At 53.0% G+C, this 57,299-nt stretch carries 55 protein-coding genes, 3 tRNA genes and 1 pseudogene (1 of these 59 running past the window's edge); 19 read left to right on the top strand and 40 right to left on the bottom strand.

Going from position 1 to position 57,299, the window contains the following annotated elements:
* The 3 genes in view from polA to SMC1_RS04085 are tightly spaced (each overlapping or abutting the next) and all read left to right on the top strand, a layout consistent with a single transcriptional unit that may run on beyond the window.
* Positions 1-2,362, top strand: the 3' portion of a protein-coding gene (gene polA / locus SMC1_RS04095; RefSeq protein WP_119085527.1) for a DNA polymerase I. It extends 224 nt beyond the left edge of the window; the window shows 2,362 of its 2,586 coding nt (coding positions 225-2,586); the start codon falls outside the window, past its left edge; the stop codon is at positions 2,360-2,362.
* On the top strand, positions 2,359-2,958 hold the full coding sequence (coaE, locus tag SMC1_RS04090) for a dephospho-CoA kinase (RefSeq protein ID WP_119085526.1): 600 nt from the start codon (positions 2,359-2,361) through the stop codon (positions 2,956-2,958). Before polA ends, coaE begins: the two co-directional genes overlap by 4 nt.
* Positions 2,931-3,704 carry a RecB family exonuclease gene (locus SMC1_RS04085; RefSeq protein ID WP_165849199.1) on the top strand — a complete coding sequence of 258 codons (774 nt, stop codon included), beginning with the start codon at positions 2,931-2,933 and terminating at the stop codon, positions 3,702-3,704. Before coaE ends, SMC1_RS04085 begins: the two co-directional genes overlap by 28 nt.
* A gap of 81 nt (positions 3,705-3,785) precedes the next feature.
* Here the strand turns inward: SMC1_RS04085 and SMC1_RS04080 are convergent, their stop codons facing one another.
* From SMC1_RS04080 to SMC1_RS04035, 10 genes are all read right to left on the bottom strand, one after another.
* Positions 3,786-4,994, bottom strand: coding sequence for a PLP-dependent aminotransferase family protein (locus SMC1_RS04080; RefSeq protein ID WP_119085524.1), 1,209 nt, complete (start codon positions 4,992-4,994; stop codon positions 3,786-3,788).
* A 153-nt stretch (positions 4,995-5,147) separates the two neighbouring features.
* Positions 5,148-5,699, bottom strand: a complete 552-nt coding sequence (locus SMC1_RS04075; RefSeq protein ID WP_119085523.1) for an HD domain-containing protein — start codon at positions 5,697-5,699, stop codon at positions 5,148-5,150.
* Between the two features lie 3 nt (positions 5,700-5,702).
* Positions 5,703-6,197, bottom strand: a complete 495-nt coding sequence (locus SMC1_RS04070) for a hypothetical protein (RefSeq protein WP_119085522.1) — start codon at positions 6,195-6,197, stop codon at positions 5,703-5,705.
* On the bottom strand, positions 6,194-8,737 hold the full coding sequence (locus tag SMC1_RS04065) for a DNA topoisomerase 3 (protein WP_126855164.1): 2,544 nt from the start codon (positions 8,735-8,737) through the stop codon (positions 6,194-6,196). The genes SMC1_RS04070 and SMC1_RS04065 overlap by 4 nt, the downstream gene beginning before the upstream one ends.
* A 262-nt stretch (positions 8,738-8,999) precedes the next feature.
* Positions 9,000-9,076 (bottom strand) — tRNA-Arg (locus tag SMC1_RS04060).
* Positions 9,077-9,163: 87 nt separating this feature from the next.
* A complete protein-coding gene (gene glmS, locus SMC1_RS04055) occupies positions 9,164-10,990 on the bottom strand; it encodes a glutamine--fructose-6-phosphate transaminase (isomerizing) (RefSeq protein ID WP_119085520.1) in 1,827 nt (608 codons plus the stop codon).
* 1 nt (position 10,991) lies between these two features.
* Positions 10,992-12,365: a phosphoglucosamine mutase gene (gene glmM, locus SMC1_RS04050; RefSeq protein WP_119085519.1), complete on the bottom strand. Its 1,374-nt coding sequence runs from the start codon at positions 12,363-12,365 to the stop codon at positions 10,992-10,994.
* Positions 12,366-12,528: 163 nt separating this feature from the next.
* Positions 12,529-13,428 carry a DUF4349 domain-containing protein gene (locus tag SMC1_RS04045; protein WP_119085518.1) on the bottom strand — a complete coding sequence of 300 codons (900 nt, stop codon included), beginning with the start codon at positions 13,426-13,428 and terminating at the stop codon, positions 12,529-12,531.
* Positions 13,429-13,470: 42 nt separating this feature from the next.
* On the bottom strand, positions 13,471-14,127 hold the full coding sequence (locus SMC1_RS04040; protein ID WP_126855163.1) for a hypothetical protein: 657 nt from the start codon (positions 14,125-14,127) through the stop codon (positions 13,471-13,473).
* Positions 14,128-14,165: 38 nt separating this feature from the next.
* Positions 14,166-14,717, bottom strand: a complete 552-nt coding sequence (locus SMC1_RS04035; RefSeq protein WP_207799296.1) for an RNA polymerase sigma factor — start codon at positions 14,715-14,717, stop codon at positions 14,166-14,168.
* Between the two features lie 116 nt (positions 14,718-14,833).
* On the opposite strand from SMC1_RS04035, the gene SMC1_RS04030 reads away from it, so the two are divergent.
* Positions 14,834-14,920 (top strand) — tRNA-Leu (locus SMC1_RS04030).
* Positions 14,921-15,096: 176 nt separating this feature from the next.
* Here the strand turns inward: SMC1_RS04030 and SMC1_RS04025 are convergent.
* Positions 15,097-16,947 (bottom strand): aldehyde ferredoxin oxidoreductase family protein, encoded by a 1,851-nt coding sequence (locus SMC1_RS04025; protein WP_165849197.1) that lies wholly within the window; start codon positions 16,945-16,947, stop codon positions 15,097-15,099.
* Positions 16,944-17,336, bottom strand: a complete 393-nt coding sequence (locus tag SMC1_RS04020; protein WP_119085514.1) for a 4Fe-4S dicluster domain-containing protein — start codon at positions 17,334-17,336, stop codon at positions 16,944-16,946. The genes SMC1_RS04025 and SMC1_RS04020 overlap by 4 nt, the downstream gene beginning before the upstream one ends.
* Positions 17,337-17,474: 138 nt before the next feature.
* Here SMC1_RS04020 and SMC1_RS04015 point away from each other — a divergent pair, with 138 nt between their 5' ends.
* The 3 genes from SMC1_RS04015 to SMC1_RS04005 are packed head-to-tail and all read left to right on the top strand — an operon-like array spanning position 17,475 to position 20,555.
* Positions 17,475-18,836 (top strand): 8-oxoguanine deaminase, encoded by a 1,362-nt coding sequence (locus tag SMC1_RS04015; protein WP_119085513.1) that lies wholly within the window; start codon positions 17,475-17,477, stop codon positions 18,834-18,836.
* A 51-nt stretch (positions 18,837-18,887) separates the two neighbouring features.
* Positions 18,888-20,321 carry a type I glutamate--ammonia ligase gene (gene glnA, locus SMC1_RS04010; protein ID WP_119085512.1) on the top strand — a complete coding sequence of 478 codons (1,434 nt, stop codon included), beginning with the start codon at positions 18,888-18,890 and terminating at the stop codon, positions 20,319-20,321.
* Between the two features lie 9 nt (positions 20,322-20,330).
* A complete protein-coding gene (locus SMC1_RS04005; protein ID WP_119085511.1) occupies positions 20,331-20,555 on the top strand; it encodes a MoaD/ThiS family protein in 225 nt (74 codons plus the stop codon).
* A gap of 372 nt (positions 20,556-20,927) precedes the next feature.
* Here SMC1_RS04005 and udp read toward each other — a convergent pair whose 3' ends face one another.
* Entirely contained in the window at positions 20,928-21,707 is a 780-nt protein-coding gene (gene udp, locus SMC1_RS04000; RefSeq protein WP_119085510.1) for a uridine phosphorylase, read from the bottom strand.
* A gap of 34 nt (positions 21,708-21,741) precedes the next feature.
* Positions 21,742-22,305, bottom strand: a complete 564-nt coding sequence (locus SMC1_RS03995; RefSeq protein ID WP_119085509.1) for a manganese efflux pump MntP family protein — start codon at positions 22,303-22,305, stop codon at positions 21,742-21,744.
* A 204-nt stretch (positions 22,306-22,509) separates the two neighbouring features.
* On the opposite strand from SMC1_RS03995, the gene SMC1_RS03990 reads away from it, so the two are divergent.
* Positions 22,510-23,181, top strand: a complete 672-nt coding sequence (locus SMC1_RS03990; protein ID WP_119085508.1) for a glycerol-3-phosphate acyltransferase — start codon at positions 22,510-22,512, stop codon at positions 23,179-23,181.
* A 61-nt stretch (positions 23,182-23,242) separates the two neighbouring features.
* On the opposite strand, the gene SMC1_RS03985 is transcribed toward SMC1_RS03990, so the two are convergent.
* Positions 23,243-23,725 carry a hypothetical protein gene (locus SMC1_RS03985; protein WP_119085507.1) on the bottom strand — a complete coding sequence of 161 codons (483 nt, stop codon included), beginning with the start codon at positions 23,723-23,725 and terminating at the stop codon, positions 23,243-23,245.
* Between the two features lie 81 nt (positions 23,726-23,806).
* A complete protein-coding gene (locus tag SMC1_RS10550; RefSeq protein ID WP_165849196.1) occupies positions 23,807-23,983 on the bottom strand; it encodes a hypothetical protein in 177 nt (58 codons plus the stop codon).
* Between the two features lie 333 nt (positions 23,984-24,316).
* Between SMC1_RS10550 and SMC1_RS03980 the strand changes: the two genes are divergently transcribed.
* Positions 24,317-24,895, top strand: a complete 579-nt coding sequence (locus SMC1_RS03980; protein WP_119085506.1) for a cysteine hydrolase family protein — start codon at positions 24,317-24,319, stop codon at positions 24,893-24,895.
* Between the two features lie 35 nt (positions 24,896-24,930).
* On the opposite strand, the gene codA is transcribed toward SMC1_RS03980, so the two are convergent.
* The gene (gene codA, locus SMC1_RS03975) at positions 24,931-26,205 is read right to left on the bottom strand and encodes a cytosine deaminase (protein ID WP_119085505.1); all 1,275 of its coding nucleotides are present in this window, start codon (positions 26,203-26,205) and stop codon (positions 24,931-24,933) included.
* Positions 26,205-26,945: a glycerophosphodiester phosphodiesterase family protein gene (locus SMC1_RS03970; RefSeq protein WP_119085504.1), complete on the bottom strand. Its 741-nt coding sequence runs from the start codon at positions 26,943-26,945 to the stop codon at positions 26,205-26,207. The genes codA and SMC1_RS03970 overlap by 1 nt, the downstream gene beginning before the upstream one ends.
* 282 nt (positions 26,946-27,227) lie before the next feature.
* On the opposite strand from SMC1_RS03970, the gene SMC1_RS03965 reads away from it, so the two are divergent.
* On the top strand, positions 27,228-28,544 hold the full coding sequence (locus SMC1_RS03965; RefSeq protein ID WP_119085503.1) for an aspartate aminotransferase family protein: 1,317 nt from the start codon (positions 27,228-27,230) through the stop codon (positions 28,542-28,544).
* 78 nt (positions 28,545-28,622) lie between these two features.
* On the opposite strand, the gene dtd is transcribed toward SMC1_RS03965, so the two are convergent.
* Positions 28,623-29,084: a D-aminoacyl-tRNA deacylase gene (dtd, locus tag SMC1_RS03960; RefSeq protein ID WP_119085502.1), complete on the bottom strand. Its 462-nt coding sequence runs from the start codon at positions 29,082-29,084 to the stop codon at positions 28,623-28,625.
* A 129-nt stretch (positions 29,085-29,213) separates the two neighbouring features.
* Between dtd and SMC1_RS03955 the strand changes: the two genes are divergently transcribed.
* Positions 29,214-29,289 (top strand) — tRNA-Ala (locus SMC1_RS03955).
* 889 nt (positions 29,290-30,178) lie between these two features.
* Here SMC1_RS03955 and SMC1_RS11230 read toward each other — a convergent pair.
* The 3 genes and pseudogenes from SMC1_RS11230 to SMC1_RS03930 all read right to left on the bottom strand — a co-directional run.
* Positions 30,179-31,036 (bottom strand): annotated as a pseudogene (locus SMC1_RS11230) (recombinase family protein); the annotation flags it as partial.
* 631 nt (positions 31,037-31,667) lie between these two features.
* Positions 31,668-32,456 carry a PmeII family type II restriction endonuclease gene (locus SMC1_RS03935; protein ID WP_207799295.1) on the bottom strand — a complete coding sequence of 263 codons (789 nt, stop codon included), beginning with the start codon at positions 32,454-32,456 and terminating at the stop codon, positions 31,668-31,670.
* Positions 32,457-32,477: 21 nt separating this feature from the next.
* Entirely contained in the window at positions 32,478-33,314 is an 837-nt protein-coding gene (locus SMC1_RS03930; RefSeq protein WP_119085500.1) for a DNA-methyltransferase, read from the bottom strand.
* Positions 33,315-34,012: 698 nt separating this feature from the next.
* Here SMC1_RS03930 and SMC1_RS03925 point away from each other — a divergent pair.
* From SMC1_RS03925 to SMC1_RS03910, 4 genes are all read left to right on the top strand, one after another.
* A complete protein-coding gene (locus SMC1_RS03925) occupies positions 34,013-34,318 on the top strand; it encodes a hypothetical protein (RefSeq protein WP_119085499.1) in 306 nt (101 codons plus the stop codon).
* Between the two features lie 624 nt (positions 34,319-34,942).
* Positions 34,943-35,698: a hypothetical protein gene (locus SMC1_RS03920; protein WP_119085498.1), complete on the top strand. Its 756-nt coding sequence runs from the start codon at positions 34,943-34,945 to the stop codon at positions 35,696-35,698.
* A gap of 241 nt (positions 35,699-35,939) precedes the next feature.
* Positions 35,940-36,269, top strand: a complete 330-nt coding sequence (locus SMC1_RS03915) for a DUF2958 domain-containing protein (protein WP_119085497.1) — start codon at positions 35,940-35,942, stop codon at positions 36,267-36,269.
* Between the two features lie 9 nt (positions 36,270-36,278).
* Entirely contained in the window at positions 36,279-36,536 is a 258-nt protein-coding gene (locus SMC1_RS03910; protein WP_119085496.1) for a hypothetical protein, read from the top strand.
* Positions 36,537-36,809: 273 nt separating this feature from the next.
* Here SMC1_RS03910 and SMC1_RS03905 read toward each other — a convergent pair whose 3' ends face one another.
* Positions 36,810-37,547: a hypothetical protein gene (locus tag SMC1_RS03905; protein WP_119085495.1), complete on the bottom strand. Its 738-nt coding sequence runs from the start codon at positions 37,545-37,547 to the stop codon at positions 36,810-36,812.
* Entirely contained in the window at positions 37,544-37,702 is a 159-nt protein-coding gene (locus SMC1_RS10535; RefSeq protein ID WP_165849192.1) for a hypothetical protein, read from the bottom strand. Before SMC1_RS10535 ends, SMC1_RS03905 begins: the two co-directional genes overlap by 4 nt.
* A 465-nt stretch (positions 37,703-38,167) precedes the next feature.
* Here SMC1_RS10535 and SMC1_RS03900 point away from each other — a divergent pair, with 465 nt between their 5' ends.
* A complete protein-coding gene (locus tag SMC1_RS03900; protein WP_119085494.1) occupies positions 38,168-38,938 on the top strand; it encodes a replication initiation protein in 771 nt (256 codons plus the stop codon).
* A gap of 328 nt (positions 38,939-39,266) precedes the next feature.
* On the opposite strand, the gene SMC1_RS03895 is transcribed toward SMC1_RS03900, so the two are convergent.
* From SMC1_RS03895 to SMC1_RS03835, 12 genes are all read right to left on the bottom strand, one after another.
* Positions 39,267-40,265: a hypothetical protein gene (locus tag SMC1_RS03895; protein ID WP_119085493.1), complete on the bottom strand. Its 999-nt coding sequence runs from the start codon at positions 40,263-40,265 to the stop codon at positions 39,267-39,269.
* A gap of 32 nt (positions 40,266-40,297) precedes the next feature.
* The gene (locus SMC1_RS03890; protein WP_119085492.1) at positions 40,298-41,077 is read right to left on the bottom strand and encodes a hypothetical protein; all 780 of its coding nucleotides are present in this window, start codon (positions 41,075-41,077) and stop codon (positions 40,298-40,300) included.
* A gap of 361 nt (positions 41,078-41,438) precedes the next feature.
* Complete coding sequence (locus SMC1_RS03885) at positions 41,439-42,527, bottom strand: hypothetical protein (RefSeq protein ID WP_119085491.1); 1,089 nt, start codon at positions 42,525-42,527, stop codon at positions 41,439-41,441.
* Between the two features lie 2 nt (positions 42,528-42,529).
* Positions 42,530-42,835: a hypothetical protein gene (locus SMC1_RS03880; RefSeq protein ID WP_119085490.1), complete on the bottom strand. Its 306-nt coding sequence runs from the start codon at positions 42,833-42,835 to the stop codon at positions 42,530-42,532.
* A 553-nt stretch (positions 42,836-43,388) separates the two neighbouring features.
* Positions 43,389-44,060: a hypothetical protein gene (locus tag SMC1_RS03875; protein ID WP_119085489.1), complete on the bottom strand. Its 672-nt coding sequence runs from the start codon at positions 44,058-44,060 to the stop codon at positions 43,389-43,391.
* A gap of 70 nt (positions 44,061-44,130) precedes the next feature.
* The gene (locus tag SMC1_RS03870) at positions 44,131-44,520 is read right to left on the bottom strand and encodes a hypothetical protein (RefSeq protein WP_119085488.1); all 390 of its coding nucleotides are present in this window, start codon (positions 44,518-44,520) and stop codon (positions 44,131-44,133) included.
* A 412-nt stretch (positions 44,521-44,932) separates the two neighbouring features.
* Entirely contained in the window at positions 44,933-45,760 is an 828-nt protein-coding gene (locus tag SMC1_RS03865) for a PEGA domain-containing protein (protein WP_165849191.1), read from the bottom strand.
* 523 nt (positions 45,761-46,283) lie between these two features.
* Positions 46,284-46,553 (bottom strand): hypothetical protein, encoded by a 270-nt coding sequence (locus SMC1_RS03855; RefSeq protein WP_119085485.1) that lies wholly within the window; start codon positions 46,551-46,553, stop codon positions 46,284-46,286.
* 145 nt (positions 46,554-46,698) lie between these two features.
* Entirely contained in the window at positions 46,699-47,754 is a 1,056-nt protein-coding gene (locus SMC1_RS03850) for a DNA/RNA non-specific endonuclease (RefSeq protein ID WP_119085484.1), read from the bottom strand.
* 150 nt (positions 47,755-47,904) lie between these two features.
* Positions 47,905-48,168 carry a hypothetical protein gene (locus tag SMC1_RS03845; protein ID WP_119085483.1) on the bottom strand — a complete coding sequence of 88 codons (264 nt, stop codon included), beginning with the start codon at positions 48,166-48,168 and terminating at the stop codon, positions 47,905-47,907.
* 360 nt (positions 48,169-48,528) lie between these two features.
* A complete protein-coding gene (locus SMC1_RS03840) occupies positions 48,529-48,750 on the bottom strand; it encodes a hypothetical protein (RefSeq protein WP_119085482.1) in 222 nt (73 codons plus the stop codon).
* Positions 48,751-48,854: 104 nt separating this feature from the next.
* Positions 48,855-49,232 (bottom strand): WG repeat-containing protein, encoded by a 378-nt coding sequence (locus SMC1_RS03835; RefSeq protein ID WP_119085481.1) that lies wholly within the window; start codon positions 49,230-49,232, stop codon positions 48,855-48,857.
* Positions 49,233-49,411: 179 nt separating this feature from the next.
* On the opposite strand from SMC1_RS03835, the gene SMC1_RS03830 reads away from it, so the two are divergent.
* The 3 genes from SMC1_RS03830 to SMC1_RS03820 all read left to right on the top strand — a co-directional run bounded on the left by SMC1_RS03830 (position 49,412) and on the right by SMC1_RS03820 (position 52,760).
* The gene (locus SMC1_RS03830; RefSeq protein WP_119085480.1) at positions 49,412-49,654 is read left to right on the top strand and encodes a hypothetical protein; all 243 of its coding nucleotides are present in this window, start codon (positions 49,412-49,414) and stop codon (positions 49,652-49,654) included.
* Between the two features lie 279 nt (positions 49,655-49,933).
* A complete protein-coding gene (locus tag SMC1_RS03825; protein ID WP_119085543.1) occupies positions 49,934-52,099 on the top strand; it encodes a DEAD/DEAH box helicase in 2,166 nt (721 codons plus the stop codon).
* On the top strand, positions 52,086-52,760 hold the full coding sequence (locus SMC1_RS03820; RefSeq protein ID WP_119085479.1) for a DUF2290 domain-containing protein: 675 nt from the start codon (positions 52,086-52,088) through the stop codon (positions 52,758-52,760). The genes SMC1_RS03825 and SMC1_RS03820 overlap by 14 nt, the downstream gene beginning before the upstream one ends.
* Positions 52,761-53,044: 284 nt before the next feature.
* Here SMC1_RS03820 and SMC1_RS03815 read toward each other — a convergent pair whose 3' ends face one another.
* From SMC1_RS03815 to SMC1_RS03800, 4 genes are all read right to left on the bottom strand, one after another.
* Complete coding sequence (locus SMC1_RS03815; RefSeq protein WP_119085478.1) at positions 53,045-53,830, bottom strand: ABC transporter permease; 786 nt, start codon at positions 53,828-53,830, stop codon at positions 53,045-53,047.
* Positions 53,827-54,744, bottom strand: a complete 918-nt coding sequence (locus SMC1_RS03810) for an ABC transporter ATP-binding protein (protein ID WP_119085542.1) — start codon at positions 54,742-54,744, stop codon at positions 53,827-53,829. The genes SMC1_RS03815 and SMC1_RS03810 overlap by 4 nt, the downstream gene beginning before the upstream one ends.
* Before the next feature lie 1,070 nt (positions 54,745-55,814).
* On the bottom strand, positions 55,815-56,246 hold the full coding sequence (locus SMC1_RS03805) for a DUF1801 domain-containing protein (RefSeq protein WP_119085477.1): 432 nt from the start codon (positions 56,244-56,246) through the stop codon (positions 55,815-55,817).
* A 195-nt stretch (positions 56,247-56,441) separates the two neighbouring features.
* On the bottom strand, positions 56,442-57,299 hold an 858-nt coding region (locus tag SMC1_RS03800), incomplete at its 5' end, for an aldo/keto reductase (RefSeq protein WP_119085476.1).

Raw genomic sequence — 57,299 nt, 5'->3', positions numbered from 1 at the left:
CAACCGGGAGGCCATGCCCGACGAACTCGTCAGCCAGCTCGTCAACCTCAAGCAACTCATCCGTTCGCTGGGGATCGTTACGCGCGAAAAGGACGGGTTCGAAGCTGACGATTTCATCGGCATCTACAGCAAGGTCGCCGGCCAGGCAGGGGTCCCCTGCATCATCTATTCCGGGGACAACGACCTGCTCCAGTTGACAGATGACAACACGTCAGTACGCATTACGGTCAAGGGGGTGAAGGAGATCAGGGAATACACACCCGTGGCAATCCTCGAGGAGTTTGGCCTCAAAGCCCCACAACTGATCGACGTCAAAGCGCTCAAGGGGGACCCGTCCGACAACATCCCCGGGGTACACGGCATCGGTGAGAAGACCGCCCTGAAACTGGTTCAGGAATTCGGTTCAGTTCAAGCATTACTCGAGAACGGTGGTCCCGAACGCTACAGGACCCTGCTCGCCGAGAACCGGGATCTCATCCTGCGCAACCGCTCGCTGGTCACTATCCAGATGAGCCTGGACGAACCGACCAGACTCGCTGACCTGGATCGTGGCGCCCCGGATACTGAGCAGACTGCCCAGCTGTTCCAGACACTGTCGTTTGTGGCGCTGAGCCGGCGTGCATCGAAGGTCCTCGGCATACCATCGCTCGCTTTGGCGCCAATACCTGTCCATCGCGACGACCTTTTCGGCTCCAGCGCTCGTCCCGCAGCGGTCGCATCGGTTCCTCCACAGGCGACGAACGCAGTCTTCGATGACCGAACGGCCCTGGCTGTCGTGCCTGATGTCGAAGGACAGGGGTTCACGGTGGCCCGCCGAACAAAGGACAGCGCTTCGTCGACACACGTTGACGCCATGTTCGGCTCGCTTCCCGAGGCCCTGCACACAGACACGACGTCCATGACCTATGTCTACGACTACAAGGCACTCTGTCACACCCTTGCACCGTTTGGCCTGGTCGCTCCTGCGACTATCCGTGACATCATGCTTGCGCAGTACCTGCTGGATCCTGACCAGAAAGCCTGGGGCCTTGACCGCATCGGTGACGCATGGGGACTGGCTGGAGACACCTCCACTGCCGAGGGATTGGCCGACCTTGTCTATCGTGTCTCCTACCCCATCGACGCAGCTCTCGAGGAATCACAGCTCACACGTACGCTGAACGAAATGGAGATCCCCTTCGCAGCGGTGCTCGCAGACATGGAGATGGCAGGCATACGCACGGATACTGCTTACCTGCGAACCTTCGGGGCAAAGCTCGGCCTTCGTATTGCTCAACTGGAGCACCGGGCGTACGAGCTCGTCGGCACACACGACTACAGCCTTCAGTCTCCAAAACAGCTGGGCACGCTCCTCTTCGACGTGCTGGGACTTGCACCGACCAAGAAAACCAAGACAGGTCTGAGCACCGACGTCGAATCCCTGGAAGCAATCCAGAAGGAACACCCAGCGATTCCGCTTATCCTGGAGCTCCGTCAGTTGACCAAGATCAAGGGAACCTATACGGATTCGCTCGTGCGATATGTCGCGCCGGACGGGAAGATTCACCCCACCTTCCTCCAGACCGGCACGTCGACGGGACGTATCAGTTGCATCGACCCCAACCTGCAGAACATCCCAGCCAGAACCGAGGTCGGGCGCGAAATCAGACAGGCGTTCATACCCAGTCACGACGGCTGGGTCCTTGTCTCGGCAGATTACTCCCAGATCGACCTGAGGATGCTTGCGCATCTTTCTGCGGACGCGAACCTGTGCAATGCATTTGCCCAGGGTGAGGACATTCACCTGCACACGGCTTCGCAAGTCTTCGACGTTCCAGAATCAGCCGTGACTCCTGAGATGCGAAAGCGTGCCAAGACTATCAACTTCGGCATCATCTATGGCATCTCTCCATATGGTCTCTCACGACAGCTCGGCATCGGTGGCGAAGAGGCTCGGCAATACATCGAACGCTACATGGAGCGATTCCCCGGCATCCGGAACTACCGTGACCGTGTCGTCGAGGCAGCCCAGCGCGACGGCTATGTAAAAACGATTCTTGGACACCTGCGGAGAGTTCCGCACATCAACAGTCGCAATAACGTGGAGCGGCAGGAAGCTATCCGGCAGGGGTTTAACGCCGTCGTACAAGGGAGCTCCGCCGACGTCATCAAGATGGCCATGATACACCTGGGCCGGGACCTTCAGCCTCTCAAGGCACGCATGGTCCTTCAGGTGCACGACGAAATCGTCGTCGACACGCCACCCGACGAACTCGAGCGTGTCCGCGTGATGATGCAGGGGTCCATGGAATCAGCTATACACCTTTCGATCCCCCTTGTGACTCACCTTTCTTGCGGCTCGAACCTGCGGGACCTCGAATGAGTATCGACGTTGGACTCACCGGCAACATTGCCTCTGGCAAGAGCATGATCTCCGGCATGTTACGGGAGTACGGAGCAGCGGTGCTAGACGCGGATTCAGTGGGCAAGAGCGTCCTTGCCGAGAACGTTGAAGGAGCGCTTGAGCAAGTGCGGTCTGCCTTTGGCGATTGTATCTTCGATGGAAACCAGCTCAACCGCCACCTCCTCGGCAATCTTGTCTTCGGACACCCCGATCTCCTAAAGGAACTCAACGATATCATGATGCCCATTATGACGAGACTGGTCGCCAATGAGATCGCAATCCTTCACCGAACATCAGCCGTCGTGGTCCTTGACGCGGCGATTCTGATCGAGGCCAGCTGGCAGAACCTGGTCGATGAGATCTGGGTTGTGAAAGCATCGAAGAACGAACAGCTGGAACGCCTCATAACGCGCGATCATCTTGCGCGCGGCGAAGCCTTCAGCCGAATTGAAGCACAGATGCCTTTGGCTCAGAAACTGGCATACGCCGACGTCGTCATCGACAACACGATGGACGTCGAGCAGACTCGAAAACAGGTGGAGATGCTTTGGAAAACGCGCTTACAGAACCGCTGAGTTACTCGAGGGTATCGACGTACAACGAGTGCCCCAGGAAATTCGAGCTCAAGTATATTCAGAAAATCCAGGAGCCTTCCCACTGGTATTTCAGCTATGGCAAGAGTATCCACGCGGTTCTCGAGAGACTTCTGTTATGTCACCTGGGAGAAGACGGGCAGCTGTACGGGGATGATGCAGCCCTCTTCCCCACTTCTCTTTCCCAGCTTCTGGACGAGAACTGGCTGACAGAGGGGTATGCTTACCCCAGTGATGAAGACAGGAAACGGCGTCAGGCCCTGCGCGTACTTACAGCATTCTTCCCGGTTTTCCAGTCCACATGGCCACAGATGGTCTATGTGGAACACCTCATCAACACGCAGATTGACGGGATCCCGTTTACAGGTATCGTGGACCGAATCGACCGAGTCAATGACAGTGTGCTGCGAATCGTCGACTACAAGTCCGCGAGGCCGAGAGAAGCGTCGGCACTGACATCTCATCGGTTTCAGGTAGCGCTGTATGCTGCGGCACTGAGTCAGGCGGAAGAGTTCCAGGGCAAGCGGTTCATCCTTCAGACGTACTATCTGCGCGAAAACCTCAAGGCGGAGATGGACGAAGGGGCAGAGAACTGCATTGCCAAGTCCCGAGAGGTTCTGGCAACAACCGCCCACAGGATTCTTCAGGGTGATTTTCGTGGAAAACGCGGCAGCAAGTGCTTGTCCTGCGACTACAGAGACATCTGCCCCGTGTTCCGCCGCATCTAGTCCTGCCTTTCGCAGAAGCCAAACAACCTCTGCCACGCGACACGCGGGCAGAGGTTGTTGCACGTCTGTTTCGACCAGCTGCTAGATCTTCGACTTCAGCAAGTCGCCCAGGCGATGGACCCCTTCAGTGATGTGCTCGGGATCCACGGCCGAGAAGTTCAACCGCATATGGCAGTTGTCGTCCCGATGAGGGTAGAAGGCAATGCCCACAACATACGCGACCTTGGCATTGATCGCCTCGCGGAACATCGCCGCGGTGTCGATGCTCTCCGGTGCCTTCACCCATACAAACAGACCGCCCTGAGGGTCAGTCCAACTGCTGCCGACCGGGAAATACTGTTCAAGAGCGGAGATCATTGCATTCTTCTTCTTGGGATACTCGCGCCGAACGACGTTAACGTAGTCATCCAGCCACCCGCGGCTGACAAACTCATACGCTATGTATTGAGTCATGGCCGGAGAACAAAGGTCCGCCGCCTGTTTTCCAACGATGATCTTGCTCATGATGTCTTCGCGGGCGACGATCCACCCCAGACGAAGCCCGGGGAAACTGATCTTCGAGAACGTGCGCAGCGCTACGACACGATCCTTGCCACCCAACGCCAGCAGCGAGGGAATTGGCTCACCCTCAAAGCGAATTTCCCCGTATGGATCATCTTCGATAATGAGCAGATCATACGTGTGAGCCAGCTCAATCAGCTTCTTGCGGCGCTCCAGCGTCATGGTGACGCCGGCAGGGTTGTGAAAGTTAGGCACCGTATAGACAAACTTTGGGCGGATGTGCGCCTTCTGCAGCTCCTTGAGCCTGTCCTCAAGAATGTCCATCTGCATGCCGTCCTTGTCCAGCGGAACTGTGCAGAACTTGGCTTGCATGCTTGCAAAGGCCTGGATTGCTCCGAGATAGGATGGCTCTTCCACAATGACAGTGTCGCCGGGATTCACGAACACCTGTGCCACCAGGCTGAGACCCTGCTGTGAGGCGGTGGAGACGATGACGTTGTCCAGATCGATGCCTTTGACACCCTCGTTCTCCATGCGATCCATGAGCAGAACGCGCAACTTCTTGATGCCCTCGGTAGACCCATACTGGAGGGCCTTCTTGCCGTATTCCCTGAGTGCAAACGTGCTTGCCTCGATAACTCGGTCGATAGGAAAGAACCGACCGTCCGGCATGCCTCCGGCCAACGAGATGATTTCCGGACTGTCGACGAATTTGAGGAGCTCCCGAATCTCGGATGGTCTGAAACTCAGCGCCCGTTCTGAGAACAACTCTTCTGCGTTCAACGACATCGATATGCCTCCGCTTTGTGATGATATTTCGGCAAGTGTCCATTACACAGAACATACGAGACTACTTACCAATGAAGTATACCCCTATTAGGCACAACGAAAAGCCCGCCGTAAAGGCGGGCGTCGGTCATCAATTAGGCTGGTGAGGCTAATCTAGAGACCGATTTCGGCGGCGATCTCCTTCATGGAACTCAGGCCGATCGCAACGAACCTGTACAGATCGAGTCCCATCTCCTGACAGGCAAGCATCTGATCCCGGTTTGCTCCAGCAGCAAAACGCTTCTCCTTGAAGCGAACCATGACAAAATCCGTATCAAGGGGCGCAAGCTTCTTCTCCGGTCGAATGAGAGCGCACGCGACAATCAGGCCGGACAATGGGTCCGCGGCGTACAATGCCTTGTCCATCATGCTCTTGCGCGGCAGACCATGCAGCGAGTTATGGACGCGCACCGCATAGCAGATGTCCTCAGACACTCCCATCAGATGCAGCTGCTCTGATCCGACAATACTGTGCATGTTTGGCTTGTCCTTAGTCTCGGCATAGTCGATGTCATGGACGAGACCGGTCAGGCCCCACTTCTCGACGTCCTCATGGAAGTGCACTGCAAGGCCGCGCATAATGGCCTCGACAGCGAGCATATGGTTGATCAGGTTCCGCGACGGTGTCCTCTCGACGATGACTTGATACAGTTCCTCACGGTCCATGGACTATGCTTCGGGTCCAGGAACGGAGGGTTCGGCCGGAGCCACGCTGTCGCCGGTCGTCCCGGACTGCTCGACATCCACGGCGCATTCGGAGGTCAGTTCCTCAGGACTCGTCTCCTCGGAACCCTGAGCAAGTATAACCCTCTCTGCACGCGTCTTCCTGACTGCAAACCAGGCGGTCAGCACTAGCGTCACGATAAACGCGTAGTTCAGAGCAGTGAACAAGATGGTGAGAGCCAGGTTCACCCAGCTGGGCATCTGGAAATCGGCATGAGCCGCCGCATAGTTGCTGACATAGAAGGAGACGAAGCTACTCAACACCCACTGCATAGTGTAGTATGCAGCCACCAGCGCTGTCGTCAGCAGGAGGAACAGACTCACCTTCCCTTCCTGAGTGCGCCTGTAGCACATTGCCAGCACAAGCCCCGCTATTGACAGTACCACGTACCCAAGATTGAAGAAGAAGTCGACACTGAAAATCGCACTGAATGGAATCATGATGCACCACCTTTGCTTTTGGATGTCTTCGGGGCTCCCTTCTTTGTGGAGGTCCCTGTCTTCTCTGTCTTCGTTGCGGAGGCCGCTGCCTTCGTTGGCTTCGTTGCATGACCGGTTGCCCGCCTCCCCGCCCGTGGTCCCTTGTTCAGAAACTCGAACTCTACTCTGCCCTTGTCTCCAAGTTTCAGGTAGGCCGAGAAAGGCCTGTTGTACTTCGACACGAAGTGCTCGATGAGCTCTGTCTTGCCCTTCTCGAGCAGGTTACGGGCCATGTCACGGTCAATAGTCTTGCCAGCATAGACTCTCTTCATCTGGAAACGGCAGTCAGTTGCAGCACACCGGTAGTGCTCCGCAGTCTCTACCACTGAACCCTGACACACGGGGCAACGACCCAATGGCTCCTCATTGATGACGGGTTCGGTAGCCGCAGAACTGCCACCCGACCCCTCAGCAAACTCCCATTCCAGCTTATTGTCGGGCTTGAGCAGGAGGCGCGCACTGAACTTGAACCCGCGCCTGCTCACGAATCCGTTGAGCATCTCCGTCCTCTTCTCGGTCATAAGCTGCAAGGCCTCTTCACGACTGATGGGGCGTCTGAGAATCATCTTCGGAATGCTGAACTTGCAGTCCGTCTTCTTGCGGCCATGGTGTTCGCAGACGTACGATGCAGGGCGCTCAAGCACATTGCCGCCGCAGATGGGACACACACCCAGTGGTTCCGCCGACTCGATGCCGATCTGAGTGGGAGCTTCGTACCCCTTGATCTTCTCAATCATCTGACGCGTGAACCCCTCGATACGCTCCAGGAATTCCACGTTGTCCAATGACCCCTTCTCTATCTTGCGCAGACTCATTTCCCAATCACCGGTAAGGTCCGGAGCCACAAGATCCGACAACTGGATCGCCTCAAGGAGGTCGATCAGGTCAACACCACGCCTTGTGGCGACCAGGCTCCGAGCTTTCCGCTCGACAACGCCGGTCCGGATAAGCTTCTCAATGATCTCCGCACGTGTGGCAGGAGTCCCCAAGCCACGTTCTTTCATTGCCTCAGCTAGTTCCTCGTCATCGACGAGCTTCCCCGCCGTCTCCATGGCAGCGATAATGGACGCGTCCGTGAACCGCGGCGGAGCCTTGGTCAGCTTGCGTTCGCTCCCAACCCTGAACGCCTGGACGCTCAGCTTCTCCTTGAGGTCTGGCAAGTCCTTGCTGTCGGCCTCGCGTGGGGCGACCTCTAGCCATCCTGAGGTCTTTACGACTCTTCCATCACTGCCAAATGTCTCGCTCTCAACGACTGTCTCGACACGGGTAAGCATCAAAACGGCTTCAGGGTAGAACTGTTCGAGGAACCGGCGTACAACTAGGTCATAGACCACGCTCTCGTCATGAGAGAGACTGCTTCGGTCCAGCCGCGTGCCAGTCGGAATGATGGCGTAGTGATCGCTGACTTTCTCGTCGTTGAAGACGAAGGGCCGCATCTTCCACCCCTCGCGCTGCACGTGTTGCACGTAAGAGGCATATTCCCCCACCCCCAGATCGCCAAGCACAGTGACGACTTCCTTCCGAAGCGCCTTGGGCAGATACTTGCTGTCTGTTCTCGGATACGTGATGGCGCGCTTCTCTTCATAGAGAGACTGTGCTGCCCTCAGCGTGCGGCTCGCGCTCAAACCGTTGAGGCCGTTTGCTTCGCGCTGCAGGAGTCCTAGATCATACAGATAGGGTACCTGCATACGGTTTTCTTTCTGAGCAACCGACGCAACCACCCCCTTGTGCCCTGAGCACTTCGCAGCAATGGCTTCGGCGGCCGCCTGGTCGGCGAGTCTGCTCTCGGATCCCCGATGCCATAGTCCTGCATAGGTCGGTTCACCATGCGGCACGACCTTGAACTCGGCGTCGACCTCGAAATAGGGCACGGGCGTGAATGCCTGGACTTCCTTCTCGCGCTTCGCGATGAGTGCAAGAACTGGTGTCTGCACACGTCCCACCGTAACAAGCGACCCATTGCGCCTCGTCAGTCCCCGGGTGGCGTTGATGCCAACCAGCCAGTCTGCCTCAGAACGCGCCAGCGCCGCTCTGCCCAGGTCATCATATCCAGATTCGGGACGGATGTGCTTGAATCCATCACGGATGCTCTCATCCGTGTAGGACGACAGCCACAAGCGTGACGAAGGTTTCTTCCCTCCGGCCTGCGCATAGATGTTGCGGAAGATCAACTCACCCTCGCGACCTGCATCGCACGCGTTGATGACTTCGTCCACTTCCTTGGACACGATTAGCTTCTTGAGTGCGTTGAAACGCTCCTCGGCGCCCTCGAGAACGGAGAACCTGAACGCCTCAGGGATGATCGGCAGGTAGGAAAGCAGCCACTGCTTGTACTTCTTGTCATAGTCTTCGGGCTCTGCCAATCCAACAAGGTGGCCCACCGCCCACGAAACTATGTAGTGTTCGCCTTCGTAGTAATCACGGCTCTTCTTGCAGTGATCAATGACCGCAGCAAGTTGCTCCGCCACACTCGGCTTCTCTGCTATGACAAGCTTCTTCACGGCTACTCCTTGGATGCCTCGACAGTAACGGCCCTCATTATACACACAAAAGACCTCGGGCAAGTGCCTGAGGCTTCTCAGTCCACAAGGTTGAGTCGACAGCCACCTGGGAACTGACGTTGCTTGCCCGTGGCCTCTTCTCGCCTTCGATGATCCCGAATAAGCAATTCCAGAAGCAGGAGACTCGCTGTCAAGGACAGAACTTCGTGAGAGCAGGTGAACGGCATGAAGCTGCCGCGAGGGGTTGAAGAGACATCAAGGCTGGTGCGCCCGACAGGACTTGAACCTGTAATCTACGGCTCCGGAGGCCATCGCCTTATCCAGTTGGGCCACGGGCGCGCACGTCGGCAAGTATAGCAGAAAGGCCGGCCCTGTACAAGGTCGGCCTTTGGCTCAGCGCCTCACAAAACAGGTCTCAGAGCTCAGCTATTCCACCGTTACGCTTTTGGCAAGATTCCGCGGCTGGTCCACGTCCAGACCCTTGCCATCAGCAGTGTAGTACGCCAGCAGCTGAAGCGGCAACGAGTAGATGACCGGAGAGAACAACTCTTCGACCGGCGGCATCGGGATGAAGTCCGTAGCGATGCCCTGTGCTCTCTTGTCCTTCTTGTCGGCCAGTACCACGAGGGGTGAATCGCGCGCGATGGACTCCTGCAGATTCGAGTAGATCTTCTCGTACAGCACCCCCTGGGGAAGGATGCCCACCACAGGCACATCCTGGTCCAGCAAGGCGATGGGGCCATGTTTGAGTTCTCCCGCGGCATATCCCTCAGCGTGGATGTAACTGATCTCCTTCATCTTAAGCGCGCCCTCCAATGCAATGGGGTAGTTGACACCGCGCCCAACATAGATCATGTCGTGGACTTTGTAGAACTTGCGCGCGATCGTCTCCATGATGCCGGCATATTCGAGCACCTGCTCACACTTCTGGCTGAGACTGGACAGCTGAGACGCATAGTGCGCTGACGTCTCAGCATCCAGTGTACCGTTGCGCTGTCCAAAACTGAGAGCTATGAGATAGAAGGCGATGAGCTGGGCCATGAACGACTTCGTGGCTGCAACACCAATCTCGAGGCCCGCCTGGGTAACGAACGTCACATCTGACTCGCGCGAAACGGTACTCTCCGGTCGATTTGTGATGGCGACAACCTTGGCACCAAGACTCCGTTGAAGCCGAAGCGCAGCAAGTGTGTCGATCGTTTCTCCTGACTGCGTGACTGCAATCCCCATCATCCCTGGACGAACAATGGGTCGCTGGTAGCGATATTCACTGCTGAAGCTTACCTCGGTCGGGATGCGTGCCAGTTCCTCCAGAAGATACTTGCCCACGCGCGCGGCATGGTATGACGTCCCTGCCGCCACAATCGAGATGCGGTCGGGAACCGGCTGGCCTTGGAATTCCTCCAGCTCCACGTGTCCACTGTCGATATCGATGCGTCCATACAGCGTATCCCTGATGACGACCGGCTGTTCATGAATTTCCTTCAACATGAAATGCTTGTAGCCCTGCTTCTCGGCAGCGGAGGCATTCCACTGAACGGTCATTGGAGTCCGATCGAAAGCGTGCCCATCTTCAAGAGAATAAAACGCATATCCTTTGTCGTTGATCTCAACGATATCCCCGTCGTGCAGCGGGATGATCCGGTGCGTGTACTCCAGGAGTGCTGGGGTGTCTGAACCGAAGATCATCTCCCCATCGCCAACGCCGAGCACCAGGGGGGATAACCTGCGAACTGCCACGATACGACCAGGAAACGCTTTGGCCAGAACGAGGAACGCGAAGGCTCCGTCAAGCTGCAAAGCAGTCTTCCGCGCTGCATCGAGCAGGTCTGCGCCCGCGTCGATCTGCTCCTCTACAAGATGAGAGATTACCTCGGTGTCGGTCTCGGATACGAAAACGTGTCCTCTCCGGATCAGATCATCTCGGAGTACCTGGTAGTTCTCGATGATGCCGTTGTGGATAATGGCGATCGTGCCCTTGCAGTCTAGTTGAGGATGAGCATTCCTGTCCTCAACCTTGCCGTGGGTGGCCCATCGCGTGTGTCCCATTCCAGTGGTGGCAGTATACTCGTTGCCCTTGACAGCCTCTTCGAGAGCCTTGAGCTTGCCACGTTTCTTGACGACAACCAGCTCCCCCTTCTCGAGAATGGCCATGCCCGCCGAGTCGTACCCTCGATACTCGAGCTTGCGCAGACCCTCAATAATGACAGGGACTACCTTACGCGGTCCAACGTACCCTATGATTCCACACATGTCACTCCTCTCCTTGCTGACCAGCTGACAACAGGACACGCTTCAGTCGCTCTGCCAGCGCCATCAGACGCTCAGTGTTCTTGCCCTCAAGAAAAATACGCACAAGGGGTTCTGTCCCCGAAGGCCGCACGACCAGTCTGGCAGCATTGCCCAACTCCATGCGCGCCGCTTCAACCGCAGCCACAAACTCCGGGCATGAAGCAATGGTGTTGTCTTTCACCCTGACATTCTCGGCAATCTGAGGATAGAGCTCGACCTCGTCGACAATCTCTGACAGGTCGCGCCCGGTCCTGACAAGATATCCCAGCACTGCCAGGGTGGTCGCCAGACCATCGCCCGTCACGTTCTGGTACAAGTTGATGATGTGTCCCGACTCCTCGCCGCCAAGCACGAAACCGCCCTCGTTCAGGCGGTCCAGAATATAGCGGTCTCCAACGCTTGTCCGTTCGAGCCTGACCCCATGGGGTTCCAGTGCCTTCTCCAGACCAAGGTTGGTTAGAACTGTTCCGACGACCGTGTTTCCGGTGAGTCGACCCTCTCCGGCTAATCCCAGAGCCAGAACATACAGCATGACGTCCCCGGAGACACGGCGCCCGGTGTGGTCGACCATAATGACCCGGTCGCCGTCACCGTCGTGGGCAACGCCCAGATCCGCCTTCTCGGTCACCACCCGCGCACCCACGGCGCCAGGATGTGTGGATCCGCAGTCCTTGTTGATGAGCTTACCATCTTGGTCTGTGTTCATCTCGATCACCTGCGCACCCAGCTGTCGCAGCAACGCCGGTGTCGTATAGCTTGTTGCCCCGTGAGCGCCGTCCACCACGATCCTGATCCCCTCGAGCGAGAGCCCTGGGTTATTCTGCCTCACGAAGGCCATGTATTCCTCCCGCGCATTCTCGACTCTGTGAGCGCCGCCCACTTCGTCGCCATGTACTCGCGAGGGATTGCCGAGTTCAACGAGGCCAAGGTTCGCCTCGATCGCTTCCTCGTCTGCGTCTGCCAGCTTGTGGCCGCCAGGGCCAAAGAACTTGATCCCGTTGTACTCCGGAGGATTGTGTGACGCAGAGATCATGGCACCCGCCATGTACCGTGTCTCGCGAGCCAGAATGAGCGCGAGTCCTGGTGTCGGCAGTACTCCCAGGTAGTCTACGGACACCCCCGTCTCCATGAAGCCAGCACCAAGTGCCCCGGCAAGCATCTCCGACGAGACACGTGGATCCCATGCGATAGCGATGGTGCGATTTGTCTGCTGGGCAAGGCGTCCGTCGAAGTAGATCGATGCAGCCGCTCCCAGAGATAAGGCAAGCTTGGACGTGATTTCGGTGTTCACGACACCCCGGACGCCGTCCGTTCCGAATAGATTCCTCTTAGCCATGCCTTAACTATAGGTCGCTTGAGTCTGCACGCAAGATTCATACTTCTGGTTTGACATGGAGCTACTGTCCTAGAGACGTTCTCTCGCTCGGGGTGGAGGGAACATGCAGAAAGCCGAGGCCGTGAGCCTCGGCTAGTGGTATGGCGGCGATCTATCGTTTCCGTCAGTTCTGCGGTGGCAGGCTCCTGTGCGAGCGATGCTGCCTCAGCCTGAGCACAATCCATACGAGTGCCCAAATGAGAAGCCCATAGAAAACTATGAAGACGGCAGAGCCGCCAAGCCACGTCCAGAAGGCAGCCAGTCCGTGTCCAAACCGGGCAAGGGACTGGACAAACGCCGATCCAAAACCTCGGGGTGCGACAAAGACCTCGGTCGTCTGCACGAGCTGAGCGGTAACCGTAGCGAGCGACGTGGCATTGTCCATGTAGCGCTGTTGTCCCTCGTACTGTTCGATCTGCGTGCGAACCGAACCCAGCTGTTCCTGAACTGCCAGCATGTCCTTGATGTTCGTGGCTTTCTTCAGGAACCCTACCAGCTGCTCTTCTTCTGCCCGAAGAACCTTGAGTCGCGCCTGGATATCGATGTACTGTGATGTGACGTCATCCGAACCACTGCTGCGGCTCGTAACAGTACCGAGTCCCGCAAGATCGTTCATGAGCTGGGTGGCCTTGGCCGCAGGCACGCGCAGCACGACGGTTGCAAGCACCTGGCTGGCCGACTTCTGGAGCGACGACTGCGCCACGAAACCGCCATATTTGACAACGAGGATCTCACAATTGCTGAAAGCCTTTTCTGCGTCGACGACGTCAAGGCTGAGGCTGGCGTTGAAAATGATCTTCCGGTCTGTCAGGGCCTGCTGATCGCCTGTCGTGGTTGAGGCAGGGGCCGAGGAACTCGTGCCAGAGGTCCCTGCGGGTAAGCCTTTCAGGACTCCACCGGATGTCGCTACGCCGGGCTCCGGCGAAACAGCGCTACGCTTCGCACATCCAGTCACAGCCATGGCCACGACAGCGACGACAACGATCAGCGCAAGAAATCGACGTACTCGTAGAGATTGAGTCATACGTGCCTCCCTATCCGGAATGGGCGCGTGAGCGCCAAGTGTTCATGGAATGAGACAGATGACCAACGATGAGGTACCCAGGCTCGATGCCCAGGTCTCCAGTGAAAAGCCCGCAACTATACGAAGACCTGAGGGCTCCTCTCCAATGAACCCATGAAGCGCCATCAGAGCCGCAAATCCTCGGACCTCATCAGGCTCCAGTGTCAGGGCTACCTCGTGCCCTGGGGCAGCAGTGTCGAGTTCCACGGCGACGTCAACATGTCTGGCTCTCAGCCACGTTACCAGGAGCTGTTTGCGCGCGACATCGCCATCAAGGACGACCCGAAAGGATGACGCAGTTCCAAGAACTGGGCTGCCCTGAGAGTCGACAAACCCCTTAGGAGTTGCGCCCGCGGCGCGGAACTCTGGATTCGGAGCGAGTAATGCTCCGCCTGATGTGGCAAGCGACAGCGTACGCGGCAAGGTGGCACCACCAACATACAGCGCAACTACGATGGCGACAGCCATGACGGGCGAGAATCCGAGCCATAGACTCTGAAGCAAGCGGCGGCGCGAGCGGCGCACGCCGATGGCAGCAGTGACGGATTTTGCCAGTGAGCGATCCATCGGTGCAAACAGCGCTGATACCTCCCTGCGCAACTCCGCTGAAAGCTCGAGAGGCAGCTCGTTGTCGCTCATTATCTCGTTGGTTGTTCTCATGTCATGTGTCATCACTTGTCACCATCCATAAGACGCGCTCAACGCCCCAAGGTTCCCGAAAGGAGTTCACGCAGTTCACCACGGGCACGAAAAACTCTGCTCTTGACGGTTCCCACGGGTACTCCGAGCCTGAAAGCAGCATCTTCATAGCTCAGCCCATCCAGATCGACGAGGGCAAAGGCCGCTCTGAACACAGGATCGACCTTCTGCAGAGCGGCTTGAAGAGCGGACTTGACCTCTTCAACATTTGGACCATCGCTGGCAGTCTGGGGCGCCTCGACCGTCAGCAGGTCAGCTTGAGCATCGCCAGAACTCACAGGGTGCTGGGACCGTTTGCGGGCAGCGTCGATGCCGGCATTGGTGGCAATGCGATAAAGGTATGACGAGAGCCGGGACTGTCCCCGGAACTTGGAGAGACTTTCGTACAGCTTCAGGAACGTATCCTGTGTCACGTCGTAGGCCAGATCACGATCGAAGGTCACACGAACAGCCACCGAGAAAACGAATCCCTCGTAGTAGCGCACGATGGCCTCGTACAGCTCGGTCCGCCCCGCCACGACCTGATCGATAGTCTGTGCGAGCTTCGGCATGTCATCCATGCAGCCATTATACGAATCTGGGTCAGTCTGCATAGCAGCCGATGCCAGCCTGCTGCGGTGTAAGCGCCAGTTTGACAGCTCTCAGCCTGCACGTATAATAGGTCTGTGCCGAAGTGGCGGAACTGGCAGACGCAGCAGACTCAAAATCTGCCGGGGTAACACCCGTGTGGGTTCAATTCCCTCCTTCGGCACCATCCCAGTGACAGCAATTTTGCGCATCCCCCTTGACACAAATTTCATGGTTCACTATGCTGGTGTTATTAGTCTTTCTAACATTAGGAAGCAAACAATGGCGGGAATCTCACCCGCAAAGCAGGAACGCCCAGACATCTGCTTGGGCGCGTTTCTGCTTCCAGCCTCACATGACGTCTCAGCCTCGGATCCGCCCCCGCTTCACCAAATCGTCTGCGACATAGCCCAGGCCAACCTCACGTAGCCTCTGGGCTGTTGGCAGTCCGTTCTGGTCCCAGTGGTACGCCTGGTAGTAACCGTCAAGGAGCTGGTCTACCATCTCCTGCGTCACGCGAGCGCCCTTCGTGGGCCCATCGGGCATCTCCTCATACATTTTGGCCGGCGGCTGGTCGTAGGCACGTCCAAACCCATCGACCTCACGGGTCCAGAACGCTCGCGTCAGGTTCCACACCTTCTCACTGAAGGCGAACAGCCCCTCTGTCGTGTAGTGCTGTCCGGTGACCAGGTTCAGCGCGGTGACGTAGTCCTCCCAGTCGACCTTCACCTCGAGCCACGGGAAGCGGCAGACGCCCAACACTTCCATGAGAGGACGCAGGTGCTGCAAATCATAGACCACCTGTCCCTTCCCTTCAGTGGAGCCGCGCCCCATGTTGATGTCCTGGACGATCGCCCAGGCGCGCGTGTGCTGGGCTCCAATGTCTGAGGTCATGTATGCGAGCATCATGGCAGGGGCTGCATGTGTATCATAGGCGGAATAGTCCAGTCCTTTTACCTGAACGACATATTTCTCAGTATCCTTGCCGATGATGCGCGCAGCAGCAAGAGCTCCTTCTGCAAATGTCGCTCCGATACCCTGCCGAGCAGCGATGAGCCTCAGGAATGCGCGTGCAGCATGCACGTTTCCCCAGGTCATCTCCAGTCCACCGAAATCTTCCTTTGTCAGGATTCCCCGCTGATACAGTTCCATCGCAAAAGCTACCGCCGATCCAGAAGAGATGGAGTCCATGCCAAGATTGTCGACATCGGCGTTCAGCACGGCAATTTCCTCGATACTGTCCATGCCGAGATTGGAGCCCATCAGACCGATCGTCTCGTACTCGGGGCCTTCGACGTAGACATCGTATTTCTTCGAATATGTGTAGGTGGAACAGCCCAGAGGACATGCATAGCAGCCCTTGTCGCGCACATACATCTGCTGTCGCATGTACTTGCCGTTGATGCGGTCCTTTTTGGGGTACTGCGCATGCTGGAAGTTGTTGACAGGGATGACTCCGACGCTGTCACACCAGTCCGTGACATCCGTCGTGCCATACTTGGAGAAGGTCGGGAAGAACGCCGTATTCTTGATGTAGTCGATGATAGAAGTCGTGTGCTTCTGGAGACCCTCGATGTTAGCGACCGGGATTGGGTTCGTTCCACGCACAGCGATTGCCTTGAGCTTCTTCGAGCCCAGAACCGCCCCGATTCCCCCTCGGCCTGCCTGACGTCCCACGTCATGTGTAATGCATGCGAACTTCACCAGATTCTCGCCGGCGGGGCCAATAGTCGCAATCTGGAAGTCCTCCCCGAGATCGCGCTTCAGGGCGTACTCAGTGTCGACGGAGCCCTTGCCCCAATAGCCAGAGGCGTCACGTACCTCGACCTTGTCGTCTTCGATACAGAGGTACACCGGGGTCTCGGAAGCGCCCTCAAGGATGATCATGTCCAAGCCAGCGTACTTGAGTTCCGCCATGATCAGGCCGCCCATGTTGCTGTCGATGTAGCCTCCAGTCAGCGGAGACTTGGTGCCCCACACAATCTTGGCACTGGAAGGCCACAACGTACCCGAGAGAGGCCCCGTCGCCACAAACACTTTGTTTGCGGCACTGAGCGGATCCACACCCGCAGGAAGCTCTTCGTACATATACTTGGCGATCCATGCACGACCGCCGAGCCAATCGTGGGCCAATTCAGGCGTCACGGGTTCTCGCTTGACTGACCCGGTGGTCAGGTCGACACGCAGAATAGAGCCACCATAGCCATTGATCATTGGTCTTCCTCCCAGGTCAGAGCTTGCGCTGCACAGTTTGCCACACAGGCTCCGCAAAGATTGCACATGTAGGGATGCGGACTTGCGGGTGACCTGAAGATCGCTTGCTGCGGGCAGCTGTCCACGCATGCTCCGCAATCGATGCACGTGGACTCGTCGATCACATAGGCTCCGTTTGCATCGACAGAAATCGCTTCAACCAGACATACAGACTGACAGACACCACACTGATTGCAGAGATGAACCTCAAAATAGCCTTCTGGAAAATGGGGCACGATACCTATGCGAGCAGCCTTGTGCGTGTTGAGCCTAAAGTTCTGAGCCGAGCACGTGAGCTGACACAAGCGGCATCCAGTACAACTCTCGGGCCTTACGACGATATGCCTCATGCGACCTCCTATCCTTGTCACGACAATATGATCCGTTCCCGATTATAGCAAGATGCTGTGGCAATGAAAGCAAGCGAGCTGCGCGTTGATTACGGCCTCAATGGCGGTACAATAGGAAGGAACTAGCGGAGGCTGCGCATGAGAACGCTTATCACTGACATCGCCTTCCTTATGACGGGCGATGCTCTTCGACAGGAACTCAAGGATGCGTATGTTGTCGTTGACGACAACATCATCACGGCCATTGGCACAGGGGCGCCAGTCCTCGATACCCCTGCAGACCGCACCATCTCGGGTACGCGCATGCTGATGATGCCGGGTTTTGTCAACACCCACCATCACCTCTACCAGACGCTGTTTCGGAACGTTCCCCAGGTCGAACATGCCAAGCTGTTCGACTGGCTGACGTTCCTCTATGAACACTGGAAGTACATTGACGAGGAAGCTGTCTACACAAGTGCTCAGGTCGGCATCTGTGAGATGCTGAAGACTGGTGTCACGACGACTACTGACCATCTCTATCTATATCCGTATGGCAACAACGCGATCATCGACGCTGAGATACGGGCAGCTCGCGATGTCGGCGTGCGGTTCCATCCCACACGTGGCAGTATGTCGCTGAGCAAGAAGGATGGGGGGCTCCCTCCGGACAGCGTGGTACAGACGGATGAGGAGATTCTGGTGGAGTCCGAACGCGTCATCCACCAGTACCACGACCGCGGTCGATACCCGATGACCCGCATTGCTCTAGCCCCATGCTCCCCCTTCTCGGTCACGACAGACCTGATGAAACAGACGGCAGCTCTGGCAGAGAGAGAAGATGTGCTTATCCATACGCATCTTGCCGAAACGCAGGATGAAGAAGAATTCTGTCTCCAGACGTTTGGCTTCCGTCCAATCGACTACATGGAGGAGGTCAACTGGCTCACGCCTCGCTCCTGGTTTGCCCACATCGTGTGGGCATCCGATGCCGACATCCGTAAGCTGTCCGAGCATGAGTGCGGCATGGCCCATTGCCCGGCCAGCAATATGCGCCTCGGCTCCGGCATCGCTCCCGTGGCGGTCATGAAGCAAACAAACATGCGCATCGGCATTGGCGTCGATGGCAGTGCCAGCAACGATACCAATTCGTTCATCGGTGAGGTGCGCCTGGCGACGCTGCTCCAGCGGGTGAAATACGGGGCCGACGCACTGACGTCGCGCGAAGCTCTGGCCATGGCGAGCATGGGCGGCGCCCGTGTGTTACGCATGGACCCAGACATCGGCAGCATCGAGGTCGGGAAGGCGGCCGACCTGATCATGTGGGACCTCGACACTCTCGAGTTCGCGGGCGGCCTGCACGACCCCTTCACCGCACCGGTCATGTGCGACGCCAAACAGGTCAGTCTCAACATGGTCAATGGCAAGGTTCTCATCGAGAACGGTCAGTTCACGAACATTGACGTCCGAGCTCTGGTGGCCAAGCAGAATACTATAGCGGCGAACCTCATGGCGCGCTAGTATGAGGCCACGGACCAAGTCCGGCCCTGCAGCTTCTCTGGAGGTAGGAAAATGAAGACGCTTCAGCAGTTTCTGAACTACGCGAGAGAACACGAGATTGCTCAGGTCGACCTGAAATTCACGGACCTGTTCGGCGGCCTGCATCATGTGACGGTTCCCCTGTCCCGTGTCGACCATGGATTCCTGACCCAGGGCGTTGCTTTCGACGGTTCCAATATTCCCGGATTCGCGTCGGTTGAGCGCAGTGACATGCTCCTGCGTCTTGATTTGTCGACGGCATTCTTAGACCCATTTGCCAAAGTCCCTACTGTTGCAGTCTTCTGCGACATCCTTGAACCCCTCACCCATCGACGTTTTGCCCTCGACCCTCGATTCATCACAGAACAGGCTGAAGCTTTGCTAAGATCTAAGGGCTATGCCGATACGGCCTGGTTTGCCCCCGAGTTCGAGTTCTATGTCTTCCAGAATGTCGATTTCAAGTCCTCGGAGACCACCTGTTTCTTCTCGATCGAGAGTGCGGAGACAGGCAGCACGGTGTCGCTCGACAACTCACAACTCCAGGGCTACGCGATCCGCCACGGACGAGGATACCATGCAGAGCAGCCACTCGACCGGCTCTTCGACTATCGAAGCACGCTCGTTCAAATGCTGGAGAATGTCGGGGTAACCGTCCGCTATCACCATCATGAGGCCGGAGAGACCGGCCAGATCGAGCTTGAGGTTATGCCCTGCACGCCACGCGCTATGGGCGACGCCTCGCAGAAAATCAAGTACTTCGCCAAGAACCTTGCCCGCCAGATGGGAATGACGGCAACCTTCATGCCCAAACCGATTGCTGGTCAGGCCGGAACAGGAATGCACTTCCATCAATATTTGACCAAGAAAGGACAACCCACGTTCTACCAGAAGGGTGGAGAACCCTACAACCTCTCGCCGCTCGCCGTTCACTACATCGGCGGCATTCTCAGCAACGCGTCGGCCCTTCTCGGCATCACAAACCCTTCTACGATAAGCTACAAGAGGCTCATTCCGGGATTCGAGGCCCCCATCCGGGCTTTTTTCTCGCTGGGCAACCGCACCGCGGCAGTTCGCATCCCCATCTATGCGGATACGGCGGCAGAGAAGCGCATCGAGTTCCGTCCCCCGGATGCCACGACCAATGTCTACCTCGCCATCAGCGCAATGCTCCTTGCCGGACTCGACGGCATCGAGAAAGAAACGGACCCGACAGCGCTTCACCTCGGTCCATACACGGGTGACATCGAGAAACTGCCCGAGAAAATTGTCCGCAGGATTCCGGTGCTTCCGACCTCGCTTTCCGAAGCGTTCGCCGCCCTGAGACGTGGCAGCGACTTCCTGACACGAGACGGCGTTTTCCCTCCTGCATTTGTTGAGGCGTTCTGTTCCTACAAGGAGAAGAACGAAGCAGAAGCGCTCCGCCGCCTGCCTCATCCCAAGGAATTCGAGCTGTATTACGACTGCTGAGGGGACTGGATGCTCATAAAGCTCAAACTGCATGCCATTGTCGCCGATCAGGTCGGAGACCTGCACGATGTCCAGGTACCGACCGGAACAGATGTCGCCGGCCTGCTTGCAGCATTGGGCATTGACCGCGACCGTGCAGGCTTCGTGCTTGTCAACGGACAGCGTATGCCCTACAACACCGAACTGCACGAGGAAGATACCGTCTTCATCATCCCGTTCCTGGGAGGCGGTTGACCGACCCTCGCTGTGTCCACCAATTGCGATACCCCCGGAGTTGACCTCCGGGGGTATCTATTCGCGTCTCAGCAACAGAACCGCTACATGCCTTTCATGATGAGGCTCCCTGCGACGCTGCAACATACCGGGAGTCCGGCTCACTGACATGACTCTCCCCGCACGCCGACTGTCGGAAGCAGTTTCAGGAAATCGTAGGTCTTGTCCTCCTGTCTTGTGATGATAACCAGAAGATACATGGGAGTCCCCCCACAAGAATAATCTGCTGTATACATCATAGCGACTCGGGAGACACGAGGCAAGTATTCCGGTGTCGGAATGGGCCCCCCGGCATCGAATCCGGGGCCCGCGGTTCCTGCGCAGAAACGTCACTCAGCGACGTACGACACGGTCCTGTTCGATGAGCAGTTTGATGGCTTCGATCCCAGTCGATATGAGTCGGTCCAGTATCTGATGATGGGGTTCGTTTCCAGCCTCTGCAAACTGGTTGTCGACGATGAGCATGACGCCGCCGGCACGCCTGTGAAGAATGCTCGATACCACAAACACCGTGGCTGCCTCCATCTCCGAGCACACAGCTCCGCCGGCAATCCAGGCCCTGCGACGAGCGTTCAACTGCTCGGCCAGTGGCTGGCGGTCACGCTCAACCTCGCCGTAGAACGAGTCTTTCGATTGAGACACACCCAGGTGAAAGGTAAGACACAGTTTTTCGGCTGCAGCTCTCAGTGCCAGCGTGACGTCGATGTTGGCGACTGCCGGAAATTCGATGGGCATGTACTGCCTGGTCGTCCCTTCGTCGCGGATCGCAGCTGTGACGATCGCCAGATCTCCAACGACGATTCCGGGTTGCATTGCACCTGACGTTCCGACGCGTATGAATGTCTCCGCACCGACCATCGCAAGCTCTTCGACTGCAATCGCGGTCGAAGGGCCTCCGATTCCGGTCGACGTCACCGAGACTTTCTCGCCCAGGAGCGTTCCCGTGTACGTGACATATTCCCTGTTCTGCGCAACCTTCACCGGGTTGTCGAACCACTTGGCGATGACTTCACAGCGACCGGGATCGCCGGGTAACAGGATGTACCTGCCAACATCACCCTGCTTCAACTTGATGTGATACTTGTACTCATCATTGAACAACGTGTGTGCCATGTGCAAGCCTCCGTTCCCTCCGCAGCAGTCCGTCCTAGTGCAACCCCTGCAGCAATATTTTGATCCCAATACCAATAAGGACAAGGCCACCCACAATCTCGGCCTTGCCCTTGACCAGCTTTCCGATGCTGCAACCCAGGAGAGTGCCTGCCAGCGAGAATGCGAATGTCACCAGCCCGATAAGCAAGGCCGGCCACCAGATCGACACGTGCAGAACCGACAGACTCAGGCCCACCGCCAAAGCGTCGATACTTGTGGCAATGGCAAGGACCAGCATGTCGCGCGTACTGCGCCTCTCTGCCTCGCACTCATCCTCATGCTCTCCACCATGCACGGCTTCGACAAGCATCTTGCCGCCGACCAAAACGAGGAGACCGAACGCAACCCAGTGGCTGAAGCTCTGGATAAGGTCTCTGAGCGCGAGGCCCCCGAACCAGCCCAACACGGGCATGAGCATCTGAAACCCACCAAACCACCAGCCTGGCCGCAACGCGTCGCGCAGAGTCACCCGCTTTATCCGGCACCCGTTCGCCACGGACACCGCGAACGCGTCCATCGAAAGCCCCACCGCTATAACGAAAACAGTCCAGAAGCCCATACGACCTCCACGACAACTGTGGCATCACAGGCAACACCAGAAACAACGATGATCACCGCTGGACGAGTGCAGCGCATCGTGCAGAAAAGTATACCGGCAAGAGCCCTCTTTACAAGCCGGAACATTGATATAAACTGAGGCTACGAGTGGGAGTGGATCGCTGGCAACGCATTCAGACATCAAGTAACGGTCGGGAGGATCCTGATGAACATCTGGCTCAAGTATGGGGCATTGGTCGTGGCATCGTACCTGTGGGGCTCTGTTTGCTGGGGCCTTGTCCTCAGCTTCCTGGTCAAGCACGAGGATATTCGACTGAAGGACAACCCTGGCCTTTCGGGGAGCGTCCGCCAGTACGGTTGGGGCTATGGCCTCACTGTCGGGCTGCTCGACGTCATGAAAGGCTATGTGCTCAGCCTCGTCCTGCATTCCATGTCAATCCCCTCGTGGGTCCCGATTGCCTCGTTCACGGCCGTCATCGTCGGGCACAACTGGCCAGTCTTCTTCCAGTTCAGAGGTGGAGGCGGTATGGCGACAACCGTGGGAATTCTGCTGCAGGGGTACCCAGTGGCGGTCCTGTGGGCACTCCCCTTTGCGGCTATCGCTGGCGTCATCTGGAAGCTTGTCCCCCGTATCAAGGCCAAGGTGCACTTCGCTCCGTTCATCGATGCAGTCGGGGCTGTCCCTGCCGCCATCTGGATTATCCTCCACAAGCCGTGGTATCCCGACTACGTCATCGTCGTCGCCCTTGCAGCCTCAGTCCTCATCAAGGGCAATCAGTTCCACGTCCGGGCGCAACGGCTCCGCAACTATGCCAATGGCATGCGCGAACGCTTCACGGATCACTATCGAGACAACAATTTGCCGCCAACAACCTAGTGACTGCAGCAGATACTCGAGAGAAGCAAGGGCCCCTTCCGGGGCCCTTGCTCTTACCCGCTCACGAGCGAGCGTACACCTCGTTTCCGCCGACAAACGTGTGTTCAGTCACTCCTTCGGGCTCCCATGGCTGCGCTCTGAACAACGCCAGGTCAGCGACAGACCCAGAACGCACCTCGCCATACCCGTCCAGATCCAGGATACCTGCCGGAACGCTTGTGACGGACCCAAGAGCCTGTTCAGGAGAGATGCCACGACCGACAAGAAGGCCCAGCGAAATCCGCAGGTACTTGGCGGGGTAGTTGGGATGGCCCGCGATGATGGCCGTGCGAATTCCGCTATGGAGAAGAGCAACGGCATTCTCAGGGTGCAGGCGCTTGACCTCATCCATACATCTCGACATGATAAGGGGACCGAACGCCACGGTCACATCCTTTTCCTTGAGCTGGTCAATCACGCGATCCGCGTCAAACGCGCCAGTGATGACATAGCGCAGGCCAAACTCCTCGGCGAGGCGCACGGCCGTCATGATGTCGCAAAGCATCGGCTCCTCCAAGTCAGTTGTTAAGATAATTGCTCAGTTTATCCTCTGTATGTTATCGTAATCGATTGTGAATTCTTACGCCTATTTCGGCGTAGTGCCAAGATTCTTTAAAAGTGGTGCAAAGAATTTTGCAACGAGAGAGTTCCAAAGTGCCGGATGCATAAAACCAAACTCGTACACAAGGAAGAGCACAACAAGACAAATTGCCATCTCAGTGAAGAAAGCTCTTGGGTTCAATTCCTTCTTCTTTCTTGCCATTTTATCCCCCTCAGTGACGAAATAGTTTCGTCACTTACTTTTGGCCAAAGCGACTTCGGCGTCACTTTAGCTACAAATGATTGTTACCGTCTGCCACCAGGCACTCACAACCCCTTGAATTTCAACGATGTTGTTCCAGCATGAGAACATATACGCACTATCATTATCGCTTCTTTTCTGAAGGGGCAAAGCAGCACCTCCTTCGGTCTTTTCTTCGGTAAGCGAATTATAGTTGCGCAACGAAGAACTGCAAGGATGCGCAATGTTCACGTGGAGTGGCGAGCCAAAACGCATATACTGGGCGCATAGTTGTGGCCTCCCAAGGAGGAACCGGTGAACATTACTGATGTGGCAGTACTTGTCATCGATATGCAGCAGGACTTTCTGTCTCCGGCATCGCCGCTGTTTGTCGCAGGAGGGCCCGCCATGGTACCGAGTCTGCAGAGAGCACTGAAAGCCGCTCGGTCCGCCAATGAGTCGATCATCCATGTGATGCGCCGACATCGGGCCACGGGTATAGATGTCGACCAGAGCCGGCGAGCACTCTTCGCGGAGACGGGAGGGTTTCTAGTGGCCGGAACGCCCGGAGCAGAGGAATTGCCTCAGCTCGCGCCCGCTCCCTGGGATTTCATCGTCGTCAAGACCCGATGGTCGGCATTTTTCGCGACCGACCTTGACGCGCTCCTGCGTCGGCTTGGCACCGATAGATTGATCCTTACCGGCGTGCAGACTCCCAACTGCATACGTGCGACAGCAAACGATGCTCTCTCGCTAGACTATGCAACGACCGTGCTCTCGGATGCCACTGCGTCCCAGACGGACGAGATCCAGCTGTCCAATCTCAGAGACATGGCCGCCATGGGAGTGGAGATCATAACTGTCTCACAATTCGAGCAATCGCTGGGCCTCTAGTGCCCTTGCTGCCTCAGATGTGATCGTTGTTCTCGCTACCGTAGGTAGTCGATCGGATGGGAAGTGCCCTGCAGTAGAACGGTGGTTTTGGCTGGCGTCGTTCGTGCGACGACCTTTCCCTTGCTCAGCACAAATCGGGCGACGGATTGCCGTCGCAAGGCGTCCAGCTCGTCGAGAGCATCCAGAATGACCAGGTCAGCAGGCTTTCCCCCGTCAATGCCGTAGGAATCCTGAACGTGCAGCGTACGAGCTCCGGCATCCGTTACCATGTGAAAAACGGAACGCATTTCTTCCCTTCCCGTCATCTGGGCAACATGCACTGCCATATGCGCCACGTCCAGCATGCTCCCGGTTCCCATCGGATACCAGGGGTCGAGGATGTCGTCATGACCAAGGCTGACATTGATGCCCATGGCCGCCATCTCCTTGACCCGCGTCAGACCGCGTCGCTTGGGATATGTGTCGAAACGTCCCTGCAGGTGGATATTCACCAGGGGATTCGCGACGAAGTTGATGCCGCTCCTTGCGCAGAATCTCAGGAGTTTCGATGCATACGCCCCGTTGTAGCTGTGCATGGCCGTTGTGTGGCTTGCGGTAACCCGATCGCGCATCCCCGTGCGCAGAGCCAGAGCCGACATGACCTCGACAAAGCGAGACTGTTCATCGTCGATCTCGTCGCAGTGCACATCGATCAGCTTCCCGTACTTCTCAGCCAGCGCAAAGATGATCTTCAGAGACTCGACGCCGTCCTCACGTGTCAGTTCATAGTGAGGGATACCTCCAACAGCATCCGCACCCAGGCGAAGGGCCTCTTCGAGCAGCACTGCTCCACCCTCGAACCCCAGAATGCCGTCCTGCGGGAACGCCACCAGCTGAATGTCGACGAATGGGGCCATGACGCGCCTGACCTCGATCAGCGCCCGGAGAGCAGTCAACTTCGGATCACAGATGTCCACATGCGACCGGATGTGCAGGATGCCATGCGAAACCTGCCATTCGATAGCCTTTGTGGCACGACGCACGACGTCCTCCTCGGTCAGCAGTGCCTTTCGTTCGGACCAGCGTTCGATCCCCTCGAACAGCGTACCGCTCTCGTTCCATCTGGGCTCACCCGCTGTGAGCGTCGTATCAAGGTGGACGTGCGACTCGACAAATGGCGGCGTCACGAAACATCCGGCAGCATCGATGGTTTCATGGGCGTCGGCAAGCAACCCGGGCTGAACGTCGACAAACAGACCGTCTCGGACACCAATGTCGATCAGCGGCCCACTCGCACAAAGCCTTGCATTGCGAACAATCAAATCAAGCATCATCCCCTCCCTCCGGCAATAGCCTCCGCTGCCATGCGCGGGTCATTGCTGATAATGGTCTCGACCCCTGAGGCGGCAAAATGGCGCACGAGCACGCTCAGGTCGACGGTCCATGGCGCAAGCGCCAGACCAGCCTCATGTACTTCACGGATAAGCCCGTCGAGCGTGTTGAGAACGTAAGGATGGATTGCGTTGGCGCCCTGCTCACGAGCAGCTACCACCACGTCTGGAGCCTTGATCAGCCACGGTGCGTACAGCAGCCCAGTCCGCGCCTTGGCATCCAGCTTCCGGATGACCCCCATGCTCTGGACATTGAATGAAGAGTAGACGACATTCACCGAGTACCTGCTTGCCAGTTCCAGCAAGCGTTCCTCCATCCCCTCGTACGCGATCTCCGAATTCTTGAGCTCGACGTTGAGCGTCGCCTTCGTCCCGTCGAAGACCTCGAAGACCTCCTGCATTGTAGGAATCGGCTCGTAGCGCAACGGTCCGGGAAACCGAACACCAGCGTCGAGTTTACGGACCTCCTGCAGGGTCAAATCCTTCACCCAGCCATGGCCGTCTGTGGTCCTGTCGACCTTCTCGTCATGGATGACAACCAGTTCTCCGTCCTTCGTCATCTGAACATCGCATTCGGCACCGTCGATACCGTGGTCCAGGTCGCCGCGGACAAGCGCGAACGAAGCCACCGTATTCTCGGGAGCCAGTCGAGGCTCCCCTCTGTGTCCGAGTACCAGCATGGTCAAGCCTCCTCATTCATGATCTAGAACAGCTCGACCGGCATACAATGCGCGGCGGAGGCTACCCAATGATAGTCCGAAACAGGAGACAGACAACATGACTCTCCGAGGACCAGGCAACGCCCGGGCACTGGAAGAAGAGGACCGAAAAGCTCAGAAACGGCCCCGACACCGGACATCGGTACGGACTTCGTTGACAACCGTCGCGATCTCCATATCCTGAGAGTACCCGAGAAAGCGAAGCGCGAAGCCGTTTTCGTCGAGAGAGAAAGGGAGGTTATCATGGGAACGTTCATATCACTCAAGACGGCAATCCCTGGACCGAAATCCATCGAGCTTGCCAAGAGGGAGGCCAAGGTCGTCGCGGCACCAATGTGCGACGCTCTGTCGCCTGCCTGGATCGCTGAGGGACATGGGGCACTGGTAACCGACGTCGACGGCAACACCTTTATCGACCTTACCGGCGGCTGGGGCTGCCTGGCGGTCGGACACTCGCATCCTCGCGTTACCGCGGCCATTAAGCACCAGGTGGAGCACTTCCTGCACACGGACTTCACGTCAGTCCCATACGAGCCGTACCTCACCGTTTGCGAGAAGCTTGCCAAGCTCGCCCCAGGTGACTTCGAGAAGTCGGTAGCTCTGTTCAACAATGGCGCCGAGGCCATCGAGAACGCCGTCAAGATCTCCCGCCACGTCACCGGCCGGACCGGCGTCGTCGTGTTCGACCGTGCCTTCCACGGACGCACGCTCCTCACGATGACCATGACGCACAAGGCGAAGCCCTACAAGGGTGGGTTTGGCCCCTTCGCGCCGGATGTCTATCGCATGCCGTTTGTCACCCCATACCATCCCTCCATCCGTGTTGACGAGTGGGAGAAGCTCCTGATGACGTATGTCGACCCTTCGACGGTCGCGTGCTTCGTCGTCGAACCCGTGCAGGGCGAGGGTGGATTCCGCGTCCCGACTGACGGTTTTCTCGAGATGCTGCGCGAGATCTCGAAGAAGTACGGCATCCTTCTCGTCGCCGACGAAATCCAGGCCGGAGTCGGCCGTACCGGCAAGTTCTTCTCCATCGAGAACTGGAACGTCGTCCCGGACATCATCTGCATAGCCAAATCCCTGGCAGCCGGCATGCCTCTGTCAGCAGTCATCGCCCGGAAAGACATCATGGACAAGCTGCCCGGCAGCAGCATCGGTGGCACCTATGCCGGCAATCCTGTTGCATGCCGCGCGGCCAGCGAAGTCATCGACATCGTCGAGGACGAGCACCTCCTGGAACGTGCTGTTGCTCTTGGCAAGCTCATTCGCAGCCACTGGGATACCTGGAAGGAGAAGTACGAGATCATTGGTGATGTTCGCGGCATAGGTGCCATGCAGGCCATCGAGTTCATCAAGGACCGCACCACCCGGGAACCCGCGACGCAGTTGAATGGCCAGATCATAAAGGAATGCCTTCACCACGGCGTACTCGTGGCCGGTTCCGGCATCTATGGCAACTGCATCCGCATGCTCGTCTCTCTCGAGATCACCGACGAGCAGCTGACAGAAGCCTTCGGCGTCATGGAGACCGCTGTCGCTCACGCTAACGAATCGCGCTAGTCCCCCAGGTCTGTTTGCTTCAACATTGATCGAAGCCGGGGCAAACGCCCCGGCTTCTCACGTGCAGAGCTGTCAAGCTTACTGACCTCGGTTCTTGTGGCTGTCCGTCTCGATGATGATGGTGACTGGGCCGTCGCCCACCAGGCTGACCTCCATGTGCGCCCCGAAGACTCCGTTCTGAACTTCGAACCCCTGGCCCCGCAGTCCTGTGCATACGTCCTGATAGACCTCATCTGCACGCGCTCCCGCAGCCGCACCCGTGAAGCTGGGCCTGTTGCCGCGAGCCACGTCTCCATACAGGGTGAACTGACTGACGATGAGAAAGGATCCATTGATATCTGCCACCGAGCGGTTCATCAGACCGTCTGCGTCTGCGAAGACGCGCAGGCCACTCAACTTGCGCACCATGAACGCAGTGTCATCAGGGCCGTCGTCGGGAGCCACCCCCAGCAGCACCAGCAACCCTGCTCCAATATGCCCAACCTGCTTGCCGTCCACAGCGACCGACGCACTGCTCACTCGTTGCACCACTGCCCGCATGTTCCACCTCTCAGTCGTGTCTTGTCATACACCCATAGTAGCACGACCAGTCTGCAACGCGAATGGTGCCGTCTGCGGTTGACACCAGGGGCCTTCCCGCTATACTTTGGATGTTCGTTTCTCAGACGTGGGGATATAGCTCAGCTGGGAGAGCGCCTGCATGGCATGCAGGAGGTCGGGGGTTCGAGCCCCCCTATCTCCACCATAGTTTTGCCCACTTCACAGCCCGCATCAAAACTTAAACTTCGACCAGAATGGGCTCGTTTGTCAACCGTCGTGCTTGACCCACGATTTTGATATATCTGACCTATTGTGCTTACTCCAGCCCCACTACTACCCGCCACATCTGGATCCCCCGCAAGACCGTTGGAAAGCACCACGACTGCGTTTTCGAACTTACTGCCCTTCTTTGGCATGACTTCGTCTCGGCTGATCCTTGTCATGCCATCCGAGAACCACCAATGGGCCGTCAGGAATGTGTCACCCACGTCGATCCTCCGAACGAAGATGCTAAGGAACTCCTTTCGCTCGGACTTCGTGATGCTCCCATAGAAACTCCTGAAGTCGGGCTTCAGGGCGTCTTTGGCGGCTAACTCGGAGCTAGCCTCATCTTTCAGTACCTGCAACTCCTCTTTCCGCACATCAACCTTGCGTTGAGCTTCTGCTATATACGTCTTCACTTGTCCCTCGGTAATCTGATCACTCGACAACGCACGTCGAGCAGTGAGGTCAAACTCCCTCTGTGCCCTCTTCAGACTCTCCTGTGCGCCCTTCAGTTTCTTTGCCAGTTTCAGCCGGGGTTTGAAATCCTTGAGTGCCACTTCGAGAGCGTCAACGATCGGTGCCTCCAAGTAGTCCTCCAATAGCTGTTGGCCACAGAACCACTTCGTTCCATTCGGGAGGGCTACACTACTCTCTTCCGACAGCGGTTTCTTCATCCTGGTCTTGTGGTCACTATCGCACGAGTACTTGGTCCCTTTCTTCTGACACCCGTGCGTAGACAGAAAATGGTCACAGTGACTGCAATAGAGAAGACCTTGGAAAAGAGCTACGGTTTGGCTGGGACGATGTGTCGGAAAAGTCTCGCGTCGTGCCTGTACGGCTTGCCACTTCTCGAAGGACACCACTGGCTTGATGTAGTCTTGATCCAGATCTTGCAGGTCCCACTCAGACAGTGCCTTCACCGGTGAGTACTTCCTCCTGCGAGTGCCAGTGGACGAAGATACCCGTCGCCCATATGCGACCTTCGCACAGTAGACCGGATTCGACAGTATGTCCCTCACAAGATCTCTCGAAAGATCTGCTGGGTGTGCATGCGCTATCTGTCGCTCGCTCTTGCCCTCCAAGTACATGCTGTAGACCTCTTTCACGAGGTCCAACTGAGGGTCGTGCGGGAACAGTTTCTTGTCTTTGCGAAAGTACCCGTATGGGGCGGGGCCAAGGAGCCTCCTATCGACTTTCAGCTTCGCATACCCCAGTCGCGTGCGCTCCTTGATTAGGTCACTCTCGAAAGCAGCAAATGATGCCAAGATGTTGACGGTCAGCTTGCCAGCAGATGTGTCAGTATTTAGATCTTGGGTTGGAGCATAAACACTTACCCCGTTTGGTTCAAAGTCATCATGCAGGATGTCACAGAAGTCTTTCACTGAGCGCGTCAAGCGGTCGAGTTTGTAGATGGCGACCTTGGTGAATCTGTGCTTCCTTGCATCTGCCCGCATCCGCTGCAACTGAGGTCGCTCAGTGTTCGTGCCCGTATACCCGGCATCTTCGTAATAGTCGGATACTTCCCATCCTTTCAGTTTTACGGCCTGATTCAGGTAGTCGCGTTGCGCCTCCAGGGAGACGCCTTCCTCAGCTTGTGCAGACGTGCTGACTCTGGTGTAGATCGCGCACAATTCATGCACTTGTTCGCTGCTAGAACCGGTGTCTTTCGCGAAATCGCCTCTCTGCATGGTATACCCCCTCAGAAAACCAGAATTCGCTTCCACCTAATGTTAGGCAATTAGAGGGTTTACTCAACTCGCCAGCTGCTCTGTTCAATTTGGCGCAGCACTATTGTTAGTCCTTATAGTTGCACACTATCTTCACAGGGATTTTGTATAGGCTGGTACAATGATGTTATGGCGCGCCGCAGGGGAAAAGAGGCGGCCTGAATCCTGAGACCCAAAGAAGAGAAAATGTCGAACACTAACCACATAAGATACCGAGTACAGAGGACTCACAAACCAATTCAGAAAGGAAAAGTGAGATGAACTGTTTCAACCAAAGCAAAGAAAGGTACGCTACCAGCTAGAACCTGAGCTCAACGAACGAGAAGAGAGAGTAACCGCATCCTTTACCGACCTAGTTAGGAGGGTGAGGGAACGACAAGAAACTGAGAGGCGGCTTCAAGCCAGAACCGCAATGCTCAACGAGAGCGAACGCAGTGAACGCATGACAGCGTAAGCCGATCGTGCTGAAGCCACCTGACATCAAGTCGAAAATTAGCTGTCAAGGCATCTGGCTGATATCCAACAGGGGACCAGGGGACAAGTTGCCCTTGCGCTTCCTGTTGGGCTTTTCGTTAGGCAGCCACCACGCACATCACCGAGACGTTTGCTGTCCCCCACTACGTCGGCTGGGACTCCTTGGTAGAGGAGATGATGAGCTATTGAAGGCTAGGAGCGCGTTCCAATCCACCGCGCCATCTGCAGCGCAATAAGCTTCAAGAAATTCATGCGTGAACGTGTTGAGAACCCTAGCATACTCCGACGCAAACTCTACATTCTTTTCACGAGCAATGTGTCCAATGGGAACAATGATTTCTCGGTAGAACTCCGGATCTTTCGTGATGAACTGCCAAAACGCCTGACCGCACTTTTTCAGATGTGTTCCTTGATCCTCGTTTATCTGCCGACCATAACAGCAGCCTTCGATGAACGTCATGTGTATATTCGGATCAAGCTGTAATTGCCGTCGAGCGTTCTTGAATGCTTCTTTTAGGTCTCTCTTCTGGCTACTGTTTCCCCAGTTTGGCCCGGACTTCACTGATACCAAGTACCTTACCCCCTCTCGGGTGAAGTCCAAGTCAACGTCCGTTGTCGCAGGTCGTTGGCCTCCATCGACCAACTTACTTACGTAGATTGCAAGTTTCTCCAACCACTGCCCAAACATAGTCTCCTCTTGACTTGACAGGTGCGCGTCGAGGAGAGTGCGGACAAAGTCGCTCGCGATTTCCAGATTCTTGGCCTTGAACAGATATGGGTTCTTCTTTTTGAGCAGTACGGAGAGGCTCAGATCGCTGATCGCGCTTATCCGCTTATTGTGGAACTCACCGATATGCTCATCGACATATGCAGTAGCCAATACCATCAAATCGACCGATTCCGGCATTATGCCCTCCTTAGCCTCATTTCACTTTCCGTTTCTCAGTCGTTCCTCGGCTATCTCTTTGTACTTTGGCAGTATCTCTATTCCAATGTAGTCTCGATCAAGCCCTTTTGCGGCAATGGCTGTCGTGCCGGAGCCAATAAATGGATCCAGTATAATATCTCCGGGGTCCGTAAAAAGGCGGATGAACCATGTCGGCAGTTCAACGGGGAAAGTCGCACTGTGATTGCGATTGAAACATTCTGTTGCCATCCACAGCACGTTAGTCGGATAGACCTTCTCTCTCCCGACCCAATTGTCTATCTTCTTGCCAAACCCACTCTGCACTTTTGATTCGTCCCGCACCTTGTCAGTATTGCTAAGGTGATTTAGCCTCGTCTTGGCCCAATCTCCCACAGGAACCATAACCGCCTCTTGCCGCATCTTGAACTGTTTGGCCTTGTTGAATTGTAGTAGCCGCTCCCACGAATCCCTCAGTCTGTTTGACCACTTCCCGGGGTAGCAATTACGCTTATGCCACATGAATTCCTCAGTCCAGAGCCATCCTTGATCATGCATTGCCAAGATCAGCCGAAGAACATACGTGTGTCGTTCGCCATCGACAACCTTTTCCTTGATGTTCAGTATGAAGGTTCCCGTTGGTTTGAGTACCCGCAGCATCTCGGCACTCCTCGGGATGAACCATTCCACGTATTCGTCAGGGGAGATGCCGCCGTAGGTGTGCTTACGGTTGTCGGCATAGGGTGGCGACGTAATAATTAGGTCAATACTGTTGTCTGGGATCGTTTTGAGTACATCGAGACAGTCCCCCAACAGTATCAAATTGGCTATGCTTTCTAGTTTCTTGCGCTTGGCGTACACGTTTCCTCCACTGTTGCCGCAATGATGCTTCCTTCAAGGACGCCGGCTCTACGCTGGCAGCCTCCTTGCAGTTTTTGAGTGTAGTAGCATTCTTGGAGTTCGTCAAACCTGGTTGCCGTACCACCGGCACTTTCCTGGCACGTCGGTTGAGCCAGCAAGAGTTCGCTCGTTCCTCTTTTCAAAGCGTGCCGCGCTGCGCTCATCGGACGTGCAAGGTATCCCTTCTCTGTTAGAACGGGCTCGCTTTTGAACCCTTGAATAAACCTCTTTTCCGTTTATTGAAGGGCTCAAAAAAAGGCGATGCCACCTAACTGGCTTTTCGTCTATTCCAGCACTTTTTTCCTTTTCGAGCTGGCTTTTAGCTTTTTCGGCCTTTCTTCTCGCAAACCCTGTTCCAAAGCGGGTTTCGAAGGAAGTGCATTTTGCACTTTTGAATTTCTTTTTTTTGCTTTTTATGTTCCTTTTTTGAAACAAGGCTTTTAAGCAGTATTAAAGCACTTTTCCTATTCTTTTTCTTTTCTTAAAACTATAATAGAAGTTAATATATATTTAGGAGTAGGGCAAAAATTGACAGTTTTTGAGATCCTTGTATAACATAAAAATCACAAAGGCATTAGTAGTGCCAATTTTTTGTGTCCGTGAAACTGTCCGATCGCCGCATACCTCGTGAGAGGTTCGTGCGTGCGAGAACGGGAGCTATGGCCTTTGATAAGCCATTTCGACCCAATAATAATTTTAAGTCGGGCGACAGTAAATCCGAAACCAAGACCAAGCTGGCGGCTCCGAAAGGGGTTAAACAGTCTAATGATAGGGGTGGTGGAAACTTTCACATAAGTGAAGGTGGAGACCATAAAATGTCGGGGAAGCCCGGCATACAATGTGAGACATCGCAGGATGTCTTAAAGCGCAGCGCCCTTAAAAGCCCTAACCCAGAAAAAGCGGCAAAGTTTTTTCTGGTAATCAGTCAGGCAACACTGACAAGTTTTCAAATCGGGCAAGTATAGCAAGAATAAAGAGATGTTAGCCGCCTATCGTAATAAGTTAGGCAAGGCATCAGCCTTGAATACAGGGTCTTTTAGCTTCAACCCTGAACCTCGTTTTCACAAAGGCTTTTGAGCTTCGAAAACTCTCGTTTATTCATTTTTATCTTGGATAGGCAAACTGGTTTTTCCTGACCGCTCCAATTTTCAAGGCCGGGGAATTAAGCGCGTGGTGTTAGGGCAGGCTGGTGCTGGCAAAGTGCTAAGCTTAGTGAGTGTAAATCTCACCGTCTGGGGATAGTAATACCTCCCATTTTCCTTTGCGATAGTGATATCGTCAAAGGCGCCAAAAACCACCGGAACAGCTTCACGGATCTTTTTCTGTATGAAAAAGAGCATTTGTGTATTTGTATTGTATATTTTACAACTTTCGAATTTTTCCTCTTGTTTTTCTACTAAAAAAACAAAAAGGTTTCGAAGGGCAATGTAAGGCTTAGAACTTTTAAGCTGGCGCCTTGTTTTAGAAGGTGTCCCATTGGTTTCGCTGAAAAGCGACCAAGAAATTTTCAATATTGAAGGGGTGATTTAATCATCACCCCTTCTTTACCAAAAAGCTTTATTAAAACTCTATTAAAAGGGGGTATTAAAATGGACTTAACCGATAGCACTTACATCTTAAAAAACATATTAGTTTCTGAGCTGGATCAAGCCTCGGCTCGCAATAGGCTTTGGACCAGAAAATTAACCTGCGTCAGCTATGCCGACGCCCTGCTTTCCGTGAAAATAGCAAAAGAGCTAGGCCATACCCTTTCGAGTAGGCCGTTTGTTTTGTTAATTCCGCGCGAAAGTGTAGCCCTTTATACCGAAGCCCAGCTTTTGAAGCTGGGAATAGTTCGGCTTCAAGTCCCGGGGCTTTTCCAATATTACGCAACTTCAAGCCTTCCAACCGCCGTGCTTTTTCGTAAGAAAAAAGAGAAAAAAGCTCAACCCACCGAAAATGCCGCGCAAAGCATTGACTTGCGAAAGGGCTGGTTAGAGCTTCTGCCTTACGAAGTCCGGTTTATTAACGGCAAGCTCGTTATAAGGGCCGCCGCTTACCTCGAACATTTAAGGCTTGCTACTGAAAACGATATTCTCCGCATAGGCAACGACGAAGCTTGGAAGCGAGCTTCAAAAAAAGCGCGAGCAAGCTTAGATTATTGTTCGATTACGGCCTTCGACAGGGTTATAATAGTGGGACTTTTACGCCGCAATTTTTTACATTTGACGCCAAAAGCTGAGTATTACTTCCACCAAAAAGACGGCCATGTAAGCGAAGCTACCCCGCGCTTCGTCCATCCGTTTATTTTTGCGGTTAGTCAGCAAAACCGGTATAGGTTTTTCCCCGCCCAAAAAGGCAATTAAAATCAAAAATTGCCACTTTTTGAACTTCTTGTATAACAAATTGTTCCAAACCTCCACAGCGTGAGGCAAGGGCAAATTAAGAAGGCTTGCGCGGCCGAATAAAAAAGGCAGATAAAAAATCTGCCTTTTTCCTTATTCTCAGAAAATTGCCACTTTTTCGGCTTTCTGTATAACAAAAGATCCCAAAAGTATGCTAGTGCTTTTGGGGTTTTCAAAATTCTAACACTTAGGAGGTGTTAAAATGAAAAATGAAGATAACGAAAGGCTACTAATCACAAAGGAACAAGAGAAGATGCTCGCAAAGTTGGGTGAGCAGGACGTATCCGACCCGACAGTTGTTGTGCGTTGGTTCGACCCGTACGGCTCGTACACGTACTATGTGACTGCGTACTATCCAAAAGAAGGGAACGTATTCGGATATGTCACGGGGTTGGCAGACAACGAATTTGGGTACACCAGCATTGCAGAAGTCAAAGCGTTGCAGTTCATGGGTATCCCGCGCATTGAACGTGACATCAACTTCACTCCATACAAGCTGAGTGAGTGCCGCAAGATCTACGGGTTCAATTAGGGGGCTGAAATGAAAGAAATAAGAGAAAACAGCAACAGCACCACTTACGAAACGAAAAAATATGAAGAACACGATATTTTGTTAAGTAGAGGTGTTGTTTATGATTTTGGTCTTCCTACTACCGAAGAGAAAGCATACGCAGAAAAAATAAGAAAAAAAATATACAAAATAGAACTTACCGACGATGAAGTTATAGAATTAAGGAAAATTCTAGCACAAGATATTGAAAGGCTGGAAAACCACATCGAGGTCTTGAAAAAGCCATAGAACAGAAATTGTTGAAAATTAAGGGGCTTGGTTTTCTAACAAAAATCAAAGCGACTATATTAGAAATTATCTATTTTGAAGGGGTGGTGTAGATATATACCACCCCTTCTCTTTGGCCTCAAAAAATTGACAGTTTTTTACTTTCTTGTATAACAAAAATGTTCTAAACCGCTCCTAACGGTTTGGGCAATTACGGAGGTCTTGCGCGAAAATGAAGAAGGGCAGAAGCAATTCTGCCTTTTTTCATATATTTAATTAAATTCTTTTACTTAATTAAGCTTTACGTATTCGTTTAATATCTTCTTCGCTGCGGGCTTCGTCTTCCGCATCTTTTTCTGAGTTTTCCAACATTTCTTTTGTATCTTTTAATAGCTCCGCCGTAGTTTGGCCGATCATTTTATCTATTTGCGCCTCGCCGCCCTTTAATTGCGCCAGAATATATTTTGAATTTTTGCCCGGCACGGCGATGCTCTTTAATACCTTATTCGCATAGCCTATCACTCCGTGCGTGAGATCCCCTTTGCCAAGCGTAGCCTTTGAAACGGCATTTATTACTCCGTTTATTTCGGTAGGAAGGGGAGAATGAAGCGCCTTTAAGAGTTCCCTTGTGTTCGTGAAGCCGGCTGAAATATCTTGAAGGGCGGCTATCTCTGGCGGAAGTTGTTTTTTAATTTCGCCCTTAATTCGAGCAACCCCCTCTTTTCCAACGATTTCCGCGCCTTTGCCAAGGGTCTGCAAAAGTTTTGGGTCTTTTAGCTTTTTCTTACCGACTTCGTAGAGGGTATCATAACCAGCTTTTAGGTTTTTTTTCAAGGGTTCGGCGCTCGTGTTTTTTAGCACGGTTTTTGCGAGGGGCGTTTTAATACTGCCCGCCGCCTTGCTTAAAATGGCCTTGCCGTGAATACCAACGGCCAACAGCGCCACTTCCGCCGTGCTTTTGGCTATCTGCTTCGCTTGGTTCATACGAGTACTATTTTGATTATCCGCTAACATTCGATCTAATTCGGTCATTTTTTTGCCTCCATATTAAAAACAATTTCATTTAATAAATCTAACTGATGTTTTATATCCATTTCAATCGCATTAGTATCATAAAATGCCAAATGTTTAACAACTATTAATTGATACAAAATATCCCTTAATAATTTATAATCTAATTTTTCCATTTTTTACCTCCAATAGATCAAATTATCGATCCTTCTACTATGTTATACGGAGTAATTGAAATGCCAACAAATGTAATAGTTGGGCTGGGCAAATTAAAGGACTAAAAAGCAAAGGAGAGCTCCTTTTTTAGTTCGAGGATCCCCCCGAAAATCCCATTTGAGAAAAAAGCAAAAGCCCAACGAGAGAAAAAACAAAACCACGAGAAAGAAGACAAAAACCCGCAAACCCGCATTGCAATTGAACATTTCTTCCGCGCCCATCTTTAAAGCACTTTCTTTTTTTTCTAGTTGGAATCTTCGGATCTTTTAAGATCTTTTATACCGTCTGGAAACGCTGATTACTATTGATTTTTCTTCCTCGAACTATTACATTTACGTTGCCAACTATTACATTTACGTTGTTGAGACTGAAATTAGTTGTTTATTCTAATTATTGTGTTACACTATTCTTGGAAGGTGAGAAAAATGAATGAAAAAAACAATCTTGTAAAAAAGTCGAATTATTTCATTGAGAATGCTCGCTACGAATTGACCCTTACGCAACAGAAACTGATCCTCTTCGTCATGGGTAGGGTCCGGGTTGAGGACCAAGCTTTCGAAGAGTACGACATCCTGATTTCAGAAATTGCAGCGGAAATGGGTATATCTCTCGACAGCGCGTATACCCGAATAGACACCGAAGTTCAAGCCCTAATGGAGAAGGTCTTTACTATTGAAGAGCTCACCCCCGAGGGCAAGAAAGACCGGACCAAGCTGGCTTGGTTCGCTTCCTTTCACCATTTAGAGGGTTCCGGTTCCGTTCAGGTATCTTTCGCTCCCCGGCTGAAGCCTTACTTCTTGCAGCTGAAAACCCGTTTCACCACCTATCCGCTAGCTTGCGTTTTGGCTATGCATTCCACCTATTCCATCCGAATTTATGAGCTTCTCAAAATGGAATTAGCATTTCACCACAAGAAGGACTTTACCCTAGAAGAATTCAAAACACTCTTGCAAATTGACAAGAAGCCGGCCTTCGAACAGTATTCGAATATAAAAGCACGAATTCTCCTTCCTGCTCTAAAAGAAATCAACAAGAATACGGATCTGCAAATTGTCAAGTTCCTGGAAAAGAAACAATCTCGGAAAGTCATCGGCTTCACTTTGATTTTTGGTCCTAAACCATCACAAGAAAGAGAAGTCCTTCACAACAATTATCGTGCGATAAAGTCGATCAGAAATATGACTCATGCCGACTAGCTCAGAAATTGCCACTTTTTCGTCTTTCTGTATAACAAATTGTCCCAAACTTCTTCGGATCTTTGGAAAATCCCGGAGGCTTGTATGCCGCCAAATGAGAGGTTGCTACCGTAAGGTAGCAACCTCTTTTCTTTTTGCAAAGCCCTGGCCGAGTGGGAAGCTGGACTTCCCCGAAATAGCAATCCAGTCGCCCTGTGGTATGCCGTTTCCCGGGGCAAGGCAGAGCTTTTACATGGCTTGCCGTGTGTTTGTAGGGTCGCCTTTCTTAGTGCCCTAAAATGGCTAGTCCATTTTTGATGGACACGTTCCGCCATTTTGCCTTCCCAACTCAATTAGAACCAGAAGCGGTTAAACCAGAAACGTATTTACTCGCCGTTTGGTAGATCTTCTCGCCTTGGCTATGGTATGAATCGCCCTGTTGTTGTGCCACGGCAATCCTCTGTGATAGGGCTGCTTGTTGTTTTTGCGCACCTCCAATTGCCGAAGAAACGGCGTCCGCCCTTACTGGGGAATCAGAAACGTTCAACCTCTGGTACATTTTCCAATTTTGTTGGAGTTTCGTAATATCATTTCCAAGCTGCGCATACAAAGCCTGCGCTTGTTGAACATGATATCCAAAAGAACCGCCAAAAGCAGATGAATCAACATCCAAAAAATTCTTGATGTTATCCAATTGAGAAGAAAGAACGTTCAGTTGCTGAGAAACAACGTCCAATCGCCCAGAAGTAAGCGGTTGCTCAGAGACATAAGACTTCAAGAATTGGTAGTACGACTGCATTCCCTTCAAAAGAGATCCAAAAGAATCCATATCGTCATCAAAACTAACACCGGCTGCCTGTAAAGCATCCAATTTGTCCTCGGTGATGGCCATTAACAAAGACACATCCGCATCACTGGCATCTTTCTCTTTCTTTTGCTTCTGAAAACCATCAACTGCCTGGTTGAAGTCCGTAACACTTCCTGGCTTAAAAGCGATTGTTGCCATTGTTCCAGTTCCATCATTAGCCGGGTACGACAGCGTTAGTACGTTCTTGTTTAAGGTGCCGGTCATTGTTATCCCATTTGAAAGGGTAATGCTTATATCTGCTCCATTGAGTACTCCATTAAAGGAATAGTTTTCACTCGTTACTGCAAGAGTGTTGTTATCGACCGACGCTTGTTGAAGTTGTCCCGTCAGTTTATTGTCCGTTTCTGCCCAGTTAATAAAGAGCTCCGAATTTGTATAGACTGCGACATACTCATGAGGTGCATTCCCTTGTCCTGCGCATCCTGTTAACACCAGAAACGACAAGAACAAAGCAATGATTCCTGAAACTCTCTTCTTCATTGCCTGCCACCATTGCCCCAGACGGCCATCCGCTAGTGGGGAAGACTGCGATAGTAACTTCTGACATATGTCCCGTCACTTCGATAGTAGCTGTGCACAAAAACGGTCTTCGATCGTCCCGTCTGCTGGCTAATCTGACCATAGTAAGAGCCATTCTCCGCAACGAACGGAAAACTGCGTCCGCTGGAAAGTCGCACCGTGGACTGAACTCGTTCGGTGCGCGGAAGCCTCCATATTGCCGTTGTCTGGGCTTTCGGGATTATCAGCGCCGTCGCATACTGGGAGACCGAGGTATAGGGAATTGTCTCTTCTACACCCTTGAAGACATTCTGAGACGTGGTCTTGCCAGTCAGATCGCCGTGGTTGGCCCAACCTGTGACGAGGCCGTTTTCAAGTTCAACTGTCGATAACCCATAGTACCACCAAGATGACCCGAATCCGAAGGAAGCCATGCTCTGTGGCGTACCCATGGCGGCAGTGACCTGGGAAGCGGTGGACCCGACGCGAATTGGGGTGGCTCCCGAGACGGCAGACCCCGTGCTGACCTTCAGCGTCCTGCTCCCTTGCTGCCAGCCAGTGACCTTGCCATCCTGAAAGTCCACAGTCGAGGAGCCGTAGTACCAAGTCGATAGGTTGAGGATTTGTGATACGGACGTAGGCGTACCCATGACCGTTCGTACGGTTGCAGAGCTGGATCCCAGACCGAAAACGGTAGCTGCCTGACTTGGGATTGGCAAAGCGAGATACATGACTAACAGCAGGACCACGGCCAACCCGAGACAAATGGTTTTGCGTCGATTCTTCCAGGTCATGTTTCCCTCCGCACGTCCTCAGAGTACATCCCTACGCCGTTCCGCTCCCAGAAATGCCCAGAGCAAAACTCTCATCCGCGTGAATATCCAATTCTACCTGTACTTGAATTCTCTTAGCAAAGATGAACATGTCAAGCCTCGCTGTCGCTGATTGTCAGACTGGGGCACCCCACACTCGTTTTCCGAAAATCGCCAGTGGATAGCTATGTTAGTGACTCCCAGGTCGATGCGTCTCGCGAATCGATGCACGACTTCCAGCTGGCTCGCGCGGTCGAGGCTGAGGAAGAATGGCTCGAAGTCAGTCACAAGCGTTCGACCATTTCGACCGTACAGGTCAGAACAGGCGATGAAGCAGAACTAATCAGGAGTGCTGATACCGCGAGAGAAACAACGGGTCAGCACGGCCCACGTATCTCGTTGTAGCTGCATCGCAATTGCTGTAGACAAACTGATGCCCATGTCGCGAGAAGTCCGGCGTAACGTCGTTTGTGAGAGCGAGTGCGACATCATAGCGAGGAGGGTGTGGGTACTCCGGTCCATAGAAGAACTGAAGTGACACCTGTAGAAGTCCTCCACAGTAGTTGACAGCTGCAAGATGGCACCAGGAACCCGGTCCAGTATCCACCGGGATTTGCACGATTGACTCCCATTTCATCGTGACAAACTGACTGTCGTCGCCTCCGTTGTAGATGTAGTCCTTCACAGCGTGAAGGTAGAGTTCCAGGCCGGTGATGGAGCCGTTGCTGCTCGCGAGTAAATAGTCCAGGGCGATTTTCGCAATCGCCCGACAGATATAGAACCTGTCCTTTGAGACAGAAGAAACGAACTCCCCTCCGTTTTGGACGGCTCTCCCTGGCTCCTCAAGTTCCAGCCATTCGTACCCTTCCGCACTCGGCTGAACGACGCCGCGAATGACACTCTTAAGTGCACCGAACGCAAGCCAACGGACTCGAGCTGGTGGCGATATGCCAGATTCTTCCAGGAGACTCACAAGCTCGCCAAGCGTCTGAATGCCATCGCTAAGTGGGATTTGGATCTCGTTTCCAGCTGAGTCTGTGGTGACCAGCTGATTCAGCCATTGCGTGCCGATTGAACGACCATTGAGGCCAGGAACTGGTGTAGCAAGTAGCTGCAAACCGGATTTCGGATCAGCTACTGTCACCCTTTGCGCCATCGCGCCGGCGCTACCCCTGACGAACGAGTCAATCTTCTTGTGGGTTGGCCTGCCCTTGATATCCAGCAGTCTTCGCAGAATGTCAATGTCGCCGGTATGGGAGAACTGGTCCTCAAGAATCCCCAGTCTTCTGTTGCAGTCTCCGCAGACGTGCTTCAGCAGATGCGGAAACCCTTCGAACTCCCCGAAGAAGCGCGGCCAACCGTGCTCATCGGACATCGGACCTTTGAATCCGCAGTAGATGCACTCTCCGATCTCCTGCTTCTTGGAGCTCACGCCTACTCGAATGCGGCAGGGAAGCCGCCAGCTGTAGCAATAACACGGTCGATCTCGGCGTCGTAGATGTTGAGCGTCATGCTTCTCACGTCACCGGCAGTCAAGCACCTTCTGCACATACTTCTGGTCACGGTTGAAGGCACTGCCAATCTCACAGAGAAAAACCCAAGAAGCAGGTCTCTCCTAACGCTATCATCCCGCAGCCGGTCGGCTCGCTCGACGCGGTCGCAGTCAATTGCACGTTGGTAGGAAAACCAGTCTTTCGGCTGTTCCCACAACGGGATACCGTTTGGATTCGGGCGAAGCATGGCTCACCTCGTTGTTGTCCCCGTGGAGGGGACAGATTTTGGTTCCTTGCTTCCCTACAAAGCTAGAAACTCCTACTTACCTCCCTATACACTATTATAACGCGGCAAATTGGCAGTATCGTCGCTTCTAGACAGACGAAGAGCCCAATTTGGGCAATCATGAAGATACGGTGAAGGCAAGGTCGTAGCTCTTGGCATGATGCTTCGTGGAGGTCATGCTCCTCTATGCTATCGATGTGCTTCTATAATTCCGAATCCCTCATCCTGATCGATCGCCTGGCCTCATTCTAGGACCATGGCGATGATCTCAGGGCAAAAGACGTACTACGCGACCCCACCATGACGATCTCAAAACGCTTGCCGTACGATTGTACCCCCTTAAACCGCTTCCAACCTCAAGCCTACGGCTCCCGCCTCCGGCAGAAGTCCCCAGGACGGACGACCCGGCAGCCGGGACAGACCGGGGGCCCTATCAATGCAAGAGCGGCCCCTTGTGAGAGACCGCCCCGCTATGCAGACAGACCGGGCAGTATCAACCGCCTGGACGTGTGCGCTACTGTCTGTTCCTCTTCCCTCTCCAGAATTGCTTGCGATAGCAGTACCTCGCTTCGCCTTCAAGCGGATTTATTGCAGCAGCAAAGGGGTCTTGACGGTCGTGACAACTCTTCTTGTCTTGAAGATACGTGCACCCTTCACATGTTGTTTCACATGTTGTGTATTCCTTTCTTCTCCGTTCCTCTTTACGCCGCTGACGATAACGCTCTACCTTATCGTCAATGCCTGCACATCCACCAATGAAGATTAGAATCCCTGCAATGGCGATCAGACCAGTCACTTCTAGGGCGATAAGCCAATCGACAACGGAGTATTCGCTTCCAGCTATGATCCCAAACGGAAACCACCTGTAGGCGAATTGGCCCCCTACCATTATATCCGTAGAGATGATGTACGTTGGAAGGTAAGAAGATATGCAGCCAAGTGCTAGCATGCAGATGTAGTTAACTGTCTGGATCCAAAAACCTCTCAATTTTACTCTGTCGAACCATCTTCCAAAAAAGTCACCCAGGCCTTGGTAGTCGTCCCCGTCTACATCTAGAACAAACCAGATAAAGCCCCCGATTACATATAGAATAAAGTAGAGTATTACTTCAATATAGACGCCCTTTACAAATATAAAAAAAACCCGTAACAACCAACCCATAATGGTCTCAGCTATATCAACCATAGTGTCTCCTTATTCAGTTCTAGACTGCTTTTTAGTAACAGGTCAAGCACTCACTCTATACCGGGCACCCTCACTCTCGGTTCACAGGGTCAGACTGCTTGCCCCGCTTCCTGCCTTCCACGAACGAACCGATGAAGAACAGAACCCCTGCAACGGCGGTCAGACTGACCACTTCCAGGGCGACACGTCCGTAGTCGATTAAGAGCGGATATCTGTTCGTGGTGTCGTGTAGATTTGGTATCCAGATCCTTGTGCCATAGGGGCCGTTTGTGCTCCCGATTGTGCTCCAAGAGCCGCGGTCTTCCTGTCCATATTCTACCAGGTTCAGTACCCAAACCCCCCTGTAGTCGAACTTTCCTCTATTTGGAGCGTAGTACGACGGCACATACAGGCATGCGCCGACAACTACAACCAGGTAGATCACCACCACTGCCTTAGTCCAAACGGTTTGCAATTTCATTCCCCCCCCCCGTCATTTGGTCTGCAACTGCGATTGCATGGTAGCGAGTCAACCCCTCCCTACAGAAAGGGCCCTCTTCTATTAGTATAACAGGGTTACAGGGTGCTTTTCTAGAAAAACCTGTAGAGCAGTCGGAGAGGGATATATAACAGACACCCCCACCCCTCGTTCCTTGTGGGGCAGGAGGGGCAGGGGCAGGACATCACCCAGGCGCTTTCTGGCGCACCTGCGCTACGCGCACAGAAGACACCCCTTATACGTTCAGCAAGAGGGGTGTACGGGTATGAAGTATAAAGGCAGGGACGGGGGGAGCAGAGCGTCAGCTAGTTTGTGGTCTGATAGCCTCCGCAGGTTACAAATGTCTCCTCCGTTAGTGATACGGTCCTTGAAACGCGGAGCTCTGTGCCTCCGGCTAGTACTCACTGAACGAATCGGCTGGCATGTCGCTTGAACTGGCGTTGCCGTTGAGCACCTGACTCAGTGTAATGCTCCACTTCCGGTAGCGCTGCCCACCTGGCTCCGCTGCCGTCGTATACTCGAATGTGTCGTCGAATTGGGAACAGCTGAGGTCGCTGATGAAGGTCTTGTGTACAGCCTCATACCCACGTCCCGTCGCAAACAGTATGCGGTACACTCCATCCGGAATGCCCGACACTTTCGTCGTCGAATTGGAGCGGAGATACACCGTTACGGACGCCTGAGAGCTGCCATTTTTCACTACCTTGACGATTGCATCTGGACCACTATCTATGTGGATCGACAAAGTCCCCAGCCCTCCGCGGAATGCAGACAGCCGTTTCAGAATCGCCCCGTTGGCAGGCCGTGGCGACGCCTTTGGCGTTGCCGGTTGCGCTGGCGGCCTGGGAATGGCCGGCTTGGCGGCGGGCTTTGACACGGACGGCACGACAGCAGCGACGGTCTTCGACTTGACGAGAGTAGCGCTAAATGACGATGTACTCCCTGCAACTACCTCGACTTGCGTGTTGGCATCGTCATAGCCTGTCATCCGAACCCGTACATCGTGTGGCCCCGGCACAACCCCCGTTATCGTCGCGGGTGTCCTGGCGTCAGTGTAACGATCGTCCAACAAGATGCTTGTTCCTGACGGTTCAGAGGAAACGCTTATAGTCCCAGTTTGTTCAACCTGAGATGTCTGAGCGACTGGCAAACCTGAATTCCCGGGAACTGTTCTTCTGGGTTGAACGAGCCCAAAGATGACCGCTGAGACGATTAGCACCATGGCTACTGCAATACCTGGCCATACTAGTCGTCGTCTAGCGTGATGAGCAATTTTCTGGTGTGGGGGCGTGAATGTTTCAGTTGGGGTCGCAGTCACCGAGGCAACTACTGGGAAATGCTCCCTGAGAATCCGTCCGCACTGAGGACAGACATCAGCACCCTCCGGCACGGCTGCACGGCAAAACGGACACCTGCGCTCATCTGGACCGACGGGAGCAGAACCAGTCATCTCGTCACGTCCCAGGGACGATACATCTCCACACCATGGATCCCCTCCCAAGCACTCAAAACGCGCCTAAGATTTTGCCACTCTTTGCGCTTCCCCACCGGAATTCAACTCTTCTTATGCTATAGCAGGTGGCGAGTCGCGTCAAGAAAGGAGCAGATTCTATTAACAATAGCGATCCAGCATTGACCGGTATCCGTACCATTTATGTATTCCTGGGCCTGCAAGCAAATCACCGCCGTCCTTACCATAGACCGCTCGATCCTGCCAACGTCCAGCCCGGTTATAGCGACAACCGTCACACGTTGTCTGTGCCCGTTCCATGCTGATCTTCCTTCTCTTTACCCTCGCGCTTGCTGCTCAGTAGAGACAGCGCAATAAGAGCAAGAGTGGCAACAATGCTCAATGTAAGCATATTCGCAAAGAGTGCTCCATAATTGGTCTCTGGTACATACCCTTTCGTAGGTTTCAGAGGACCAGGAGCAGTAGGAGGAACAATCAACATGAAAAAAGCAATTACCAAATATACAATGATGATGATGCGAGCAGGAACCGACAGTCGTTTCATTGCCATTCCTCCCTTCTTGTAGGTGTCTGGTCTGGTCGTACCTGCAACCCTTACACGCTGTCTGTGTCCCCGGTTGCCCAGACCTCTTGTTCGCAGACGGCGAAGCCACCCTCAAATCGGTCGACAATCAGGAGTCCGGTCTTCATCACGGATTGCACACGCTGCAGGGGGTATATCCTTCGGCAATGGCAGCAGAACGCGAGATTGGAATGCAGCTCTTGGAGAGATACCGACATCCCAATCGGTGGTACTTGGTCCCGGTGCGAGTGATATAGACAGTGTCACTGGTGTTCGGCTGGGGCTTGGGAACTACCACAACGGGGACAGGTGGTACCACGACCACGGGCGCAGGTGAGGCCAGTTTTCCGTCCACTTTGGCTTCTATGACTTTCTGGATCGTTGCAGAAACATTTGATAACAAATTGTATCCTGTTGCTGCTTCGATAGCGTCAACACTTGTCAGGTAGGTCTGCCACTTCGAACTGACGGTGTTTATATTCGGTGTATTGATAGCAATGACACGGGTCTTCGCGGTGATGCGGCTGAGATCTTTGGTTCCATTTGACAGGACGACCGCTACTTTCCAAACATGAGACGGTACCGTGACATGTCCGCCGTCAATCGTTGTTTCGTAGCTTTTGGAACCCGTGCCACCTGTTCCATAGGATCCCATGACGATGTATAGTTCGTCCCCGCTTTTTACCAACCCACGCAGGTAATTCTCGAAGTACATCCAGGTACCCTCATTGTTTCTCGGTGCCTGCGGGATCATGTTCGTCATCAGGAAGGTCGATGAGTTGGCGGCGACAGAAGATGTCCGATCTGCTGAAGGACAATTGTGGCCACGATCGAACCCACTGCCGGAGTAGCCGCTCGCCTGTACTTCGTACCAACCGGCAGGAAGGGTACTGTCTGCACGGAAGTTGTTCAACCTGTCTGTTGCACCAAGCGAGGAACTTCCAACATACCAACTCACCCAGTTCGGTTCACCCCGGGACTTGTTGTAGGAAAGCGCGTAGTAGCTTGTCGTCATCAGGTAGTTGTTGGGACAAGCAGTACTGTGGACTGCCTTGCTGGGATTACCAAGGAGCAGGTTGTTACCATCGGCTGGCGATGTCAAAGCAATGACGGTCGAGGGGACAAGGAGCCCTGCAACCAGGAGAATCGCTACCAGAACCTTCAGCAGATGCATTCTTCGCATAAGTCCTCCTTCATTAAGAACAGCAACGTCACGGTCTGTGCCGGGTCCCCGCCTGTGTGTCCCTGGCAGGGGAAATTGGTGTTGCTCTATTTATCGTTCCACTTACTGTCACAATGGCAATACACGAAAAGCGGATCGTAAGTCCAGGCCTCACTTCTTGTTCATCATCAAGTTATCCCGCAATGCTTCCCGGTATCTCAGGTATGCGGAAGCAACCCCTTCCCCCTTACCCCCACCAGACCGCACATCGATCGCTTGAACGAACGACTTGGGCAGGATACGGAAATGGGCCTTCCTCACATCATAGACGCTCACATTGTCGACCCGTGCTATGATTGCAAAGTCCCCAGGGGTAATGCCCTCCTGTTTCAGATAAGCGACAAATGGATTCTTTGCATCGTCTCTGCTGATCATGTCTCATACCTCCATGTTCGTCTGTCAAACCCTTGCCATATTCATTGCCCGGACTGTGTTTGCCTCGTCCCTTTCCGGGCTCCTCGACCAGGCCGCTTCGTCAACCTGCAAGGGATCCCGTTACGCTACTTGTACTTATTGTTGATTTTCCATAGTTATTATATCATTATTCTATTTCATGTCCAGCAGGAACTTACCTGCAGACAACGGGCCCAGGCAATATGACGTTATGGCGACAAGGTGATAACGTACCAACGAACAAGGCGGCCCCTGTAGTAGAGATCCGCCCTGACTGTTTGTATAATGTACAGGCGGGGCAGTCGGTACACCGGCCCGCTGTAACCCCTTGTCACACCTGGTTCAAGTGCTTTGATCTTCGGTATCTTCGTCGTCAAAGGGAATACTGGCGATTTCCTTCACGAATTCCGCCTCCTCCGACGACAGTTTGATTCTATTGAACATCCGTATGCTGGTCAGAATATTCATCGTCATGAGTTCATGCAGAATGCTATCCAAGATTCCCTGTATACCTTCACCGGTTCCCTCAATATTCTTATCCATTCCTTTTGTGTCTTTATCCATTAGCTATCCCCTCTCCCTGTTCGGGTCTCTCTGTTTTTTCTTCAATTCCACTACCACTCCAGCTTGCTGTCTATTCATTTCCTTTCAGGCATGTGCGACAGATTTCACTCCGTCTTTCCAAGTATCGGCGTGCCCTTGGTGTCGATGTAGCCCCATTTGCCGTTGAGTTCCACAGCCACAACACCATCGTTGAAAGGAAATGCCCTGTCGTAGGTAACTGGTACTACCGTGCTTCCTCCGGTGTCGATGAGTCCCCATTTGCCGTTGAGTTGGACACTGACAAGACCCTCGTCGAACGTGTCCACCAAGTCATAGGCGGGCTGTATAACCATGTTCTTGTTTCGGTCGCAGAATCCCCATTTCTCACCCTTGCGGTACGGGATCAGCATCGAAATCTTGTTTCCACTTGGCACCTTTGTTCCACATTCAGAACGCCCGTATTCATGATTCCTTTCTCTATCCTTGATCTCTTTCTTCTTCATTTCTTTCTCCTCTATTTCTAAGGCTTCCGCCACGAATTATTTCGACCTGTTCAGCGCCGATCGATTTTTTTTATTATAATCCTTTTTTACAAGTTGATAGTGTTGATATTTCTCTTATTCTTCACTTTTTTTTTAATTTGGCATCGATGCGCCGGGACTTAGGCAAGGAAAGGACAGTTATGACCAAGCAGTGGGCGAAGCGAGAGGGAGAGATTCAGCGCATTATGGAGTCGACTGCGGAGATGTATGGGGATCTTGAGAGCATCGCTGGAAGGACTCTCCAGCAGATTGACGGGCTTGAACTGAGCGCACTGGATGAGCCTGATGACAGCCTCGAAAGGCATCGTGAAGCGCTGCCCGGCGAGTCCGCTGGCACGGAACCATACCGCGCGAGCAGACCGGAAAGCACCGAATCAGGCTGACCAATTCATTGCCTGACCTGATCCGTACCGAGAGGGGAACTTGCACCAACATTCTGGACTTGACTATTGACAGTGAATACAACAAACATGACAATATCGTATGGAGATGTTAGTTTGCACACGAATTAAGCGAAGCTTTGGGGGCGCTGCTAGCAGGCGAAATACTGTGCGTTGTTAGCGAAATGGCTGGTAGACTGGAAGCTAGCCGTCTGTATCGCGTGAGATGTTCCAGGAGGAATCTATTTATACCTGCAGAATCGAAGTCAATAGGTGGCAGAGATGACGACAATCATTACAGGTACTACGAATAAACCAATGGCAGCCGAACAACTGAGACTGTTCTTCAAGAATCATCCAGACTATTCCGGTTATCTATATATTGGCTATCCCATCATTGGAACAGTCAATGGACCCTATCCTATTGATGCACTTTGGGTTTCGAGTGAGAAGGGAATGGTTATCTTCAACCTCGTAGAAGGCAAAGATCTGTCGGATTATCAAGATCTGCAAGATGATTCTGTCAATAAGATCGAAGCCAAACTTGAGGGGTATCGCCAACTAATGGATAGGCGGAAGCTATGCGTGAAGGTTTCGGCTGTTACCTACCCAGCAACAGTTGCGCACATGCCAACACCCGATGTCAATTATCCAGTCTGCGATGACAGCAATCTGGAGGAGGTTCTCAATCCAATTTCATGGAGTACCCCTGCCTATTATGATAGTCTGCTCTCGGTGTTGCAATCGATATCGACAATACGGAAAGGGAAGAAGAAGAGAGAGATTTTAAACTCAAGATCTCGTGGTGCCAAATTGCGTAGCATCGAGGATTCGATAGCTAACTTGGACAACAGACAAAGCCATGCCGTTATAGAGACGGTTGATGGCGTTCAGAGAATTCGCGGACTTGCCGGCTCTGGCAAGACGATTGTACTTGCACTTAAGGCTGCCTATTTGCACGCTCAACATCCTGACTGGAAAATAGCTGTAACTTTCAATACACGTTCACTGAAAGGACAATTTAGGCAACTTATCAACACATTCTATATCGAGCACACGAATGAAGAACCGGACTGGGACAACTTGCATGTAATTCACGCTTGGGGTGCTCCTGGTGGTGGCGAAAGGAACGGAATGTACTATACATTCTGTTCTTTGAACAATACCGCATATCGTGACTACCTCGCTGCTCGTAATTTGTTCGGCTCTGCGGATCCTTTTGGCGGTGCATGCAATAAAGCGCTTGAAGAAGCTAAGGAGCGAGAGATTAAGCAGACATATGATGCCATTCTAGTTGATGAGGCGCAGGATTTCTCTCCGGGATTCCTGCTCCTGTGTTATGAGATGCTTAAGGAGCCAAAACGGCTTGTATATGCGTATGATGAACTTCAGAATCTCCGTTCAATATCTCTACCGGCTCCTGAGGCGATCTTCGGGACAGGACCGGATGGTACTCCTCGGGTCAAGTTTACTGTAGATACTGATGGCATGCCTCAACAAGACATAATCCTCGAGAAGTGCTATCGGAATTCACGCCCTGCCTTGGTAACCGCGCATGCGTTGGGTTTCGGTATCTATCACAAACCACCGGCTGACAAGGAATCTGGTTTAGTACAGATGTTTGAGCAGAGCTCTCTCTGGACGGATATTGGTTATGAAGTGGAATCAGGAGAGTTGGCGGATGGGCAGCACGTAGTATTGGAGCGCACGGCAAGTAGTAGCCCCAAATTCCTCGAAAACCATTCTGATAAGGGTGATCTCATCTTGTTCAAGTCTTTCGCTTCCCAAGGAGAACAGGATAAGTGGGTTGCAGAGCAAATCAAGACTAACTTGTCTACTGATGAATTGCGGCCTGACGATATCATCGTCATTAACCCTAATCCATTGACAACAAGAGAACTCGTTGCTCCAATAAGGAAGAAATTGTATGAGGAAGGAATTGCGTCTCACACAGCCGGTGTAGATACTGCGCCAGACGTATTCTTTGCAGACAACAATGATTCTGTAGCATTTACTGGAATATACAGAGCTAAGGGCAATGAAGCCGCCATGGTTTATGTCATTAATGCACAGGATTGCTTCGAATCCAGTTTTGAAATGTCGAAAGTCCGCAACCAGCTGTTTATCGCCATTACACGGAGCAAGGCTTGGGTGCGCGTTCTAGGGGTCGGCAGGAAGATGGAAGGGTTGATTGCTGAATACAACCAGGTCAAGGATTATCGGTACACTCTGGATTTTGTATATCCCACTAAAGTCCAGCGTGATCATATGAACATTGTTAATAGGGACATGAGCGAGGCCAAGAAGCGTAAGGTAAAGAATTTCGCCGATATCATTACTGAGCTGGATAATGGTCAGATCTACTTGGAGGATTTAGGCGAAGAACAGATTGAGAAACTGAGAAAGCTCCTGGATCGGCACAGGGGCGATAGAAATGCTGACAGCTAGACATATCCAGAAACAGATTCTTCAACTGACCGGTGAATTGCTCGAAACAGGGCTCTGCGACTCTCTGAATTTCCCGGTGTACCAAGCTCATGAGGGTAACGTCGAAGAGATTGGGATTAGCAACAGCGACAACTCGATATTTCTGAAGAGCATCCCATATTTCGAGATGTTCAGAGAAGCAACAGAAAGAAAGATATACAACGTACAGATGATTGACGGTGCGCTGATTCTTATGCAGTACCGTTTTCGGAAAAGCGCATTGATCGCTCATCGCTTGTCATATCTTCCATCTCCGGATTTGGATGCATTTCAGAACGAGCCAGAGGTCTACCTAGAAGATGAACTCTATGCAGAGGTAGTTGATCGACGAATAGTATGCGTGCCTATCAGATTTGATTTTGACAATAACGTGACTGTCTGCAAACCGATTGAGCATCCCGTTTCGCATTTGACCCTAGGCCAATTCAAGAATTGCAGAATTCCTATCACAGCCGCGTTAACGCCGTATCAATTCATGTCATTCATTGTAACGAACTTCTATCACACGGCATTCACCAAGTACAATAGCCACTTCCTAGTTTGCAAAGAGGGCTTTGAGCCATCAATTTTCGATGAGGAAAGAGAGATGATGCATTTTCGAACCCCCGAGTACAAACACTAAATCTGCCAACACTGGTGTATAAAATTTATCGGTATAGCACGAAGAGCAAAGGGAGACTGACCCAAATTGGCGACGCACTCATCGCGTAGTCGTCTTGTGTCCCGGTGCTTTCCGTACTTTCCGGCTATTGGGAGCTGGCCTCCGACAAGCATCTTGCACGGAGGCACGTAATACTCGCAGAATCAGCTGAGTGTGAGGGCCATGGTGGACGCATAATGGGTCAGGTGCCCCTATCTCCACCATTCGTCCATCTTGGGCCCCGGAAGGGGCCCTTTTTCTAGTGTTTAGTATTGATCAGCATATCGCCACCGTGCCAAAGTACCAATTAGTCCCAAAATACTAGTTAAGAAAAGGATAATATAGCTGATGACTCCTAATTGCGCGCTTTCAACTCCTGCAGCACCCGTATATAGCATTGGAATCGACCATGGGAAATATCGCGCAAAACCCAATGCGCCCATGAATTGCGAAATGCCCAGAACAAGAATAACAAAGCCTACAGGAGCCAGATACCCACGACCAAGACTGGCAAAAAACGCTACCGGCGTACAGAGCAGTATTGTGAGAAGAGCAGCCACTGCAAATACAGAGACACTGTGAGAAGCAGTTTCACTTGTCCAACCTGAGAGTTGAACAACCCCACCCGCAATAAGACCAGAAGAAAGAAGAATGAGTGAGAGCAATGCACACCAGATCGCAACAACAACGAATTTGGCTAGAACGATAGATGATCGCGGAGCGGGTAACGCAAGCAAGTCTTTTGCGGTATGATCAGAATACTCACGGCCAAAATCCCAGCTTGTCACAAATCCAAACCCCACTAATCCTATCCCGACAATTGCTATATTGAGTAATCCAAAATAGGTTGGCCAGTCGGCTTGTAGGTTCAAGACAGTTGCCTTTGCGCCCAATATGCCAAACTTATGTGCGAGTTCTGGATTTTTTGCAAGATACATCATTAGACCCATCAGCACAGGTACTAGCATGAAAGTCAAAATTGTTATCAAGAGCATTTTAGAACGGCGAATTTTAAGGCCTTCAGCCCAAATAGCTGCAAGAATATTCTTCATTTTCTATTTGCTCCGACTATTCTCAAGAAATACGACTCAAGATCTTCCTCTTCGACTCGTAGCAGAGTTGGTGGCAAGCCAGCATTTACCAACATGGTTGCAATACTGTCAGGATAATCTATTGCTTTTTTGTCTGTTATTTCCAAAACCCCTTCTTCAGTTGTATAAACCGAATACCCGTCCTTAATGAGTTCTGCCTGTGCTGACTTCTTGTCATGGACATCCACAAGAAGTCTCTTTTGAAGGAGGTGCTCCAACTTATCTGCGTTGATTTCCTGTACCAGCCGCCCTTCATGGATAATGCCAACTCGGGTAGCTAGTTTGGATATCTCTCCCAGAATATGGCTGGATATGAATATTGTAACCCCATGGTTAGAGGACAGGTCCTTAAGTGACTCTCGTATCTCAACAATGCCAGCGGGATCCAATCCATTTGCAGGTTCGTCTAAGATTAGGATATCTGGATTGTGTAGGAATGCTTTTGCCAAACCAAGCCGTTGCATATTCCCTAAAGACAAGAGACCCGCCTTTCTGTTTCTATAAGGAGTTAGCCATAGCTTGTCAATCACTATATCGACTGATCCTTTATCCGGTATTTGACGCAATCGGCGCATAATCTCAAGATTTTCCCAAACAGTGAGTTCAGGATACGAAGACGGAGTTTCTACAAGATATCCAACATTTTCCCATAAGTCACAACTATCAGCACTAACCCTTTTCCCAAATAGGAAGGCTGAACCTGCTGTGGGGCGGATCATTCCTAGGAGCATGCGAATGGTTGTTGTCTTGCCCGCACCGTTAAGTCCCAAAAAACCGTAAACCTCACCTTTCCTAACTTCTAGGGAAACACTTTCTACGGCGTGCACATTACCAAACTGCTTCGTTAAACTTTCTGTTCTGATGACGTCTTCCATGATTTCCAATTTATCAACTCCACAATTGAGACGCCGACAGCTTTGGCGATTTTGCCATAGCTTGAACGCTCGGCTTATTAACACACCGCTTTCGACTCTTGCAGGCATTGTATGTTTATCTGTCCTGGCTTCAAGATGTGGTTACAAGTTGGCACTCCAGAACCTCCCCGTTCTTGTTCTCTGTCTTTCCACTCCGCCTCCTTCACCGCTTGCCTTGTTCCAAGCTTCGCAGATGTCGTGAGCTACCGACTCGCCGATTCACTCCAAGGTCGATGAGATACTCTACGGTTCTGGTTCTGTGGTCGGCGCGTACTCCGTGCCCTGCAGTTCGAGCACCGCAGTATTCTTGTCGTAAGCTCGTCGGGTTCACGCTTGTTGCAGGCACGGTCTTAGCTTCGCCCAAATGCACACAGACGGACTGTTGGCTCTGTTATGTTCCCAGTTGGTTGCGCACGTCGCAACTCTTGTCGCTCACAACATCCGTGTTTCACGCGCTTAGACGCCATCGTCTTCCCCCGGCAAACCTTCCCAGCAAGACTCGGTGGCTGCCCTGCACTACTCCTTCCTGCATACTTCTGTTCTGCTCAGTCGCCGCGCTTTCCTCCGCTTCAGAGGCCGTCGTTCAGCATCTGAAGGAAGGTGCGGCAGTAGGTTAAGCAGAAACCCGTAAGAGACATCCTGCTGGACGCCAAGACTGTCAGGCCCCCCTATCTCCACCACGACCGCATCAATACTGCGTTTCCAGCACAACCTTCTCACTCCGCCGACCCCCCATCGCGCTTCTATCGCCGGAAGGCTGAGTCCATGATTGGAGTCAGGGGTCCGGGACCTCTCGGCTCCACCATAAAAGGACTCAATCTTTGATACAAAGATTGAGTCCTTCTTCTTTTGTTTGAAAGCCAGAAAAGCCTTGTTAATGGGGGATTTTCTGATTTTCGCCTTCTTCCACGTGTGGCCTTATGGTGGCCAATTTCGGCCCGGTGACCGCTGCAGCTACAGCTAAAAGGGATATGACATACGTTGGATACAACATCGGGATGTTCGTCCAGCCATGCGTAGGTGTCGCGATGTTAGAGTATCCTATTCTCTGGTTTCTTCTTCGGGTTGCCTCGTGTCGCGTGAGGCCGGTTTGTGGATTGCACCCTGGAATGATTGTAACCTATGGCATCATGGATAAGAACCTTTAGCGATCTCTCATTGATTTTGTCGTCCTTGTAAATATCGATGGTTCTCCATTGTTTGCCTGTGAGTCCGCTATTGAAGAGCTTGTCAGGATCTGCAAGGCTCGCTCCCTGAGAGAAGGTTAGCTTTACTTTGTCCTTGAAGGCATTGGCAATACAGACTATCCCATCGTGGGACCATGCTGCAGTTCCCATCCATTTCCACTCCTCTACTATATCGGGATCAGCTTCATGGATAATCCTCCTAATACTGGCAAACGTGGTGCCGCGCCAACCAGTGAGATTGGCAATTAGATCGTCAATAAGTTCACTTGCGTTCATTACTCTATTACCTCCTAAATTACACAATATCATGTGCCGAATCAACATCGGAATGTTTCTCTTCTAGAGGTTCTATAGAATATGTTCACAACATGTTTACTCGACAGCACTGTACACTTCAACCGGCTCTGCCATGCAATCTGGGCCACTCCCCAATTGGGTACTGGTCTTTCAACCGCGAAGACTCTCCATGTTTTATGGCACGACATTGCCTGCCGCGCGGTAGATTTCGTACCACTCTTGCCTTGTTAATTCAAATGTGGACCCTTTGCAGATATCTTTCAGTCGAGCCGCGCTTGTTGTTCCGACAATGGGCTGTATTTTGGCGGGGTGGCGTAGAATCCAGGCAATAGCGATCGCAGTATTCGGCACCCCTTTGGTCTTGGCGAGTTCATCGATCTTGAGATTGAGTTCCGGGAACTTCTCATTATCGAGAAACGCGCCTGCGAACATACCATACTGGAATGGCGACCATGCCTGAATGGTAATGTCTTTCAAGCGGCAATAGTCGAGAATGCTGCTATCCCTGTCAACGGCACTGTCATTTTGCATGTTCACGTTCATGCCGTTGCTGATCATCGTCGCGTTGGTAATGCTGAGTTGCAGCTGATTAATGACGAGTTTCTGATTCAGGTACCTGTTGAGCAATTCAATCTGCATAGGTTTTTCATTGCTTACGCCAAAGAATCGGACTTTCCCATTGTTGTGCAGGATGTCAAACGTCTCAGCCACTTCTTGTGGATCTGCTAATGCGTCGGGGCGGTGGAGCAGCAATACATCAACGTAATCGGTATTCAACCGTTTTAGGCTGCCATCGACCGATTCCAGAATATGCTCTTTAGAAAAATCATAGTAAATGTTGCTTCCATCGTGCTGGCATATGCCACATTTTGTCTGGAGCAGTATTTTTTCACGGACAGCCGGACTCATGTGAATTGCCCGTGCGAACAACTCCTCAGACTTACCGCCGGCGTAGATATCTGCATGGTCGAAGAAATTGATGCCTTCGTCCAAAGCAGTCTGAACAAAAACTTCCGCTTCCTTGCCAGATAG

The sequence above is a fragment of the Candidatus Cryosericum septentrionale genome, from assembly GCF_003570995.1.
Taxonomy (GTDB): domain Bacteria; phylum Caldisericota; class Caldisericia; order Cryosericales; family Cryosericaceae; genus Cryosericum; species Cryosericum septentrionale.
The sequence above is the reverse complement of the archived record's forward strand: the minus strand, read 5'-3'. Positions and strand labels throughout refer to the sequence as shown.

Bases quoted from the DNA above. Each gene is read 5' to 3' on its own strand.
- coaE (WP_119085526.1), top strand. From the start codon at position 2,359: ATGAGTATCGACGTTGGACTCACCGGCAACATTGCCTCTGGCAAGAGC.
- SMC1_RS04080 (WP_119085524.1), bottom strand. From the start codon at position 4,994: ATGTCGTTGAACGCAGAAGAGTTGTTCTCAGAACGGGCGCTGAGTTTC.
- SMC1_RS04075 (WP_119085523.1), bottom strand. From the start codon at position 5,699: ATGGACCGTGAGGAACTGTATCAAGTCATCGTCGAGAGGACACCGTCG.
- SMC1_RS04070 (WP_119085522.1), bottom strand. From the start codon at position 6,197: ATGATTCCATTCAGTGCGATTTTCAGTGTCGACTTCTTCTTCAATCTT.
- glmS (WP_119085520.1), bottom strand. From the start codon at position 10,990: ATGTGTGGAATCATAGGGTACGTTGGACCGCGTAAGGTAGTCCCTGTC.
- glmM (WP_119085519.1), bottom strand. From the start codon at position 12,365: ATGGCTAAGAGGAATCTATTCGGAACGGACGGCGTCCGGGGTGTCGTG.
- SMC1_RS04045 (WP_119085518.1), bottom strand. From the start codon at position 13,428: ATGACTCAATCTCTACGAGTACGTCGATTTCTTGCGCTGATCGTTGTC.
- SMC1_RS04040 (WP_126855163.1), bottom strand. From the start codon at position 14,127: ATGAGAACAACCAACGAGATAATGAGCGACAACGAGCTGCCTCTCGAG.
- SMC1_RS04035 (WP_207799296.1), bottom strand. From the start codon at position 14,717: ATGCCGAAGCTCGCACAGACTATCGATCAGGTCGTGGCGGGGCGGACC.
- SMC1_RS04025 (WP_165849197.1), bottom strand. From the start codon at position 16,947: ATGATCAATGGCTATGGTGGCTCTATTCTGCGTGTCGACCTGACCACC.
- SMC1_RS04020 (WP_119085514.1), bottom strand. From the start codon at position 17,336: ATGAGGCATATCGTCGTAAGGCCCGAGAGTTGTACTGGATGCCGCTTG.
- SMC1_RS04015 (WP_119085513.1), top strand. From the start codon at position 17,475: ATGAGAACGCTTATCACTGACATCGCCTTCCTTATGACGGGCGATGCT.
- glnA (WP_119085512.1), top strand. From the start codon at position 18,888: ATGAAGACGCTTCAGCAGTTTCTGAACTACGCGAGAGAACACGAGATT.
- SMC1_RS04005 (WP_119085511.1), top strand. From the start codon at position 20,331: ATGCTCATAAAGCTCAAACTGCATGCCATTGTCGCCGATCAGGTCGGA.
- udp (WP_119085510.1), bottom strand. From the start codon at position 21,707: ATGGCACACACGTTGTTCAATGATGAGTACAAGTATCACATCAAGTTG.
- SMC1_RS03995 (WP_119085509.1), bottom strand. From the start codon at position 22,305: ATGGGCTTCTGGACTGTTTTCGTTATAGCGGTGGGGCTTTCGATGGAC.
- SMC1_RS03990 (WP_119085508.1), top strand. From the start codon at position 22,510: ATGAACATCTGGCTCAAGTATGGGGCATTGGTCGTGGCATCGTACCTG.
- SMC1_RS03985 (WP_119085507.1), bottom strand. From the start codon at position 23,725: ATGCTTTGCGACATCATGACGGCCGTGCGCCTCGCCGAGGAGTTTGGC.
- SMC1_RS10550 (WP_165849196.1), bottom strand. From the start codon at position 23,983: ATGGCAAGAAAGAAGAAGGAATTGAACCCAAGAGCTTTCTTCACTGAG.
- codA (WP_119085505.1), bottom strand. From the start codon at position 26,205: ATGCTTGATTTGATTGTTCGCAATGCAAGGCTTTGTGCGAGTGGGCCG.
- SMC1_RS03970 (WP_119085504.1), bottom strand. From the start codon at position 26,945: ATGCTGGTACTCGGACACAGAGGGGAGCCTCGACTGGCTCCCGAGAAT.
- SMC1_RS03965 (WP_119085503.1), top strand. From the start codon at position 27,228: ATGGGAACGTTCATATCACTCAAGACGGCAATCCCTGGACCGAAATCC.
- dtd (WP_119085502.1), bottom strand. From the start codon at position 29,084: ATGCGGGCAGTGGTGCAACGAGTGAGCAGTGCGTCGGTCGCTGTGGAC.
- SMC1_RS03935 (WP_207799295.1), bottom strand. From the start codon at position 32,456: ATGCCGGAATCGGTCGATTTGATGGTATTGGCTACTGCATATGTCGAT.
- SMC1_RS03925 (WP_119085499.1), top strand. From the start codon at position 34,013: ATGGCCTTTGATAAGCCATTTCGACCCAATAATAATTTTAAGTCGGGC.
- SMC1_RS03920 (WP_119085498.1), top strand. From the start codon at position 34,943: ATGGACTTAACCGATAGCACTTACATCTTAAAAAACATATTAGTTTCT.
- SMC1_RS03915 (WP_119085497.1), top strand. From the start codon at position 35,940: ATGAAAAATGAAGATAACGAAAGGCTACTAATCACAAAGGAACAAGAG.
- SMC1_RS03910 (WP_119085496.1), top strand. From the start codon at position 36,279: ATGAAAGAAATAAGAGAAAACAGCAACAGCACCACTTACGAAACGAAA.
- SMC1_RS03905 (WP_119085495.1), bottom strand. From the start codon at position 37,547: ATGACCGAATTAGATCGAATGTTAGCGGATAATCAAAATAGTACTCGT.
- SMC1_RS10535 (WP_165849192.1), bottom strand. From the start codon at position 37,702: ATGGAAAAATTAGATTATAAATTATTAAGGGATATTTTGTATCAATTA.
- SMC1_RS03900 (WP_119085494.1), top strand. From the start codon at position 38,168: ATGAATGAAAAAAACAATCTTGTAAAAAAGTCGAATTATTTCATTGAG.
- SMC1_RS03895 (WP_119085493.1), bottom strand. From the start codon at position 40,265: ATGAAGAAGAGAGTTTCAGGAATCATTGCTTTGTTCTTGTCGTTTCTG.
- SMC1_RS03890 (WP_119085492.1), bottom strand. From the start codon at position 41,077: ATGACCTGGAAGAATCGACGCAAAACCATTTGTCTCGGGTTGGCCGTG.
- SMC1_RS03880 (WP_119085490.1), bottom strand. From the start codon at position 42,835: ATGCTTCGCCCGAATCCAAACGGTATCCCGTTGTGGGAACAGCCGAAA.
- SMC1_RS03875 (WP_119085489.1), bottom strand. From the start codon at position 44,060: ATGGTTGATATAGCTGAGACCATTATGGGTTGGTTGTTACGGGTTTTT.
- SMC1_RS03870 (WP_119085488.1), bottom strand. From the start codon at position 44,520: ATGAAATTGCAAACCGTTTGGACTAAGGCAGTGGTGGTGATCTACCTG.
- SMC1_RS03865 (WP_165849191.1), bottom strand. From the start codon at position 45,760: ATGGTGCTAATCGTCTCAGCGGTCATCTTTGGGCTCGTTCAACCCAGA.
- SMC1_RS03855 (WP_119085485.1), bottom strand. From the start codon at position 46,553: ATGAAACGACTGTCGGTTCCTGCTCGCATCATCATCATTGTATATTTG.
- SMC1_RS03850 (WP_119085484.1), bottom strand. From the start codon at position 47,754: ATGCGAAGAATGCATCTGCTGAAGGTTCTGGTAGCGATTCTCCTGGTT.
- SMC1_RS03845 (WP_119085483.1), bottom strand. From the start codon at position 48,168: ATGATCAGCAGAGACGATGCAAAGAATCCATTTGTCGCTTATCTGAAA.
- SMC1_RS03840 (WP_119085482.1), bottom strand. From the start codon at position 48,750: ATGGATAAAGACACAAAAGGAATGGATAAGAATATTGAGGGAACCGGT.
- SMC1_RS03835 (WP_119085481.1), bottom strand. From the start codon at position 49,232: ATGAAGAAGAAAGAGATCAAGGATAGAGAAAGGAATCATGAATACGGG.
- SMC1_RS03830 (WP_119085480.1), top strand. From the start codon at position 49,412: ATGACCAAGCAGTGGGCGAAGCGAGAGGGAGAGATTCAGCGCATTATG.
- SMC1_RS03825 (WP_119085543.1), top strand. From the start codon at position 49,934: ATGACGACAATCATTACAGGTACTACGAATAAACCAATGGCAGCCGAA.
- SMC1_RS03820 (WP_119085479.1), top strand. From the start codon at position 52,086: ATGCTGACAGCTAGACATATCCAGAAACAGATTCTTCAACTGACCGGT.
- SMC1_RS03815 (WP_119085478.1), bottom strand. From the start codon at position 53,830: ATGAAGAATATTCTTGCAGCTATTTGGGCTGAAGGCCTTAAAATTCGC.
- SMC1_RS03810 (WP_119085542.1), bottom strand. From the start codon at position 54,744: ATGGAAGACGTCATCAGAACAGAAAGTTTAACGAAGCAGTTTGGTAAT.
- SMC1_RS03805 (WP_119085477.1), bottom strand. From the start codon at position 56,246: ATGAACGCAAGTGAACTTATTGACGATCTAATTGCCAATCTCACTGGT.